Annotated in this window: 49 protein-coding genes and 2 pseudogenes; 21 read left to right on the top strand and 30 right to left on the bottom strand. The window is 74.3% G+C overall.

Translation table 11 applies throughout. The annotated features are described in order from the left end of the window. Positions 1 to 142: 142 nt before the first annotated feature. The 4 genes from ACIQ8B_RS25285 to ACIQ8B_RS25300 all read right to left on the bottom strand — a co-directional run bounded on the left by ACIQ8B_RS25285 (position 143) and on the right by ACIQ8B_RS25300 (position 5,498). The gene (locus ACIQ8B_RS25285; protein ID WP_403549856.1) at positions 143 to 802 is read right to left on the bottom strand and encodes a response regulator; all 660 of its coding nucleotides are present in this window, start codon (positions 800 to 802) and stop codon (positions 143 to 145) included. Then, the gene (locus ACIQ8B_RS25290; protein ID WP_403549858.1) at positions 790 to 2,061 is read right to left on the bottom strand and encodes a sensor histidine kinase; all 1,272 of its coding nucleotides are present in this window, start codon (positions 2,059 to 2,061) and stop codon (positions 790 to 792) included. The genes ACIQ8B_RS25285 and ACIQ8B_RS25290 overlap by 13 nt, the downstream gene beginning before the upstream one ends. A gap of 140 nt (positions 2,062 to 2,201) precedes the next feature. Then, the gene (locus ACIQ8B_RS25295) at positions 2,202 to 4,730 is read right to left on the bottom strand and encodes an FtsX-like permease family protein (protein WP_403549860.1); all 2,529 of its coding nucleotides are present in this window, start codon (positions 4,728 to 4,730) and stop codon (positions 2,202 to 2,204) included. Between the two features lie 3 nt (positions 4,731 to 4,733). Next, complete coding sequence (locus ACIQ8B_RS25300; protein WP_403549862.1) at positions 4,734 to 5,498, bottom strand: ABC transporter ATP-binding protein; 765 nt, start codon at positions 5,496 to 5,498, stop codon at positions 4,734 to 4,736. Positions 5,499 to 5,779: 281 nt separating this feature from the next. Between ACIQ8B_RS25300 and ACIQ8B_RS25305 the strand changes: the two genes are divergently transcribed. Beyond that, complete coding sequence (locus tag ACIQ8B_RS25305) at positions 5,780 to 7,264, top strand: MFS transporter (RefSeq protein ID WP_106415740.1); 1,485 nt, start codon at positions 5,780 to 5,782, stop codon at positions 7,262 to 7,264. A 10-nt stretch (positions 7,265 to 7,274) separates the two neighbouring features. On the opposite strand, the gene ACIQ8B_RS25310 is transcribed toward ACIQ8B_RS25305, so the two are convergent. Both ACIQ8B_RS25310 and ACIQ8B_RS25315 read right to left on the bottom strand, forming a co-directional pair. Then, positions 7,275 to 8,159 carry an endonuclease/exonuclease/phosphatase family protein gene (locus tag ACIQ8B_RS25310; RefSeq protein WP_403549864.1) on the bottom strand — a complete coding sequence of 295 codons (885 nt, stop codon included), beginning with the start codon at positions 8,157 to 8,159 and terminating at the stop codon, positions 7,275 to 7,277. A 377-nt stretch (positions 8,160 to 8,536) separates the two neighbouring features. Further along, positions 8,537 to 9,178, bottom strand: a pseudogene (locus ACIQ8B_RS25315) (lytic polysaccharide monooxygenase); the annotation flags it as partial. 177 nt (positions 9,179 to 9,355) lie between these two features. On the opposite strand from ACIQ8B_RS25315, the gene ACIQ8B_RS25320 reads away from it, so the two are divergent. Continuing rightward, a complete protein-coding gene (locus ACIQ8B_RS25320; RefSeq protein WP_403549866.1) occupies positions 9,356 to 10,537 on the top strand; it encodes a Cmx/CmrA family chloramphenicol efflux MFS transporter in 1,182 nt (393 codons plus the stop codon). Between the two features lie 86 nt (positions 10,538 to 10,623). On the opposite strand, the gene ACIQ8B_RS25325 is transcribed toward ACIQ8B_RS25320, so the two are convergent. Beyond that, positions 10,624 to 12,141 carry a PTS transporter subunit EIIC gene (locus ACIQ8B_RS25325; protein WP_403549868.1) on the bottom strand — a complete coding sequence of 506 codons (1,518 nt, stop codon included), beginning with the start codon at positions 12,139 to 12,141 and terminating at the stop codon, positions 10,624 to 10,626. Between the two features lie 39 nt (positions 12,142 to 12,180). Further along, positions 12,181 to 12,621 (bottom strand): hypothetical protein, encoded by a 441-nt coding sequence (locus ACIQ8B_RS25330; RefSeq protein ID WP_403549870.1) that lies wholly within the window; start codon positions 12,619 to 12,621, stop codon positions 12,181 to 12,183. Positions 12,622 to 12,760: 139 nt separating this feature from the next. Between ACIQ8B_RS25330 and ACIQ8B_RS25335 the strand changes: the two genes are divergently transcribed. Beyond that, the gene (locus ACIQ8B_RS25335) at positions 12,761 to 13,279 is read left to right on the top strand and encodes an NUDIX hydrolase (RefSeq protein ID WP_290009398.1); all 519 of its coding nucleotides are present in this window, start codon (positions 12,761 to 12,763) and stop codon (positions 13,277 to 13,279) included. 187 nt (positions 13,280 to 13,466) lie between these two features. Further along, positions 13,467 to 14,684 (top strand): serine hydrolase domain-containing protein, encoded by a 1,218-nt coding sequence (locus ACIQ8B_RS25340; protein ID WP_403549872.1) that lies wholly within the window; start codon positions 13,467 to 13,469, stop codon positions 14,682 to 14,684. Positions 14,685 to 14,759: 75 nt separating this feature from the next. On the opposite strand, the gene ACIQ8B_RS25345 is transcribed toward ACIQ8B_RS25340, so the two are convergent. Further along, complete coding sequence (locus ACIQ8B_RS25345; protein ID WP_403549874.1) at positions 14,760 to 15,461, bottom strand: response regulator; 702 nt, start codon at positions 15,459 to 15,461, stop codon at positions 14,760 to 14,762. 741 nt (positions 15,462 to 16,202) lie between these two features. On the opposite strand from ACIQ8B_RS25345, the gene ACIQ8B_RS25350 reads away from it, so the two are divergent. The 8 genes from ACIQ8B_RS25350 to ACIQ8B_RS25385 all read left to right on the top strand — a co-directional run bounded on the left by ACIQ8B_RS25350 (position 16,203) and on the right by ACIQ8B_RS25385 (position 23,715). Further along, on the top strand, positions 16,203 to 17,411 hold the full coding sequence (locus ACIQ8B_RS25350; protein ID WP_290009404.1) for an ATP-binding protein: 1,209 nt from the start codon (positions 16,203 to 16,205) through the stop codon (positions 17,409 to 17,411). Further along, on the top strand, positions 17,408 to 17,806 hold the full coding sequence (locus ACIQ8B_RS25355; protein WP_019525692.1) for a roadblock/LC7 domain-containing protein: 399 nt from the start codon (positions 17,408 to 17,410) through the stop codon (positions 17,804 to 17,806). Before ACIQ8B_RS25350 ends, ACIQ8B_RS25355 begins: the two co-directional genes overlap by 4 nt. After that, complete coding sequence (locus ACIQ8B_RS25360; protein WP_106415732.1) at positions 17,806 to 18,180, top strand: DUF742 domain-containing protein; 375 nt, start codon at positions 17,806 to 17,808, stop codon at positions 18,178 to 18,180. Before ACIQ8B_RS25355 ends, ACIQ8B_RS25360 begins: the two co-directional genes overlap by 1 nt. After that, complete coding sequence (locus tag ACIQ8B_RS25365; protein WP_106415731.1) at positions 18,155 to 18,757, top strand: ATP/GTP-binding protein; 603 nt, start codon at positions 18,155 to 18,157, stop codon at positions 18,755 to 18,757. Before ACIQ8B_RS25360 ends, ACIQ8B_RS25365 begins: the two co-directional genes overlap by 26 nt. 127 nt (positions 18,758 to 18,884) lie before the next feature. Then, positions 18,885 to 20,234, top strand: coding sequence for a cytochrome P450 (locus ACIQ8B_RS25370; RefSeq protein ID WP_403549877.1), 1,350 nt, complete (start codon positions 18,885 to 18,887; stop codon positions 20,232 to 20,234). A gap of 122 nt (positions 20,235 to 20,356) precedes the next feature. Next, entirely contained in the window at positions 20,357 to 21,622 is a 1,266-nt protein-coding gene (locus ACIQ8B_RS25375) for a cytochrome P450 (protein ID WP_403549879.1), read from the top strand. After that, on the top strand, positions 21,619 to 22,410 hold the full coding sequence (locus ACIQ8B_RS25380; RefSeq protein WP_290008562.1) for an enoyl-CoA hydratase/isomerase family protein: 792 nt from the start codon (positions 21,619 to 21,621) through the stop codon (positions 22,408 to 22,410). Before ACIQ8B_RS25375 ends, ACIQ8B_RS25380 begins: the two co-directional genes overlap by 4 nt. Positions 22,411 to 22,779: 369 nt before the next feature. Further along, the gene (locus ACIQ8B_RS25385; protein ID WP_403549882.1) at positions 22,780 to 23,715 is read left to right on the top strand and encodes a pentapeptide repeat-containing protein; all 936 of its coding nucleotides are present in this window, start codon (positions 22,780 to 22,782) and stop codon (positions 23,713 to 23,715) included. Here the strand turns inward: ACIQ8B_RS25385 and ACIQ8B_RS25390 are convergent. Next, positions 23,689 to 24,102: an SRPBCC family protein gene (locus ACIQ8B_RS25390; RefSeq protein ID WP_106415727.1), complete on the bottom strand. Its 414-nt coding sequence runs from the start codon at positions 24,100 to 24,102 to the stop codon at positions 23,689 to 23,691. The two genes, ACIQ8B_RS25385 and ACIQ8B_RS25390, sit on opposite strands and share 27 nt — an antisense overlap. A 75-nt stretch (positions 24,103 to 24,177) precedes the next feature. Further along, the gene (locus ACIQ8B_RS25395) at positions 24,178 to 24,372 is read right to left on the bottom strand and encodes a DUF2795 domain-containing protein (protein WP_403549884.1); all 195 of its coding nucleotides are present in this window, start codon (positions 24,370 to 24,372) and stop codon (positions 24,178 to 24,180) included. 344 nt (positions 24,373 to 24,716) lie between these two features. Here ACIQ8B_RS25395 and ACIQ8B_RS25400 point away from each other — a divergent pair, with 344 nt between their 5' ends. Further along, positions 24,717 to 26,195 carry a glutamate-cysteine ligase family protein gene (locus tag ACIQ8B_RS25400; RefSeq protein ID WP_290008573.1) on the top strand — a complete coding sequence of 493 codons (1,479 nt, stop codon included), beginning with the start codon at positions 24,717 to 24,719 and terminating at the stop codon, positions 26,193 to 26,195. A 46-nt stretch (positions 26,196 to 26,241) separates the two neighbouring features. Here ACIQ8B_RS25400 and ACIQ8B_RS25405 read toward each other — a convergent pair whose 3' ends face one another. Continuing rightward, entirely contained in the window at positions 26,242 to 26,964 is a 723-nt protein-coding gene (locus ACIQ8B_RS25405) for an FAD binding domain-containing protein (RefSeq protein WP_403549886.1), read from the bottom strand. Positions 26,965 to 27,206: 242 nt separating this feature from the next. Here ACIQ8B_RS25405 and ACIQ8B_RS25410 point away from each other — a divergent pair, with 242 nt between their 5' ends. After that, the gene (locus tag ACIQ8B_RS25410; RefSeq protein ID WP_290008576.1) at positions 27,207 to 27,944 is read left to right on the top strand and encodes a D-Ala-D-Ala carboxypeptidase family metallohydrolase; all 738 of its coding nucleotides are present in this window, start codon (positions 27,207 to 27,209) and stop codon (positions 27,942 to 27,944) included. 59 nt (positions 27,945 to 28,003) lie between these two features. Here the strand turns inward: ACIQ8B_RS25410 and ACIQ8B_RS25415 are convergent, their stop codons facing one another. Both ACIQ8B_RS25415 and ACIQ8B_RS25420 read right to left on the bottom strand, forming a co-directional pair. After that, positions 28,004 to 28,399, bottom strand: a complete 396-nt coding sequence (locus ACIQ8B_RS25415) for a hypothetical protein (protein WP_106416559.1) — start codon at positions 28,397 to 28,399, stop codon at positions 28,004 to 28,006. A 219-nt stretch (positions 28,400 to 28,618) separates the two neighbouring features. Continuing rightward, positions 28,619 to 28,975, bottom strand: a complete 357-nt coding sequence (locus tag ACIQ8B_RS25420) for a hypothetical protein (RefSeq protein WP_106415722.1) — start codon at positions 28,973 to 28,975, stop codon at positions 28,619 to 28,621. Between the two features lie 231 nt (positions 28,976 to 29,206). Here ACIQ8B_RS25420 and ACIQ8B_RS25425 point away from each other — a divergent pair, with 231 nt between their 5' ends. Further along, positions 29,207 to 29,629 carry a DUF350 domain-containing protein gene (locus ACIQ8B_RS25425; protein WP_290008579.1) on the top strand — a complete coding sequence of 141 codons (423 nt, stop codon included), beginning with the start codon at positions 29,207 to 29,209 and terminating at the stop codon, positions 29,627 to 29,629. A gap of 84 nt (positions 29,630 to 29,713) precedes the next feature. Here ACIQ8B_RS25425 and ACIQ8B_RS25430 read toward each other — a convergent pair whose 3' ends face one another. From ACIQ8B_RS25430 to ACIQ8B_RS25460, 7 genes are all read right to left on the bottom strand, one after another. Further along, positions 29,714 to 31,402 carry a cellulose binding domain-containing protein gene (locus tag ACIQ8B_RS25430; RefSeq protein ID WP_403549889.1) on the bottom strand — a complete coding sequence of 563 codons (1,689 nt, stop codon included), beginning with the start codon at positions 31,400 to 31,402 and terminating at the stop codon, positions 29,714 to 29,716. Between the two features lie 269 nt (positions 31,403 to 31,671). After that, positions 31,672 to 32,079, bottom strand: a complete 408-nt coding sequence (locus tag ACIQ8B_RS25435; RefSeq protein WP_290008583.1) for a hypothetical protein — start codon at positions 32,077 to 32,079, stop codon at positions 31,672 to 31,674. Between the two features lie 150 nt (positions 32,080 to 32,229). Beyond that, positions 32,230 to 32,574, bottom strand: a complete 345-nt coding sequence (locus tag ACIQ8B_RS25440) for a DUF3140 domain-containing protein (protein ID WP_403549892.1) — start codon at positions 32,572 to 32,574, stop codon at positions 32,230 to 32,232. Then, positions 32,571 to 32,804 carry a DUF2945 domain-containing protein gene (locus tag ACIQ8B_RS25445; RefSeq protein ID WP_403549894.1) on the bottom strand — a complete coding sequence of 78 codons (234 nt, stop codon included), beginning with the start codon at positions 32,802 to 32,804 and terminating at the stop codon, positions 32,571 to 32,573. The genes ACIQ8B_RS25440 and ACIQ8B_RS25445 overlap by 4 nt, the downstream gene beginning before the upstream one ends. A gap of 163 nt (positions 32,805 to 32,967) precedes the next feature. Continuing rightward, positions 32,968 to 35,193 (bottom strand): catalase/peroxidase HPI, encoded by a 2,226-nt coding sequence (gene katG, locus ACIQ8B_RS25450; protein ID WP_403549896.1) that lies wholly within the window; start codon positions 35,191 to 35,193, stop codon positions 32,968 to 32,970. 531 nt (positions 35,194 to 35,724) lie between these two features. Then, positions 35,725 to 36,606, bottom strand: a complete 882-nt coding sequence (locus ACIQ8B_RS25455; protein ID WP_403549898.1) for a diacylglycerol/lipid kinase family protein — start codon at positions 36,604 to 36,606, stop codon at positions 35,725 to 35,727. 220 nt (positions 36,607 to 36,826) lie between these two features. Next, entirely contained in the window at positions 36,827 to 38,422 is a 1,596-nt protein-coding gene (locus tag ACIQ8B_RS25460; protein WP_403549899.1) for an FAD-binding oxidoreductase, read from the bottom strand. A 74-nt stretch (positions 38,423 to 38,496) separates the two neighbouring features. Between ACIQ8B_RS25460 and ACIQ8B_RS25465 the strand changes: the two genes are divergently transcribed. Further along, positions 38,497 to 39,120, top strand: coding sequence for a TetR/AcrR family transcriptional regulator (locus ACIQ8B_RS25465; RefSeq protein WP_403549901.1), 624 nt, complete (start codon positions 38,497 to 38,499; stop codon positions 39,118 to 39,120). Further along, positions 39,117 to 40,697, top strand: coding sequence for a glycerol-3-phosphate dehydrogenase/oxidase (locus ACIQ8B_RS25470; RefSeq protein ID WP_403549903.1), 1,581 nt, complete (start codon positions 39,117 to 39,119; stop codon positions 40,695 to 40,697). Before ACIQ8B_RS25465 ends, ACIQ8B_RS25470 begins: the two co-directional genes overlap by 4 nt. Positions 40,698 to 40,887: 190 nt before the next feature. On the opposite strand, the gene ACIQ8B_RS25475 is transcribed toward ACIQ8B_RS25470, so the two are convergent. From ACIQ8B_RS25475 to ACIQ8B_RS25485, 3 genes are all read right to left on the bottom strand, one after another. Then, entirely contained in the window at positions 40,888 to 42,939 is a 2,052-nt protein-coding gene (locus tag ACIQ8B_RS25475; protein WP_403549905.1) for a discoidin domain-containing protein, read from the bottom strand. A 185-nt stretch (positions 42,940 to 43,124) separates the two neighbouring features. Further along, positions 43,125 to 45,809, bottom strand: coding sequence for a glycoside hydrolase family 97 catalytic domain-containing protein (locus ACIQ8B_RS25480; RefSeq protein WP_403549906.1), 2,685 nt, complete (start codon positions 45,807 to 45,809; stop codon positions 43,125 to 43,127). 110 nt (positions 45,810 to 45,919) lie between these two features. Beyond that, the gene (locus ACIQ8B_RS25485; protein ID WP_106415710.1) at positions 45,920 to 46,267 is read right to left on the bottom strand and encodes a hypothetical protein; all 348 of its coding nucleotides are present in this window, start codon (positions 46,265 to 46,267) and stop codon (positions 45,920 to 45,922) included. 126 nt (positions 46,268 to 46,393) lie between these two features. Here ACIQ8B_RS25485 and ACIQ8B_RS25490 point away from each other — a divergent pair, with 126 nt between their 5' ends. The 3 genes from ACIQ8B_RS25490 to ACIQ8B_RS25500 all read left to right on the top strand — a co-directional run bounded on the left by ACIQ8B_RS25490 (position 46,394) and on the right by ACIQ8B_RS25500 (position 48,875). Beyond that, entirely contained in the window at positions 46,394 to 47,224 is an 831-nt protein-coding gene (locus ACIQ8B_RS25490) for a PP2C family protein-serine/threonine phosphatase (RefSeq protein ID WP_290008601.1), read from the top strand. 61 nt (positions 47,225 to 47,285) lie between these two features. Continuing rightward, positions 47,286 to 48,278 carry an MASE1 domain-containing protein gene (locus tag ACIQ8B_RS25495; RefSeq protein ID WP_403549907.1) on the top strand — a complete coding sequence of 331 codons (993 nt, stop codon included), beginning with the start codon at positions 47,286 to 47,288 and terminating at the stop codon, positions 48,276 to 48,278. 21 nt (positions 48,279 to 48,299) lie between these two features. Continuing rightward, positions 48,300 to 48,875 (top strand): hypothetical protein, encoded by a 576-nt coding sequence (locus ACIQ8B_RS25500; protein WP_403549909.1) that lies wholly within the window; start codon positions 48,300 to 48,302, stop codon positions 48,873 to 48,875. Between the two features lie 25 nt (positions 48,876 to 48,900). On the opposite strand, the gene ACIQ8B_RS25505 is transcribed toward ACIQ8B_RS25500, so the two are convergent. Next, positions 48,901 to 49,767, bottom strand: coding sequence for a hypothetical protein (locus ACIQ8B_RS25505; RefSeq protein ID WP_403549911.1), 867 nt, complete (start codon positions 49,765 to 49,767; stop codon positions 48,901 to 48,903). Between the two features lie 839 nt (positions 49,768 to 50,606). On the opposite strand from ACIQ8B_RS25505, the gene ACIQ8B_RS25510 reads away from it, so the two are divergent. Next, positions 50,607 to 51,470 carry a hypothetical protein gene (locus ACIQ8B_RS25510; protein ID WP_403549912.1) on the top strand — a complete coding sequence of 288 codons (864 nt, stop codon included), beginning with the start codon at positions 50,607 to 50,609 and terminating at the stop codon, positions 51,468 to 51,470. 279 nt (positions 51,471 to 51,749) lie between these two features. On the opposite strand, the gene ACIQ8B_RS25515 is transcribed toward ACIQ8B_RS25510, so the two are convergent. The 5 genes and pseudogenes from ACIQ8B_RS25515 to ACIQ8B_RS25535 form a co-directional block, all read right to left on the bottom strand. Continuing rightward, positions 51,750 to 52,772: a hydroxyacid dehydrogenase gene (locus ACIQ8B_RS25515; protein WP_403549914.1), complete on the bottom strand. Its 1,023-nt coding sequence runs from the start codon at positions 52,770 to 52,772 to the stop codon at positions 51,750 to 51,752. A 28-nt stretch (positions 52,773 to 52,800) separates the two neighbouring features. Next, complete coding sequence (locus tag ACIQ8B_RS25520; protein WP_403549916.1) at positions 52,801 to 52,998, bottom strand: hypothetical protein; 198 nt, start codon at positions 52,996 to 52,998, stop codon at positions 52,801 to 52,803. Next, positions 52,995 to 53,549 (bottom strand): barstar family protein, encoded by a 555-nt coding sequence (locus ACIQ8B_RS25525; protein WP_403549918.1) that lies wholly within the window; start codon positions 53,547 to 53,549, stop codon positions 52,995 to 52,997. Before ACIQ8B_RS25525 ends, ACIQ8B_RS25520 begins: the two co-directional genes overlap by 4 nt. A gap of 650 nt (positions 53,550 to 54,199) precedes the next feature. Next, on the bottom strand, positions 54,200 to 54,598 hold the full coding sequence (locus ACIQ8B_RS25530; RefSeq protein WP_290008613.1) for an AraC family ligand binding domain-containing protein: 399 nt from the start codon (positions 54,596 to 54,598) through the stop codon (positions 54,200 to 54,202). Between the two features lie 42 nt (positions 54,599 to 54,640). Next, positions 54,641 to 55,184: pseudogene (locus tag ACIQ8B_RS25535) on the bottom strand (alpha/beta hydrolase); the annotation flags it as partial. Between the last annotated feature and the right edge of the window lie 249 nt (positions 55,185 to 55,433).

Here is a 55,433-nt window from a genome sequence, read left to right on the forward strand (position 1 = left end):
CCACCCCCCAGGTCATCCGTTCGACAGGGGGCAAAAGTCATGCCGGGCCCGGAGGCCAGCGGCCCTCTTGCAGGACCGCGAAGAAGATAACGGGGTCGCGCGGCTCCCCGCGCCATGCCCGCACGGTGCGTCTCACCACGGGTCAGCCCCGGCGGCGGACGTCCTCAAGGAAGTGCAGCACGGCCGCCACACGGCGGTCGGTGCGGTCGGCGGGCGGCAGGTCGAGCTTGGCGAAGATGTTGCGGATGTGCTTGTGCACGGCCCCGTCGCTCACGACGAGCCGTTCCGCGATGGCCGCGTTGCCCAGCCCCTCCGCCATCAGCGCGAGCACCTCCCGCTCACGGGGGCTCAGCCGCTCCAGCTTGGTGTCGTGCCTGCTGCGGGCGAGCAGTTGGGCGACGACCTCCGGGTCGATGGCCGTGCCGCCGTCCGCCACCCGGTGCAGCGCCTCCAGGAACTCCTCGACCCGCCCCACCCGCTCCTTCAGCAGATAGCCGAGCCGGGCGCTGCCCTGCGCGAGCAGGTCGGTGGCGAAGGCCTGCTCGACGTAGGCGGACAGCACGAGCACCGCGAGGCCGGGCAGACGCCGCCGCGCCTCGACGGCGGCGGTGATCCCCTCGTCGGTATGAGTGGGCGGCATGCGTACGTCGACGATGGCGACGTCCGGCCGTTCCGCGTCGACGGCGGCGAGGAAGGCGCCGGGCTCCTCCGCCGTCGCCACCACGTCCAGGGACTCGGCGCGCAGCAGCAGCGCCAGCCCTTCGCGCAGCAGCGCGTCGTCCTCGGCGATCACGATCCGCATGGCAGGGTCACCTTCAGGGTGGTGGGGCCGCCGGGTGGGCTGGCCAGCTCCAGTGTTCCGTCGTGGGCCTCGACACGGCGGCGGATGCCGGTGAGCCCGGTCCCGCCGTGTTCGTCGGCGCCGCCGTGGCCGTCGTCGCGGACCTCCACGTGCAGCAGTCCGTCCGCCGCGCGCACGGCGACCCCCGCCTCACCGGCGCCGCTGTGCCGGGCGATGTTGGTGAGGGCCTCGGCGACCGCGAAGTACGCCGTCGCCTCGACCGCCGCCGGGCACCGCGTGGACACGTCGGCGTCGACCTGGCACGGCACCGGGCAGCCGGCCGCGAGCGCGGTGAGCGCGTCGGGCAGGCTGCGGTCGGCGAGGACGGGCGGGAGGATGCTGCGGACGACCGCCCGCAGTTCGGCGAGCGCCTGTTCGGCGGCGTCCTGGGCGCGGTCCAGGACGGCCGCGGCCTCCTCCGGGTTCCGGGCGAGGGCGCGCCGGGCGGCCCCGAGCAGCACGGTGACGGCGACGATGCGGTTCTGCGTCCCGTCGTGCAACGCCCGTTCCACCCGCCGGAGTTCGGTGACGTGGGCGTCCAGGGCGGCGGCGCGGGTGGCGGTCAGCTCGGCGACCCGCAGGACGAGGTCGGTGCCCGGTTCGGGGCTGAGCAGCCGGCGTCCGGGCCAGGCCTGGAGCCGGGCGAGAACGGGGGCGCACACCAGGACGACGCCGACCAGGGCCACACCGGTCCCGCTGACGGCCAGGGCGCCGGGCCAGTCCCGGACGGTCCACCAGCCCACGGCGGAGGCGGACTCGCTCTCCGGCAGGAAGCTCCAGTACAGCGGGAAGGCGACGTCATGGGCCGCGCTGAGCGGCAGCGTCGCCCCGGCCAGCCCGAGGAACAGGCCGAGGACCGCGTGCGTGACCACCCAGCGCACCTCGCGGCGGACGGCGCGGTCGGCGAGCATCGCGCGCAGCCCGTCGGGCAGCGGCGCCGGGCCGACGGTCTCCGGGCCCCAGCGGGAGAGCCTGCCGCGTTCCCGGTCGGCGACCGCGCGCACCGCGTGCAGGGCGGACGGCAGCAGCCGCAGTCCGATCCCGACGAGGCAGGTCACCGCGGTCAGGGCCAGCCAGAGCGTGGCGAGCAGGGCGAGCAGGGCGGTGCCCAGTCCCCCGACCAGGTGCTCCAGCGCGTCCAGCGCGGTCCGGGCACGGGAGGCCGCGGCCCGGCGCCGCCCCGGCCGTACGTCCGCCGGGCGGTCGTGGGTCACCACCATCCGCACCTCCTGGGCACGGAGGATAGAACGCCCGGGCGCCGGCCCGCTGAGCCGTCCGCCGTACGGAAGTCGGCGGCCGGGGCTCGCGGGCCGGGTGCGGGCGCGGGAACGGGCGGGCGTGCGGGAGTGGACGGGCGTGCTCACTCGCGGACGCCGATGCCCTCGACGGGGGCGGTGCGCAGGAGGCGGCCGACGGGGACCACCGTGGCGAGCAGCGCCAGCACCGCCGTACCGCCCAGGAGTGCCGCCCAGCCGGCGGGCGGCACGTGGGGCACGGCGGCCCCGGTGACCGCGCGGACGACGGTGGTGAGGGTGACGGCGGCGATCGCGGCGCCGATGAGCAGCGCCACGCCCAGCAGACCGGCCTGTTCGGCGTGGACCATCCGCTTCACCTGGCCGCGGGTGACGCCGACCAGGCGGAGCAGGGACAGTTCCCGGGTGCGGGCCAGGGCGGTCATGACGAGGGTGTCGGCGGCGGCGAGGAACGCGTAGCCGACCAGGACGGCGACGAGCATCTTGTTGAGCCAGCCGCTGACCGCGACATCCTCCGCGAGGTCGCCGGTCAGCCGGCCGGTGTCCACCACCTGGCCGCCCGGGTAGCGGCGGGCCAGGCCGGCCAGGGCGCGCCCGGCGTCCGTGTCCGGGGCGGTGCGGACGAGCACGCGGTCGTCGAGTCCGGTGACGGTGTGCCCGGCGAGGGTCCGCCGGTGCAGGGTGACGTCGCCGAAGCCCCAGCCCCGCTCGTACAGGGCGACGACGCGCAGGGTGACGGGCGTGCCGTCGCCGAGCCACAGCCGGGCCCTGTCCCCCAGCCGCCAGCCCGCCGCGTCGGCGCGGGCCGTGGAGACGGCCACGGTGTCCTCGCGCAGGGCGTCGAGGCTGCCGGAGCGCACCCGCAGGTCCAGGGTGCGGTCCGCGCCGCGCGGGTCGATGCCCTGGGCGGGCACGGTCAGCGGTTCGAGCCGGTCGGGCACCACGACGGAGGTGCGGCGCACGCCGGTCGCGGCGATCACCCCGGGGACGCGACGGGCCTCGGCCGCCGCGGAGGCGGGCAGTCCGGCGCCGGCGGTCAGCGCGTGCTGGGCGAGGACCCCGTCGCGGCTCTGCGCCACGGCCTGCCGCTCCAGGTTGTCCTGGAGGAACCAGACGGTGCCGCCGAGGCCGACGGACAGCACGAGCGCGGTCAGCACGGTGACCATGCCGCGGGCGTTGGCGCGCAGGTTGGCGGCGGCGAGGTAACCGCTGGTCCCCCACACGGCGCGCAGCACGGGGCCGAGCAGCCGGGCGGCGGCCTGGTTGATCCAGGGCGCGAGCAGCGCGACGCCCAGGACGAACAGGTAGAGCATGCCCATGGCGGCTCCGAGCGCGGCCTGCCCGTCGGTGGCGCCGGTGAGCCCGGTCAGGGAGACCGCGCCGGCGAGGCAGGCCAGTCCGGAGATGAGGCGCACCCTGCCGCCGGTGCCGGGTTCCACGGCCGCCTCCCCGAGCGCCTCGGTGGGCCGGATGCGGGTGACGCGCAGCGCGGCGGTCCAGGCGGAGAGCAGCGCCACGACGGCGACCGCCACGACGGCGGCCGCGGCGGACAGGACGCCGCCCCGGACGGCGAAGTCCTCCGGGAGGAAGCCGCGGGAGACGAGCGCGTCGCGGACCAGACGGGTGGCGAGCAGTCCGGCGGGAACGCCCACGACGCCGGCGAGCAGGGCGAGCAGCCCGACCTCCGCGAGGAGCATCGACCGCACCTGGCCGGGGGTGGCGGCGACGGCCCGCAGCAGGGCGAGGTCGCGGCGCCGGTGCCGTACGGACAGCCCGACGGTGCCGGCGACCACGAAGCCGACGATGACCGCCGCGTACCCGGCGAAGGCGGCCCCGGCGCCGAGCGCGAGGGAGCGGGCGGCGCCGGCGTCGGGCTCGGCGGCGAGTCCGCGGTCGTCGCCGGTGTACGCGGTGGCGCCCGCGCCGTCCGCGGTCCGGCGCACCCCGGCGAGGACGGCGTCCCGGTCGGCGTCCGGTGCGGCGAGCACGCCGACGGCGTCGTAGCGGCCGGGGCGCGGGTCGAGTGCGGCGGCGTGCGCGTCGGTGAAGAACAGCGCCGCCCGCCCGCTCGCCGTGCCGTCCGCGTCGACCACGCCGCTCACCCGGTACGTCCGGCTCACGCCGCCGGTGACCACCTCGGTGGCGGCTCCCGGTCCGAGGCCCGCGCCGTCGGCGAGCCGGGCGTCGACGGCGATCTCCCGGTCGGAGCGCGGCGGCTCCCCGGACACCAGCCGGTGCGGGGCGAGGGCGGTGCTCGACCAGCCGTGGCCGGTGGCCGGCCGCCCGGGGGCCGCCGTGAGGGCGACGACGAGCCGCCGGTCGCCCACCGCGCGGTCGACGCCGGGCACGGCGGCCAGTCTCCCGGCCAGGCCCTCGGGGACGCTGCCCCGCTCGGGCAGGATCACGGTGGTGCGCTCGGTCTCGCCGAGCACCGTCGGCCCGTCGACGGTCAGGTCCCGGTCGGCGACCACGGCGACGGCAGCGCCGTAGCGCTGCGGGTCGCCCTCGTGCCGCCGGCCGGACTCCACGAGCAGGACGCACGTCATGAGGACGGCGACGCCCGCGGCGAGCGCCACGAACGTGGCGAGGAAGCCGCCCTTGCGGTACCGCAGCGTCTGCGCTGCCAGCCGGAGCACGCGTCAGCCCTCCCGGCTCGCCGCGGGCTGCCGGTGGCCCGGCATCGCGAGCTGTTCGGCGATCCGCTCGGCGCCGGAGCGCTCCATGTCCCGGACGATCCGCCCGTCGGCCAGGATCAGCACGCGGTCGGCGTAGGAGGCGGCCACGGGATCGTGGGTGACCATGACGACGGTCCGGCCGTACCGGTCGACCGCCGACCGCAGCAGGTCGAGGACGGCGGCCGCGGAGCGGGTGTCGAGGGCGCCGGTGGGCTCGTCGCAGAAGATCACCTCGGGACGGGTGACCAGCGCCCTGGCGATCGCGACGCGCTGCTGCTGGCCGCCGGAGAGCTGGGCGGGCCGGTGCCGCAGCCGCTCGCCGAGGCCGACCCGCCGGACGACCTCGTCGACCCACGCGGGGTCGGGCCGCAGGCCCGCCAGCCGGGACGGCAGCGTGATGTTCTGCTCCACGTTCAGCGCGCCCACCAGGTTGAACGCCTGGAAGACGAAGCCGACCCGGGCGCGTCGCAGTTCGGTGAGCTTCTTCTCCGACAGGCCCGACAGGTCGATGGCGCCGATCCGCACCCGCCCGGAGTCCGGGCGGTCGAGGCCGGCCGCGCAGTGCAGCAGGGTGCTCTTGCCGGACCCGGAAGGTCCCATCACGGCGGTCGCGGTGCCGCGTGGGAACTCGGCGCTCACGTCGTCGAGCGCCACGACGGGCTGGTCGCCGCCGTACGTCTTGCGTACGCGCTCGAGACCGACGGCGATGCCGTCCGGGGTCAGGGACATGGTCGGGGGCCTTCCGGGTGCGGTTCCTCGGGCACCCCCGACGCTAGGGCGGCGGCGGGCCGCCGCCCATGCAGCCAGCGACCGGTTCGTGGTGGTGCAGGCGCTACCCGAGGCGCGTGTCCGGCCGGATCGCCGGCCGCCGGTGATCGAGTGGTGACCGGTGGGGGGCGCGCGTACGGTCGAACGGTGGACTCCCGGAAGGGGGACCCGGCATGACCAGCAGTCCGCGACCGGCCTCCACTCGGGAGGCCGCACGGGGCGGCCGCGGCGGGGGCGACGCGATGGCCCTGTTCGTCATCGCCTCGTGCCAGCTGATGGTGGTGCTGGACATCACCATCGTGAACATCGCGCTGCCGCACATCCAGCGCTCCCTGGACTTCTCGACCACCAGCCTGTCGTGGGTGGTCAACGCCTACACCCTCACGTTCGGCGGGCTGTTGCTGCTGGGCGGCCGGGCCGGTGACATCCTCGGCAGACGGCGGGTGTTCGTCTTCGGCGTGCTGCTGTTCGTGCTGGCGTCCCTGCTGGGCGGACTGGCGCAGAACTCCGGTCAGCTGCTGGCGGCCCGTGCGCTGCAGGGCGTGGGCGGCGCGATCGCCTCCCCGACGTCCCTGGCGCTGATCAGCACGACCTTCCGCGAGGGGCCGGAACGCAACCGCGCGTTCGGGGTGTTCGCGGCGGTGTCGGCGGGCGGCGGCGCGATCGGGCTGCTGGCCGGCGGCATCCTCGTGGAGTGGCTGAACTGGCGGTGGGTGCTGTTCGTCAACGTCCCGATCGGTCTGCTCATCGCCCTCGCCGCCCCGCGCTGGATCAAGGAGTCCGAGCGCCACCCGGGCCGCTTCGACGTCACCGGCGCGCTGACCTCCACGGCCGGCATGGTGCTGCTGGTCTACGGCTTCATCCGGGCGGCACAGGACGGCTGGCGGGATCCGCTGACCCTGGCGTCGTTCGCGGCGGCGGTCGTCGTCCTGGTGGCGTTCGTACTGCTCGAACGGCGGTCGCCGCAGCCGATCACACCGCTGCACATGTTCGCGGACCGCAACAGAGCGGGCACGTACGGGATCATGCTGTTCCTGGCCGCGGCGCTGTTCGGCATGTTCTTCTTCCTCACCCTGTTCGTGCAGAACGTGCTGGGCTTCGGTCCGTTGAAGGCGGGGCTCGCCTTCCTGCCGGTGAGCGCGGTCATCGCGGTCGGCGCCGGGCTGGCGTCGCGGTTCCTGCCGGTGTACGGACCGAAACCGTTCATGGTGGCGGGCGGTCTCTTCGCGGCTGCGGGCCTGGGGTGGCTGACCCTGACCGACGTGCACTCCACCTACGCGGGCAGCGTGCTCGGTCCGATGCTGGTGTTCAGCTTCGGCATGGGCATGGAGTTCGTGTCGCTGACCCTGATGGCGCTGTCCGACGTGCCCGTGCGGGAGACCGGCGCCGCCTCCGGGCTGCTCAACGCCACCCAGCAGGTCGGCGGCTCGCTGGGCCTGTCCATCCTGGTGACGGTGTACGGCACGGCCAGCAGGAACGAGGCGGAGAGGCAGGTCCCGCGCTTCCTGGAACAGGCGAGCCCGGCCGAACGGCTGCAGTTCCGGCGCACGGGCGAACTGCCCGGGCTGTGGGGCGCCGAGGTCCTCACCTCCGGGGTGTCCGCCGCCTTCGTCACGGCGGCCGTGTTCGCCGGACTCGCCGCCCTGGTCGCGGTGGTGGCGATCCAGGTCCGCCCGTCGGACCTGGAACGTCTCCAGGGCGGCGGTCCGGGTGTCCCGCCGGGGTGAGGACGCCGGTTCAGCGGCCCTTGCGGGGCAGACGCAGGTCGGCGACGACCGGCCGGTGGTCCGACGCGCCGGTGGCGTGCGTGCGCGCGCCGGTGACGGTGATCCCGCGCGAGACGGTGATCAGGTCGATCCGCTTCTCCGGTGCGGTCGCCGGGTAGGTGGCGCCGGCGTCGGGTGCGGCGTCGCGCAGGGTGTGCCACAGCGGCGCCAGTTCGGGTGCGGACGGCTCGGCGTTGAAGTCGCCGACCAGGATCCTCGGCCCCCGGTCGTCCGCCAGGACCTCCAGCATGTCGGCCACCTGGGCGGCACGGACCGACGGGTCGGCGCGGTAGTCCAGGTGCGTGCTGTAGACGTGCGTCCGTACGTCCCTGACCCGGATCACGATCTCGGCGAAGCCGGGCGCCGGGGCGGGCACGGGGTCGGGGGTCTGGGTGGACAGCCGGGTGATCTCGTGGTTCTCGGCGTGCAACACCGGGTGGCGGCTGAGCACGGCCACGCCGTACTGCCGGCGTTCACCGCCCTCGACGGCCGGGTCGAGGTCGTAGACCGGCGCGAAGAAGACCCGCATGCGGAGCTTCTCGGCGAGCGCGCGGGCCTCGTCCACGAAGGCGCTGCGGTCGCCCCAGTGGACGTCGACCTCCTGCAGCCCGATCACGTCGGCCCTCAGCTCGCGCAGGGCGTCGGCGGTCCGGTCGAGGTCGAAGACCTGGTCCTCCCCCGCCCCCGCGTGGATGTTGTACGTCGCCACGCGGAGCGGCACGGCGGGGGCGCGGGAGCCGGACGGGGAGGCGTCCCCGGCCGCCGTGGCCGGCGCCGCGGTGAGCGACAGGACGGTGGCGAGGAGCACGGCGGCGGCACGGACGGTGCGGGCGGGACATCTGGGTCCTGACGGCATGCCTTCTCCTGTGTGCGGGTGCGGTGTTGACGCACAGTCGGTGCGTCACCGCATGGAAGCACAGGCGAGGCCGGCGGCCGAGCGCCTTGGCCTTTCCTTTCCCCGCCACTCCTTTCCCGCCGGTCCCTTCCTCTCCGATCCCTTCCCGGCCGTGCCGGCCCATGACATCGCGTCGGTCGCGGTGACCGTGCGGACCGGTGCGAGCACGGTGCCGGCGGTGTGCTCCAGGTGACTTCGGGGGCCTCACGCCGCGAACGGTGACGTCTGGGACGTCGCCACGGCCGCTGGAGCGGCCGGGCCGCCGGGATGCCCGGACGCGGCAGCGGCCCGGTCCGGCGGGAGTCACCGGACCGGGCCGCGCTGTGCTTCGGGACTCGGCCGAAGTCCACGTCGCTGCACATCAGGTAGGCCTGGCCGAGGTGCGAGGCCTGCCAGACGGTGAAGACGATGTGGTGTCCGGAGCAGCCGGAGGTCCGCACCGGGAAGGTGATGTCGTTCGCCGGGGCGAAGCGGCCGGTCCGGGTGATGAAGTCCAGGTCGTCCCAGCCGAGCTTCTCGGTCTTCGGGTCGAGGCCCTGCTTGCTCACGTAGACCTTGAAGTAGGCCGCGCCGTGCGACGCCTGGTCGTACAGGTGGATGGTGAAGTTGTCACCGGCGGGCGTCGTCTTCCACGGACCCGGGTTGTTCAGGCTCCCGAAGTTCGCGTGGTTGTTGCTGCAGAGCTTGCCGTTGGGGATCCGTGCCTCGAACCGGCCGCCGAGACCGTCCTGGAGCATGCTCATCCAGTTCCACATGGTGTTGGGGCCGGCCTGGCAGGCCTGCCAGCACATGGGGTCCTCCTCCGCCATGGCGGGGTTCATGTGGTCGCTGCCCCACTCCTTCCAGCAGTGGTACGCGCGGGAGGCGGGACCGACGACGGAACCGTGCGCCTGGGCGGTGCCCGAGCCGCCCGGTGCGCCCGGTGCGCCCGGTGAAACGAGGTGCCCCCGCCTCCGCCGTTCCGGTACCGTGCGACGCATGTCGAGTCCCGAGTCGGACAGGGCGGGGGCTTTCGGTCGCGCCGTCAGCCCCCTGCACCACTGAGCCGATCACCTGCCGCACCACCCGGCCGAGTCGGCCTGCCCTGGTGCCTCGAGGGCCGGCCGCGCTGACGAGATGACGTTCACCCGTCCCTCTCCTCGGCCCGGAGCCACTCGATGCCTCTCCCCCTGTACCTGCTCGCCCTGGCCGTCTTCGCCATGGGCACCTCGGAGTTCATGCTCGCCGGTCTGCTGCCGGACATCGCCGACGACCTCGGCGTCGCCGTCGGCACGGCGGGCGCCCTCACCTCGGCCTACGCCGTCGGCATGGCGGTCGGCGCCCCGCTCACGGCGGCGCTGGCCCGCAACCGTCCCGGACGGTCGAGCCTGCTCGGCTTCGTCCTCGTGTTCCTGGCGTGTCACGCCGTGGGGGCCGTCACCTCGAGCTTCCCCGTCCTGTTCGCCACCCGGGTGGCCGCCGCGCTCGCCAACGCCGGGTTCCTCGCCGTCGCCCTGACGACCGCCGCCGCTCTGGTGCCCGCCGACCGGAAGGGCCGCGCGCTCGCCGTCCTGCTGTCGGGTACGACGGTGGCCACGGTCGCCGGGGTCCCCGGCGGGTCGCTGCTCGGCACCCTGTTCGACTGGCGGGCCACCTTCTGGGCCGTCGCCCTGCTCTGCCTGCCCGCGGCCCTCGGCGTCCTCACCGGCATCCCGGCACACCGAGGGCACGACACCCCGGCCGACGGCGGGCCGTCCCTCCGCCGGGAGATCGCCCAGCTCAGACAGCCTCGCCTCCTCCTGCTCGTCCTGCTCGCCGCCCTGGTGAACGCCGGCACCTTCGCCTGCTTCACCTTCCTCGCCCCGGTCGTCACCGACACCGCCGGGCTCGGCGAGCTGTGGATCTCCGTCGCCCTGGTGCTCTTCGGCGCCGGCTCCTTCGCCGGTGTGACCGTCGCCGGGCGGCTGTCCGACCGGCGGCCGGACGTCGTCCTCTCCGTCGGCGGACCCCTGCTGCTCGTCGGCTGGGCCGCCCTCGCCGTGTTCGCCGACCTGCCGGTCGCGCTGCTCGCCCTCGTCTGTGTCCAGGGCGCGCTGTCCTTCGCCGTCGGCAGCACCCTGATCACCCGCGTCCTCTACGAAGCGGCCGGCGCCCCCACCATGGCCGGGTCCTACGCGACCGCCGCGCTCAACGTCGGCGCCGCCGCCGGACCGCTCCTCGCCGCCGTCTCCCTCCGCACCGGGGCCGGCGCGAGCGGGCCGCTCTGGACCGGCGCGCTCCTCGTGGCCGCCGCGCTGCTCGTCGCGCTCCCCCTGCGCACCGTCGTCGTCCCCCGCCGCCGCACGGAAGCCGTGCGGTGACCCCTGCGACATGCCAGGACGCCGCTGCCCGCCCCTGTCGGGCGGGGCGGGCAGCGGCGTCGGACGCGGCGGGACCGCGGCCGAGGTCAGACCTTCCCGGCGACGCGGTCCTCCGTCACCACCGGCGCGGTGGACGCCGGCGCCGGCTCGTCAGGAGCCACGTTCAGCTCCGCGAGCATCGTCCTGGTGAAGCCGAACCAGTACGTCGCCACGAAGCCGGCCACGTACCCGACGAGCAGGCCGGCCCCGTAGACGGCGATCGTCCGGGCGAGGCCGTGGTCGCCGTCGAGGAGGGGGAACAGGGCCCAGCCGGAGGGGCCGATCGCCGTGGCGCCCACGTCCGTGCCGAGCTGGTTGAAGAGGCCGACGAAGGCGCCGCCGAACGCGCCGCCTGCGCAGGCGGTGACGAAGGGGCGGCCGAGGGGCAGGGAGACGCCGTAGATCAGCGGCTCGCCGACGCCGAGGAAGCCCGGCCACAGCGCGGACCTGATCGTCGTGCGGATCGAGGTGTTGCGGGGCAGCCGGCAGTAGATCGCGATGGCCGCGCCGACCTGGCCCGCGCCCGCCATGGCGAGGATCGGCAGCAGGACGGTGAAGCCCGCCCCCTCGATCAGCGTGGTGTGGATGGGGATGAGCGCCTGGTGCAGGCCCAGCATGACCAGCGGGAGGAAGAGACCGCCGAGGAGGAGGCCGGCGCCCGCGCCGCCGTGGGCGAGCAGCCAGTCGGCGGCGTCGCCGATCCAGGACGACACCTCACCGGCGAGGAACATCAGGCCGAACAGGGTCGCAAGGCCGGGGACCAGCACGGTGACGGTGGGCGTGACCAGCACGTCGACGGACTCGGGGACCCAGCGCCGGCACCGCTTCTCGACGTACACGCCGAGGCAGGCCGCGGCGAGCGCGCCGAGCACACCGCCCTGGCCGGGTGACAGCTGCTGGCCGAACGCCTCGACGTCGGCCACCTTGGCGTAGACGATGATCGACGCGACGGCGCCGCCGAGGACGGGGGTGCCGCCGAACTCCTTGGCCGTGTTGTAGCCGACGAAGACGGCGATCAGCGCCATGAAGCCGGAGGCGATGGCGGCCAGGGCCGGGGTGATGCCGGGCAGCCAGCCGAGGTTGACGAGCAGGCCGTTGAGGCCGGCGATGATGCCGCAGCCGATGAGCGCGGGGACGAGCGGCACGAAGATGTTCGCGATGCGCCGCAGGAACAGCTTGAACGGGGTGGCGTTCCTCGCCTTCCGCTCCGCCCTGAGCGCCGCGCCCTGGGCCGCCAGCTCCTCGGCGGTGACGGGGTCGGCCCCGCCCGCGGGGGCGGCGGGCTCCTCCGGGGCGTCGGCGCGCTGCGCCTCGACCAGGGCCTCGAACTCGGGGGTGACACGAGCCACGGTGCCGGGGCCCAGCACGATCTGGTAGGTGTCGTCCTCGACGACCCCCATGACCGCGGGCAGCGCCTTGAGCGCCTCCTCCTGGACGACGGACCGGTCGCGCAGCCCGAGCCGGAGCCGGGTCATGCAGTGGGCCACCGATGCCACGTTCGCCGCGCCTCCGACCAGGGGGAGGAGGGCGGCGGCGGTGGCGCGATGCTTGTTCTCTTCGCTCATGGTGCGGTCATGCCTTGCTGTGAGGTGGGGCAGGCCGCGTCAGGCGGCTGCGGCTTCCGGTGCCTTGCGCGGGCGCCCGTGGGCGTCCTGCGGCGGGCGGGCTGCGGTCGGGGCGTCCACGGACGCCCGGAGGGTGAGCATGGTGTTCTCGCCGTCGTTGTCGGCGAGGGCGGTCTCGGCGGACTCGCCGCGGGCGCCGGTGGCGAGGGTGCCGAGCCGTCCTGCCGTGCCGGCGACGGCGTGGACGAGCCGGCCGCCGCGGGTCATGCGCTCGGTGACGCCGTCGATCGCGGCGGCGATCCGCGGCAGCCGGGCGGCGGCGGCCGTGGTGACGGTGACGTCCTCCGCGTTCATGAAGCGGGCGATGCCGAGGGCGGGCGGCCGGTCGACGTCCGCCGGCTCCGGGCGGTACGCCTCCGTGGTCACGGTGGCCGGCTGCTCACGCAACCGGCCGCTCCCCACGGCGTCTGCGGCGGGCACGAGAGTCACGCTCCTGCGGGTCGAAATTTACTTTCGGTCGATCACTTGGTCCTGAAAGATATTTTCAGCCCTCGCGTGCGTCAAGGGCCGTCGGGCACACCTCGCCCCGGAGCGCCCCGGGAACGTGTAGAAGGGACCCGTGAACAGCGCCGAACACACCGCGGCGGAGCGCCCCGAGCGCGCCCGCCCCACGCCGCACAGCCTGACGGGCGTCGGCATCGCCGTCCTCGACGAATCCGGCCGCGTCCTGCTCGGCCTGGGCCACGACGGGCGGTGGGAACTGCCGGGCGGCAAGGTGGACCCGGGTGAGGACTTCGAGACGGCGGCCGCGCGGGAGCTGGCGGAGGAGACCGGGCTGTCCGTGCCGGCCACGGCCGTACGGGTGCTGGCGGTCGTGGTGGACGGCCTGCGCGGACTCACCCGGGTCACCGCCGCCGCGGTCGCCGAGGGGGCGGCGGGCACGCCCACGGTGACCGAACCGGACAAGATCGTGCGCTGGGAGTGGTTCGCGCGCGACGCGGTGCCGTCCGCGCTGTTCGGTCCGTCGGCCTCGGTGCTGGACTGCGTGTGGCCCGAGGCGCGTCCCCGCGGGGCGGCGGAGACGTATCGCTACCCGGTCCGCCCGGCCGGCGGGGGGCACGCGACCGGGGCCGGGTGAGGGCGACGCGGGGTGCGCCACGCCGGGCCGGAACGGCGGATCGGCGCGGCGCCCCTGCACTACGATGCAGACGTTGCCGCCCCGGCCTCACGTGGCTTCACCAACGCGCCTTGCCTGTAAGGCAGTTGAGCTTGTCCGGCCGCAGGCGCCTGTCCTTCCCCCACACTCAGGAAAGATGCGGATGCGGATGCGGATCAAAGACGTGAGCGTCGCGCTCGCCGGTTCCACCCTGATCGTCACGCTGGCGGCGTCCCCCGCCCTCGCCGGCACCACCGCTCCCCCGCTGCCGGCGCCGGACGTCGCCGCCGTCGCCGCGGTGCACCGGACGGCGCTGTCCCAGGGCGCTCCCGGCGCGCTGACCCGGATCGACGAGGGGCTGAGGAGTTACCGCGTCGCCACCGGTGAGGCCGATACCGCCGCCCACACGCCGATGGACACCGGACGGCGGTTCCGCGTGGGGAGCGTCAGCAAGACCTTCACCACGGTGGTGCTGATGCAGCTCGTCGCCGAGGGACGGATCGACCTCGACGCCCCGGCCGACCGCTACCTGCCGAAGCCGCTGCCCGACGAGCGCATCACGGTGCGTCACCTGCTCAGCCACCGCAGCGGGTTGTACGACTACACCAACGACATGTTCTACAACACCGTCCCGGGTTTCGAGGCGGTGCGCGACAAGGTCTTCAGCCACCAGGAGCTGATCGACCTGTCGACGGCACGCCCGCTGAACAACGCGCCGGGCGCCGCGTACAGCTACTCCAACACCAACTTCGTCGCGCTGGGCGCGATCATCGAGCACGTGACGGGCACGCCCGTCGCCACGCACTACCAGCAGCGCATCTTCACGCCCCTGCGGCTGAAGAACACGTCGTACGTCCACCCGCGCACCACCCTCTCCGGGGCGTACGCGCGCGGTTACCTCCGCCAGGACGACACCACGCTGCCGCTGGTGGACTCCACCGAGCAGACCGTGTCCTGGGCGCAGTCCGCGGGTGCGGTCATCTCGAACGCCGAGGACCTCAACCGGTTCTTCTCCGCGCTGCTCTCCGGGAAGCTGCTGCCCGCCGAGCAGGTGCGGGAGATGACCGCCATGGTCCCGGTCACCGCCGACGGCAAGCAGTCGTACGGTCTGGGGCTGCGCGGCCGGACGCTGTCCTGCGGCACCACGGTGTACGGACACACGGGCACCGTGCAGGGCTACTACACGTACGCCTTCACCACGAGCGACGGCCGCCGCAGCATGGCGTCACTGGCGAACACCTCCAACAACGGGACGGTGAACACCACCCTCGGCGCCACGCTCGAGGCGTCCTTCTGCGGCACCGGCCCGGCGGCCGCGGTCCGGCGCGCCGCCGCCGCGCCCGAGCGGTTCACCGAGGACATCGCGCCGCAGATCGCCCGGGACTGATCCACGGGACCGCTTCCGCGGGTCCCGGCCGGGCGCCGTCCGGCCGGGACCCGCGGCGGCCGGTGGCCGTCGTGGTCAGTGGCCGTCGTGGCCGTGCCGCAGACGGTCCCGGGCCTCGGTGGCGATCACGGCGGCCTGGATGCGGCGCTCCACGCCGAGCTTGGCGAGCAGCCGGGAGATGTGGTTCTTCACCGTCTTCTCCGCGAGGTAGAGCCGCTGACCGATCTGGCGGTTGGTGAGCCCCTCGCCGATCAGCTCGAGGATCTCCCGCTCCCGCTCGGTGAGTCCGGGCAGGACCTCCGGCTCCTGCTGCTCCTTCTGCGGCCCGCCGCGCAGCCGCGCCATCAGCTTGGCGGTGGCGCTCGGGTCGAGCAGCGACTGGCCGCGCGCCACGGTGCGGACGGCCTCGACGAGGTCGGAGCCGCGGATCTGTTTGAGGACGTAGCCGGACGCGCCGGCCATGATCGAGTCCAGCAGGGCCTCCTCGTCGTCGAACGAGGTCAGCATCAGACACACCAGGTCGGGCATCCGCGAGCGCAGTTCCCGGCACACGGTCACGCCGTCGCCGTCGGGCAGCCGGACGTCGAGGACCGCGACGCGCGGGCGCAGGGCGGGGACGCGCACCAGGGCCTGCTCGACGGTGGCGGCCTCACCGACCACCGTGATGTCCGGCTCGTCGTCCAGCAGGTCGTGCACTCCGCGCCGGACCACCTCGTGGTCGTCCAGGAGGAAGACCCTGATCGGGTCGTCGGGGCCGGGCTGCTCGCCGTCCGCCATCGAAAGGCTCCTTGCTCTGCGCGTGGCGTGTTCCGCGAGGATCCTCGCCGGTCCAGAACCGGATGACCAGGGCCGTTCGGCCCTGATCCGCGTCTTCCGCGGTGATCTCCACCCGCTCGGGCGCGCGGCGGCCGTCCCCGGCATCACCGCGGCGCGTGGCGCGCGGCACGATCGCTCTCCGGGTGCGGCCCGACCCGCCCTGCTCACTCGGACCGGCGGGGAGGCGCCCGCCCGGCCCACGGGCACCCGCCCGACCTCGTCCGCCCGCTCCGGCACTCCACCGCGGCTGCACGAGCACGCTCGGGCGCGCGGTCTCCCCTCACAGGGCCCGGGCGGCCGACCCCGCCCGCCGCACTGCGCGGCAGGCGACGGCCGTGACACCGTTTCGCCGTGCCACAGCTGGGACGTGGCACAACGGCGGCACAGCGGGCGGGCGACGCTCGGACCCCGGCCGGGGGTGCGCGGCGGGGCGTCGGAGACCCCTGTGTGAACTTCTCGTGAGGTTTGTCAAGTGCCACCGGCACCAGACGTGTTACCGCCCCGGGGCTGATACGATCAACGGACTTTCAGCAGGCTGGCGACGCGTCATGAACGCGTACGGGGGACAGTCTCTAAGGCCCCATCGCTGAGGAGTTGAGGCTTTGTCCCGCCGTGGGTCCGCGCCGCTCGGCGGCCCGGACCGGTTTTCCGCGTGCGCGGGCACTCCCTTCTCCCGACGCGATGCGACTTGAAGAGAGTCTCATGACGTCATTGATCAAGGATCCACTGCTGTGGATCCTGCTGGTGGTGCTCGCCGCTGCGGTTCTCGCAGTGCTGCGGGCCCGGAGAACCAATCTGGCGCTCCGAAGAACAAGGAAGGATCTGGAGGCGGGCCTGGGCCAGGCCCAGGGACGGATCGAGCAACTGGAAGCCCACATCGACACGCTGGGCGCCCGGCACCGGGGGGAACTGGCCGATGTGCGGGCGGACGCCGAGTCGGCGACCAAGGCCGTGCTCAAGTCGGCCATGGGCACCCTCCAGTCGCTCGCCGAGGAGCAGCAGCTGCTCCTGGACGGACTGCTGAAAAAATACGGCAACGACAGCGAGGTACTGGCCGACCTGATGTCGGTCGACCACACCGGCAGCCAGTTCAGCCGCCGGGCCAAGGGCATCTCGGTGCTGTGCGGCGGCTGGCTGGGCCGCCGCGAGGGGGCGGCGACCGTCTACGACGTCGCCCGCAGCGCCCAGGGCCGCATCAAGGACTTCAACCGGGTGAGCATCCACACCCAGGACAGTGTCGCCGTGACCGGCAAGGCGGTCGAGCCGGTGGCCGTGGTGCTGGCGGAACTGCTGGACAACGCCACGACCTACAGCGCCCCGGGCACGCCGGTGGAGGTCAACATCCAGGCCGTGCCGACGGGCGTGTGCTTCATCGTGGACGACGCCGGTCTGGGCATGGACCAGGAGACCAAGGACCGGGCGGCGGCCCTGCTGTCCGCCGACGGTCCGGTCGACATCACCGGTCTCGGCGACCCGCCCCGGTTCGGTTTCGCGGTGTGCGGCATGCTCGCCAACCGTTACGGCTTCCACGTCTCCGTCGGCTCGGTCTCTCCCTATGGCGGTGTGCGCGCGGTGATCCGTATCCCGGAGAGCCTCCTCTCGGCCGACGTGGTCGCTCCCGCCGAGCCGGAGCAGGAGCCCGAGGACGGGCAGGAGGACGCTCCGCACCGCCTGGCGCCGGTGCCCGTGGGCCCGTCGCGCGTGGTGGGCACGACGTCCGGCGGGCTGCCCAAGCGGCGGCGCCGTCAGGGCCCCATCGCGGTGGTGCCGCCCCCGCAGGGCTCGGGCGCCCTCGACAAGGAGACCTCCGAGTCGTCCGGCGAGGTCACCGCGTCGCGCCTGGGGGCGTTCGCACGCGGCACCCAGCTCGGACGGACCACGAACACCACGGAAGGACCTGACCACCAGTGAAGACCGACCTGTCGTGGGTGCTGAACGACGTGCTCGAGGTACGCGGCGCCCGCCACGCCATCCTCGTCTCGGGTGACGGCCTGCTGCTCCAGCGTTCGGACGACATCTCGCGCGACGACGCGGAGACCAACGCCGCCGCGATGAGCTCCATGCAGTCGCTGAGCCGGGCGGTCGCCGGCTTCGTCGGCGCGGGACACGGCATCTGGAAGCAGACGCTGCTGGAGTACGACGGCGGCTGGATCTTCCTCATCGCGGCCGGGCAGGGCTCCTACCTGGCGGTCTCCGCGGCGGTGGACGTCGACATGGAGGCCATGTCGTTCCGCATGCAGAAGACGGTGACGGCGCTGAACAAGGCCATGAGCGTGGCTCCCCGCTCCGACAACGGTGTCGGCTGATGACGGCGCCCGGCGAGGAATCACCCGTCACCAGTGACTTCGTCCGCTCCTACGTCATCACCGGCGGCCGGAGCCTGCCGTCCTCGGACGAACTGGCGCTGCACACCCTGGTCACGCTGGCCCCCGGACGGACGCTGCCGCTCGGGGCCGGCCCCGAGGTGAAGGCGATCTGGGAGCTGTGCTCGGGTGGCTACCTGTCGGTCGCCGAGGTGGCGGGCCACCTCGGCCTGCCCGTCGGGGTGGCCCGGCTGCTGCTCACCGATTTATCGGAACAGGGGCACCTGCTCCGCCGGGCCGAGCCGCCCCGGGCCCAGAACGTTGACAGAGCGACCCTCGAGAAGGTTCTGAATGGACTCCAATCCCTCATCGGCTGAGACGGCCCAGAAGTCCATCTACGTCTCCAGCGCGGTGACCAACGCCGCAAAGATCCTCGTCGTCGGGCACTTCGCCGTGGGCAAGACGACCTTCATCGGCTCGCTCTCGGAGATCACGCCGCTGCGCACCGAGGAGAGGATGACCCAGGCGTCGGCGCAGGTCGACGACCTCAGGGGAGTCACCGGGAAGACCACCACCACGGTCGCCCTGGACTTCGGCCGCCTCACCCTCAGCGACGACCTGGTGCTGTACCTCTTCGGCACACCGGGCCAGCAGCGGTTCATGCAGCTGTGGGAGGACATGGCGCGCGGAGCGCTGGGGGCGCTGCTGCTGGTCGACCCGACGCGGCTGGAGGAGACCTTCCCGGTCATCGACCTCGTCGAGGGGTACGGCCTGGAGTACGCCATCGCCGTCAACTGCTTCGACTCCGCCCCGGTGTACGCGGAGGCGGAGGTGCGCGAGGCGCTCGACCTGCTGCCGGACACCCCGGTCGTCCACTGTGACGCCCGCGACCAGAGCTCGTCCGCGAAGGCGCTGATCGCGCTGGTGCGGCACCTGCTCGACCGCACGGCCTGACCTCCTCGCGTCCGCCGGGGGTGGGGGGGGGGGGGGCCCCGCCCCCCCCCCCCCCCCACCCCCGGATCCCGGCCTCCGTGTCCCGGTCCCCCGGGTCCACGGTCCACGGTTCACTAAGGAAGACTTCATGGAACCTCACTCCCCGTCCGCGTCGGGTGCGGGCAGATGCCCCATGCACGACGCCGGTTTCGCCACCGATCCGCACCAGGTCTACGACCGGCTGCGGGAGCACGCCCCGGCCGGTCCGGTCGAGCTCGCCCCCGGTGTGGACGCCACGCTGGTCGTCGGGCACGAGATGGCGCTGCGGGTGCTGCAGAACACGGAGCTGTTCGCCCGTGACGCCCGCCGCTGGAAGGACCTGAACGAGGGCCGTATCGCCCTGGACAGCCCGGTGCTGCCGATGATGGCGTACCGGCCGAGCTGTCTGTTCACCGACGGCGCGGTGCATCTGAGGCTGCGCAAGGCCGTGGTGGACAGCCTGGCCCGGCTCAACACCGCGCGGATCCGGCGCGACGTCGAGCCGATCGCCGACTACCTGATCGACCGGTTCAGCGAGCTGGGCCGGGCCGACCTGATCGGCGACTACGCCAAGTTGCTGCCGCTGCTGCTGTTCAACAAGCTGTTCGGCTGCCCGGCGGACATCGGCGACACCGTCACCGCCGCCGTGTCGGCGATCTTCGACGGCACGGACGCGGTGCGCGCCAACGAGGAACTGACCGCGTCCCTCATGGAGTTGATCGCGCTGAAGCGCCGGCGTCCCGACGACGACGTCACCTCGTGGCTGATCCAGCACCCCGCCGGGCTGACCGACGAGGAACTCAAGGACCAGCTCGTGCTGTTGATGGGCGCCGGCATCGAGCCGGAGCGCAGCCTCATCGGCAGTTCGCTGATGCTGCTGCTGTCCGGGGCGGCGGGCCGGGAGAGCGGCATGCTGATCGAGGAGGCGCTGGACCACGTGCTGTGGAACCAGACGCCGATCGCCAACTACGCCACGCACTACCCGGTGCGGGACGTGGACCTCGGCGGTCATGTGGCCGAGGCCAACACCCCGGTCGTCATCTCCTTCGCGGGCGCCAACGCCGATCCCGCGCTGGCGGAGGCCCGCCGCGCGCACAGCAAGGGCGCCCATCTGGCGTGGGGCGCGGGCCCGCACGCCTGCCCCGCGAAGGACCCGGCGCAGGTCATCGCGACCACCGCGGTCGAGCGGCTGCTCAACGCGCTGCCCGACCTGATGCTCGCCGTGCCGGAGAAGGAACTGGAGTGGCGGCCCGGACCGTTCCACCGTGCGCTGGTGGCGCTGCCCGTGACGTTCGTCCCCACGCCGGCCACCCGGACCGCGACCGCGATGCGCGAGCGGGCCGCCGCGATGCCCGAGACCGCACACCCCGCGACCGTGCCCTCGTCCGAGCAGGCCCGGCAGACCCCGGCCCGCAAGAAGGGGTTCTGGAGCAGCTTCCTCGACGTCTTCCGTGTATGACGGCACGCCGGACGGCAACAGCACGGCATGTGACAGGTGCAACACTCAACGACACATGACCCATGGAGATGGAAGGGTAGGTTCCGGCGGTATACGGTAGCGTCCAGTCAAAGGAGCACCAAGTGACCGCCGTTGGCGACATAAGCGGTACCACCAGTGACCGCCGAGCCGTCATTTCCCTTCTCCGGCACCTTCGTTCGCCGGAAGGCCAGGCCGACCCCCTGCCCGTGTGGGAGGGGCTGCGCTCCTTGGGGGACGTGGTGCGCGCCCCCTGGGGCGCCTACTTCGTCACCTCGTTCGAGGCATGCAGCCAGGTCCTGCGCTCCAGGAACTGGCTGGTGCCGGACTTCGCCTGGCAGGAGCGGCAGCCCGACCCGCGCCGCTGGCAGGAGCTCGCCACCCAGGAGCTCACGGGCACCCTGTCCCGCATCAACGCCCCGTCGCACACCTGCCAGCGCCGTGCCCTGGGCAACCCCTTCGACCGCACCACCCTGGAGGGCATGCGTCCGACGGTCTCGCGGCTCGTCTCCGGTCTGCTGGACGACCTGGAGAAGCGCCTGCGGGCTGACGGGGAGGCCGACTTCGTGCAGACGGTCGCCGAACTGCTCCCCGTCCGCACGGTCGGTGAGTGGCTGGGCATCCCCGAGGAGCACCACGCGCACGTCCTGGACTTCGCCCACCGGCAGGCGTACGCGCAGGAGCTGTTCCCCACGAAGGAGCAGCTGGCGCTCGCGGGGCAGGCCACGATGGAGATGCGGGCCTTCTTCGGCGAGCTGATCCGCGACCGGCGGGCGCGCCCCGGCAACGATGTCCTCACCGGCTGGATCCACCACTGGGACGCCCACTTCGCGGACGACCCGGACTCCGCGGCGCGGGTGATCTACCACCTGACCATGTTCATCACCATCGCCTCGCTGGAGACCAGCGCGGTGCTGCTGACCAACGCGGTGCGGTTCGCGACGGAGGAACCCGCCCGCGCGGAGTGGCTGCGGGCGCACCCCGAGCACATCGACGACCTGATCGAGGAGACGCTGCGCTACGACCCCCCGGTGTGGCTCAACTCCCATGTGGCCGCCGACGACACGATCCTGGCCGGCACGCCGCTCGCCAAGGACACCACCGTGCACATCCTGTACGGGGCGGCGGCCCACGACCCGCGGCGCAACCCGGACCCGCACGTCTTCGACATCCTGCGCGACGGCGGCCACATCACGTTCGGCAGCGGCCCGCACTTCTGCCTCGGCGCCCCTCTCGCCCGGTTCGAGGCGCGGGAGGCGGTCGCCCAGGTCCTGGAACGCTTCCCCACCCTCCGCCCGGCCGGACCGCCCTCCTACGACAACTCCCGTCTCGTCTTCCGCCGCATCACGTCCCTGAAGGTGACCGCATGACCGCATCGCACCTCGCCGAACTCCCCGCCGAACAGATACTCAAGACCGTGCGCACCTACCGGCAGGGGCCTCTGCTCACGGTCGAACTCAACCTCCCCGAGGAGGGGAACGCGGTCGGCGACGCCATGCTCGACGACCTCCTGACCGTCCTCGACCACCAGGACCCGGACGTGCGGGTCCTGGTGCTGTCCGCGGCGGGCGACGCGTTCTGCCTCGGCGGCGACCGGCGCGAGTTCCCGCAGCACCTGGACGCCGATCCCACCGGTGACGGCATCCGTGTCTCCGGCAGGAAGGCGCTGCGGGTGTGCGAGGCCCTCACCGCCAACCCCGCCGTCACCATCGCCCGCGTCCAGGGCCGGGCGGTCGGCGCGGGCGTGGGTCTGCTGCTCGCCTGCGACCTGCGGGTGGGCGTGGACACGGCCACCTTCCGGCTGCCCGAGCTGGCCCTGGGCGTGCCGCCCGCGTGGGGCGGGCTGCTCCCCCGGCTGATCAGCGAGGTGGGCGTGGCGCGGGTGCGGGAGCTGATCCTCACCGCGCGGGTCTTCGACGCCCAGGAGGCCCTGGGCCTGTCGGTGCTGCACAAGGTGGTGCAGGCGGACGCGCTCGACGACGCGGTCATGGCGTGGGCGAAGCCCGTGCTGCGGCGGCCGGCGTCGGCGGTGCGGGTCACCAAGGCGATGCTCAACTCCCTCGCCGCCCCGACCCGGCTCGCCGACGTCTCGCTGTTCGACCCGGAACTGCTGACGGCGGTCCTCACCGGACAGCGCGCCGCGGGCACCGCCCGCTGACCCGGAAGACACCGGACGGCGGCACCCACCGCGGTGAGTGCCGCCGGGACCATGGGCGCCCGCGGGGAAGCCCGGGGTGGGCCGGCCGTCCCGAGAGGCGGTCCGCACACCGCGCGGGCCGAGCGCGGCGGCGTACACCGTCTCGGCGTCGGCCTCCAGCGGCGCGGTGGCGAAGGCCTCGCCGGACCGCGCCGGCCGCCGGTCACGAGCACGCGGGCTCCCTCGGTCCCGGTCATGGTCCCCGCTCCTCGCTCCCCTGTGCGACGTGGGCAAGCGGAGGCGGGGACGATCACGTCGTCTGCGAGAATGGGCGGCGTTCACGGGGCGCCCCGGCAGGGGGCGCCCGTCGCCGGCTCAGGAGCGTTCACGGTGTCGCCACAGCACGGAACCCGCTCGTCCGCGCACGGCGGCGGACGGCCCCGGCGGCCCGCGCGGACGGCGCCCCGCCCGGAGCGGGAGCCGGCCGTCGTGAGGAGCGAGGAGCTGCGCGCCGACTGCTCGGCCTGCTTCGGCCTGTGCTGCGTGGCCCTGCCGTTCGCCCGCTCCGCCGACTTCGCCGAGGACAAGCCCGCCGGGCGGCCCTGCGGTCATCTGCGTGACGACTTCGGCTGCGGCATCCACGCCCGGCTGCGCGACGAGGGCTATCAGGGCTGCACGGTCTTCGACTGCTTCGGCGCCGGGCAGAAGGTCTCGCAGGTCACCTTCGGCGGCGCCGACTGGCGGCGGGACCCCGGGTCGGCGCCCGCGATGTTCGCGGTGTTCCCCGTCATGCGGCAGCTGCACGAACTGCTCGCGTACACCGCCGAGGCGCTGGGTCTTCCGGCGGCCCGTCCCGTGCACCGGGAGCTCGGCCGGGCGCTGGCGCGGATCGAGAAGCTGACCCGGGGCACCGCCGAGTCGGTCGTCGCGCTCGACGTGAACGCGCTGCGCGGGGAGGTCAACCCGCTGCTGTTGCGGGCCAGCGAGCTGGCCCGGGCCCGGGTGCCGGGCCGCAGGAAGGACCACCGCGGCGCCGACCTGATGGGCGCGCGGCTCTCCGGGGCCGATCTGCGCGGGGCGAGTCTGCGCGGGGCGCTGCTGATCGGCGCCGACCTCACCGGGGCGGACCTGCGCGAGGCGGATCTGATCGGCGCCGACCTGCGCGGCGCGGACCTGTCCGGCGCCGATCTCACCGGGGCCCTGTTCCTCACCCGGGCGCAAGTGAGCGCGGCGCGGGGCGACGCGGCGACGACGCTGCCGCCGTCGCTGGGCCGCCCCGCCCACTGGGCGCGCGAGGGGTCAGCCGGCGGCGTCGTCGACGCGTAGCCGGACCTTCCGCTCCAGCCTGCGCAGGCTGTCGTCGAGGGCGCCGGTCACCTGCTCCTCGCCCGGATCGTGGCTGTCCTCGAAGAAGGAGAGGTGCACGGTCACCTCGCTGGCTCCGCTGTCGATGCCGGCGACCTGGAGCCAGCCGGCGTAGCCGCCCTGCTCCCGTGTGCCCCACTCGATGCGCATCTGGTCCCGCTGGGCCCGCAGGAGGGCTGAGGTGTCCTCGTCGGTGCGGTCCTCGTGCACGGTCACGGCGGGCAGCCGCTCGGCGCGCACATGCAGCTCCTCGGGCATCCAGTCACCCATCTGGTCGATGTCCGCCGCCTGGTCGAAGACCTGCTCGGGCGGGGCCGGCATGGTGTGCGAGCGCTCGTACTCGGTCATCGGTGCACCGTCCTCGGTCGGTCACGGGCGTCCGGGGCCGGCCCACGGGGGCGGGCCGCGGCCCCGGCACGCGGGTCATTCGCTGCCGAAGACGGCCTTCTGCACCTCGTTCGGACCGTCGAACCGCTCGGTCCCCGTCTCCGACAGCTTCTTCACGAGGTTGTCGTCGGCGCCGTTGCTCTTCGCCACCGAGACGAGATCGTCCTGGGCGGCCGGGTAGTCGGCGCCCTTGAGTGCCTTCTGCAGGTCGATCGGGCTGAGGTCGGCCATGGCGAGCCTCCCGTGGTGCTACCGGCGCGGCGTGTCCGCGCGGGGACCGGGCGAGTACCCACCGCCCGGCGAGCCGATTCCCCCCGTCCCCGCAGGCCCGTACGGCCGGCCGTACGGGCGGACACCGGTGACTTCCCGGGTGCGCCGGTGTCCGCCCCGCACACGCCCCACCGGGGGCACGCCCCGGGGGGCGAGGATCCCGCCCTGAGCGACGGCCGCTCCTGCGCCTTGCCCCGGTCCCTCGCGGAGGGTCCCACGGGCCGGCGGACTCGCGTGGTCGCGGGCGGCCACCGGTGCGACGCTGGGGTGGTCAGGTTCCGGACGAACAGCCTGGAGGGAGACCGATGGGACGGGACGTCCCGGCGCTCACCTTCACCCGCGAGGACCGCCGCCGCTACCGGATCAAGATGCAGCAGTGCCTCGACGCGCTGGCGCAGATGCTGCGCGAGTCGCGTTTCGAGGCCGAGCGGCCCCAGGTGGGGCTGGAGATCGAGCTGAACCTGGTCGACGACCGCGCCGAGCCCGCCATGCGCAACACCGACGTGCTGGAGGCCATCGCGGACCCGGCCTGGGACACCGAGCTGGGACGGTTCAACCTCGAGATCAACATCGCGCCCCGGCAGCTCACCGAGGGCGGTCCCGACGCCTGGGAGTCCGAGATCCGCTCCGCCCTCAACCACGCGGAGCAACGCGCCCGCTCCGTCGGCACGCACCTGATCATGACGGGCATCCTCCCCACCCTGCGGCACGAGGACGTCGGGGAGGGCGCCCTGTCGGAGAACCCGCGCTACCGGCTGCTCAACGACCAGATCTTCGCGGCGCGCGGCGAGGACCTGCACATCGAGGTGACCGGCATCGACCGGCTGCGCACCTACGCGGACACCATCACCCCGGAGGCCGCCTGCACCAGCACGCAGTTCCACCTCCAGGTCGACCCGGAGGACTTCGCGTCGTACTGGAACGCGGCCCAGGCGATCGCCGGGGTGCAGGTCGCGCTCGCGGCCAACTCGCCCTTCCTGTTCGGCAAGGAACTCTGGCACGAGACGCGCGTCCCGCTGTTCGAACAGGCCACCGACACCCGCCCCGAGGAGATCAAGGTGCAGGGGGTGCGGCCCCGCGTGTGGTTCGGTGAGCGGTGGATCACCAGCGTGTTCGACCTCTTCGAGGAGAACCTGCGCTACTTCCCCGCCCTGCTCCCCCTGTGCGACGACCAGGACCCCGCGGAGACCCTGCTGCGCGGCGACGTCCCGGATCTCGGCGAGCTGACCCTCCACAACGGCACCATCTACCGCTGGAACCGACCGGTGTACGCCGTCTCCCGCGACAAGCCGCACGTCCGGGTGGAGAACCGGGTGCTGCCCGCCGGGCCGACCGTCGCCGACACCCTCGCCAACGGCGCCTTCTACTACGGCCTCACCCGCGGCCTGGTGGAGGAGGAACGGCCGGTGTGGTCGCGGATGTCCTTCTCCGCCGCCGAGGACAACCTGCGCACGGCGGCCCGCTACGGCATCGACGCGCGGCTGTACTGGCCGGGCATGGGCGAGGTGCCGGCGGCGGAGCTGGTCCTGCGGCGGCTGCTGCCGCTGGCGCACCGGGGTCTGGAGCTGTCCGGCATGGACGACGCCTGGCGGGAGCCGCTGCTCGGCATCATCGAGCAGCGGTGTGTGACGGGGCGCAACGGCGCCGTGTGGCAGAAGGAGATGTTCCACCACATCGACGCGACGGCACACTGCGGGCGCCATGAGGCGCTGCGGCGCATGACGCAGCAGTACATCGACTACATGCATCTCAACGCGCCGGTGCACACCTGGCCCGTGGAGTGAGGTGCGGGGTGACGGGCCTGCCGTCCGCCGCCCCGCACGCTCCCCCTCAGTCGCCGGCGGTACGCCCGAGGACGTCCGTCACCTGGCGCCGCACCGCCTCCCGCGCCTCCCCGGGCAGACCGCCCAGGGCCGTGCCGTCCAGAGCGTCGAGCGCCTGACCGGTGTCCGCCGGCGCGGGGACGCTCTCGCCGACGACCTCGTCACCGTCCCGCACGGCGACGAACAGCCGCCGCCCACCGTTCTGTCCGGCGTGCACGGCCGTGGCGACGACCAGGGGCGGCGGCCCGCCCGCGTCGCCGGGCGCCTTGTAGTAGGCGCTGGTCAGAGGGCGGCGCCAGCGGATGCCCAGCATCAGGGGGCGCTTGGCCACCACCTCCGCCAGATCCGCCTCGTAGGTACCGTCCCGGTCCAGGACGGTCGCCCGGGCGTCCAGGACCAGCGCCGGGGGCAGCAGACACCGCAGGGCGCTGCCCACGATGTTGCCTCCGACGGTGGCCGTCCGGCGCACGGCCCCGGTGCCTATGGAGGCGGCCGCGCGACGCAGCACCTCCGGCACGCGATGGTCGATCTGGTGCAGCAGCACGGCGGCGCCCAGGGCCTCGCCGTCCACCACGGTGGCCTCGGGCAGCCGGCGCAGGGACATCGCCTGTTCCGGGAAGCCGTCGCGCTGCCACTGGGCCCACACGAGCGTGGCCCCGCCGACGGGCACCGCCCCCTCGGCCAGACACCGCTGGGCTTCGGACAGGGACGTGGGCAGACGCAACAGCACGGCGATCGACCTGCTTTCCGCGGCGGAAGGTGCAACCAGGGCGGGGCGTACGGCACTTCACGGGGAGGGGAGGACCGGCACCGCATTCTCCGCAGCGGCCCGGGGGCGCGTACAGGGCTCACGTGTCGCGGGCGTGCTCCGATCAGGGACACCTTGCGCTCGGCCGTGTGTTTGCCCCATGGTTGACGCGCGTCACACGGTTCGTGGCTCACCCCGATCTCTCGTACCGAAGCGGAGACCGCATGTTGAAACGCGCACTGCGACTCGTCCTCTCTGTTGTCATGCTCATGGCTGGGCTGGCGGCGGGTTCCCTGGCCACCGCCGGGACCGCGCACGCCGACGGCTGTTACACCTGGAACCGCACCCTGTCCCAGGGCGCGTCCGGCGCCGACGTCACCCAGCTCCAGATCCGGCTGAGCGGCTACCCCGGCTACGGCGCCGTGCTGGCCGTCGACGGCGAGTTCGGCCCGGCCACCGCCGCCGCGCTCAAGCGCTTCCAGTCCGCCTACGGCCTGGCCGCCGACGGCGTGGCCGGCTCCGCCACCTTCAGCAAGCTGTACGCCCTCCAGGACGACGACTGCACGCCGGTCCACTTCGACTACTCCGAGCTGAACCGCTGCAACTCGACCTGGTCGGGCGGCGCGGTCAGCGCCGCGACGGCGAAGGCGAACGCCCTGCGCACCATGTGGAAGCTGGAGGCGCTGCGGCACGCGCTCGGCGACCAGCCGATCCGGGTCACCAGCGGTTTCCGCTCCCAGTCCTGCAACAGCGCGGTGGGCGGCGCGAGCAACAGCCGCCACCTGTACGGCGACGCCGCCGACCTCGGCGCGGGACCGCACTCCCTGTGCACCCTGGCCAAGCAGGCCCGCAACCACGGCTTCAACGGCATCCTCGGCCCCGGCTACCCGGGCCACGACGACCACACGCACGTCGACCACCGCGGCAGCCGCTACTGGTCGGCTCCGACCTGCGGCATCTGAGATCCACGCGCACGCCCGAGAAGTGCCGAGGGGGGTCCCGCCCGGGACCCCCCTCACTCTCACGTACCCGTCGGCCGCGTCCCGCCGGGCTCGGCCCGTCGTTCCCGCCGGAGGGCCGCGCCCGTCGCGAGGGCGCCCAGGCCCTCCCACACCGCGACACCGATGAACGCCCCCGGCGCCCTGCCGGTGCTCACGGCGACCGCGAACACCGTGCAGGTGAGCAGCCGGAAGGGCACCGTCCAGCGGAAGAAGGCCCGCCAGTCCGCGAGCGCGGCCAGGACGTAGTACACGCCCATGTTGAGCGCCGCCATCGACGACGCCGTCACGAACGCGGACGTGTGGTCACCGCTCCCCCGCCCGCCCGGCGCCGTCAGGCCCAGGAGCGACAGCTGGGTGTCCGGCGAGACCAGTCCCACCGCGCCGAGCGCGGCGGCGAGCACGCCGAACACGGCCATGGTCCAGCCCGAGGGCGAGCGGGGCAGGGTCACGGGGTCAGCCCACCGTCCCCTCCTGGTTCGCGGTGCGCGGAGTTGCCGCCGGTCACGTCCGGGCACGTGCCGGCCTGCGGGTCGACGACGTCGCGGGCCATGGTGACCACCCCGCGCTGAAGCGGTCAACCTCCTGATGCGGATCAGGAGTTCACGACGCGCCGCGTCTGCTCAGGGGTCCGGGGGTCAGGCAGTGGTGCCCCAGGACGTGCGGTGGGCGCAGTTCGGGTCGTGCTCGGTCGCGCACGACGTCCACCAGCGTTCGCAGCACGCCGCCTCCACCTCGGCCCGGGCGACCGCCGCGGCCGCCGCGTCGCGCCAGGCCGCCCGGCGGCCCTCGCGCTCGCGCAGGGCGGCGACGGCCCGCCGTTCGTCGGCGATGACGGTCTCGCGGACCACGCCCAGGACGGGGGCGAGGGAGGCGACGGCCATGGCCAGGGTGGTCCACGCGGGCACCGCCCCCCAGGTGCGCACGGTGCAGAAGGCGAGCCAGAGGGCGACGGCGATGTACATGACGGTGAGAACCCGGCTGCCCCTGCTCATGCTCGTCTCCCCTGCGGTCCGTCGGTCCGATGGACATCGGATGCCCCGGAAGTGCCCGGGCATGACACCGCCTCGCGGTACACCCCGGGGTTTCCTCGAGTTCGTTCGCACGTGGGCGAGTCGGTGCGGACGCCGGGGACGCGGACCGGCCGGATCGGGAGTGCGCTAGATTTTGCTCGCCCTTGACCGCGATCCTTCACGATCCCTCACGCTACGGAGCCGGCGCACCCCATGAACGACATCGTCAACGGACTCGGCCGGGCCAGCGCCTACGGCGCACTCGGGCTGGTCCTGCTGGTCCTCGGCATCTTCCTGGTCGACCTGCTGCTGCCGGGCAGGCTCGGCCGGCAGATCTGGCAGGAGCGCAACCGCAACGCGGCCGTGGTGCTCAGCTCCTCGCTGCTCGGCATCGGCGGCATCGTGTTCACCTCGATCTGGACGACGTACGACGACTTCGGCAAGGGCCTGGTGTCCACCGCGGCGTTCGGCGTGCTGGGGCTGGTGATGATGGCCGTGGCGTTCTTCGTGGTGGACCTGGTCACCCCCGGGCGCCTGGGCGTCACCCTGGTGGAGGTCGAACCCCACCCGGCGGTGTGGGTGACCGCGTCCTGCAACATCGCCGTGTCCGCCGTCATCTCGGCGTCCATAGCCTGACCGGGCCCGCTCCTCTCGTCCACGCGTCACCGCCCGGCCGGCGCGCGGGCGGAGCGCGGCGGCCGGGCGGTGCGCCCGCTGCGTTCAGCCGCCGGTGCAGGTGAGGGACGAGGGCGCACCCGGCCCGCCGTCGACCGTGAAGCCGAAGGCGGTCGAGCCGGCCGGGGCGAGGGCGCCGTTCCACTCGGCGTTGCGCACCGTGATCGTGCCCGTGGTGCCGGTGTTCCGGCCGTTCCAGACACTGCCGAGGGACTGTCCCTGGGCGAGCGTCAGCTCGACGGTCCAGGCGCGGAGGGCGGTGGAGCCTCCGTTGCGCACGGTCACCTCGCCCTGGTACCCGCCGGACCAGCTGTTGACCGTACGGAAGGCCGCGGTGCAGCCGTCGCCCGGCGTGCCGGGGCCCCCGGTCCCGCCGCCCGGCCCGCCGGTGTCACCGCCGTTGCCGCCGTTGCCCCCGTTGCCCCCGTTCCCGCCGGTGTCGCCGCCCGTGCCGCCCCCGCTGGTGCCGCCGTCGGCGAGGACCGGGGTCTGCCAGTCCCGCCAGGCCGAGAGGTCGGCGGACTTGGCGGGCGAGACCCTGAACACCCCGGAGGAGCCGCCGGAGTCGAGCAGGAACTTCTGGATGTTCCGCTGGAGCGGGGTGCGCCACTCCGAGCGGGCCGCGCAGTGCGTGCCGTCCTGGACGTCGGACCAGTAGCTGATGTTGCCGCCCGCGCCCAGCGCCCTGTAGACCTCGGCGCCGCCGAGCGCGGCCAGGCTGCCGGACCGGGCGCCCAGCCAGTCGATGTGCGGGTTCTCCATGATCAGAAGGCCGCGCGGGGCGATCATGCCCACGATCTGGTGGGTGTCCACCGGCAGGTTCGCGGGGCTGCCGGTGAAGGAGCCGAACGCGTCGCCCAGCCAAGGCTGTTCGGAGTAGGCGCTGCTGAGCGGCTGGGCCCCGCTCTCCTGCGGGATGCCGCGGAAGGCTCCGGTGCCCCCGCTGCCCGACTCGATCGGCATGGTGAGGGCGATCCGCTGGTCGAAGGCGCCGGCCACGAAGGCGCCCTTGCCGAACCGGGAGCAGCCGGTGACCCCGGTGGCGTCCGCGCGGAGCACGCCGCCGTCGGACTGTTCGATGACGTCGATGACGCGGCTGACGCCCCACGACCAGGCCATCAGCAGTCCGGTGGGGCTGGAGGAGCCGTAGAGGGTGTAGAAGGCGCCCTGCTTGGCGGAGCGGGAGGTGCCCTCCCGGCCCAGCGCGTAGGGGTCGAGGGAGATGACGGCCGCGCCCGCGTTCTTGATGGCGGCGGTGTCCGCGCCGAGCCCGCCGAGCACCACGACGGCCGGGAACGGGCCGTTTCCGCTGGGGAGTTCGACCCCCGCGGTGAAGCCGGCGCTCCTGCCCTGGTGGCTGACCTGCACGGTGATGCCGGTGCGGGAGACCGTCCCGGTGACGCTGTCGGGCCGGGCGGGCTTGTCCCCGTAGACGTGCCGCTCGGCGAGCTCCCGGATCTCCGCGCGCCGGCACCGCCAGTCCTCACGGGTCGGGACGCGGGTGCCGTTCACCCTGAGGAACGGGTCGGGGAGCTTGGCCCGGGCGGCCGTCGAGCCCGGCGGGGGGACGGGGCAGTCGGCGCCGTCGTCCTCGACGCCGGGCGCGGCGGCCGCTGCGGGGACGAGTGGGGCAGGGGTGCTCTGCGGGGGGAGAAGCACGGCCAGGGTGAGCGCGACGGCGGTCGCGAGGACGGCCGCCGCCCAGGCCCAGAGCCGGTGTCCGGGCAGGCGCATCGGTACCTCCAGAGGAGATGGGAGCGCTCCCATGCTAGGAATGACATCAGGGGCATGACAACAACACGGACAGAGGTCCGTGAAGTTGACCGTTTCGCAGCGTTACCGGAAAGTACGAACGTCCGCTGGTCTGCGGTGACGCACACGGCCGGACGGGGAAACCGCACGTCCGGACCGGCCTGTCCGACCGAGAATTTCGCCCCGTTCCCGCAAAACGCCGGCGCCCGGGGCGGGCACCTGGCGGGATCCGGCCGGCAGCCCGGTGGCCGTCAGGCCACCCGGCGCCGTTCCTGCGTCACCGCGCGGGCGGGGGCCTGGGTGACACGGGTGGCCGTACGGACGCGGTACGTCGTGCGGTTGGGGTCGACGACCGGCTCGCCGAGCGTGATCCGGCCCGCCGCCTGCAGCTCGTCGCACTCGGCGGTGGGCAGCGCGGCGTAGCAGCCGCCCCTGCCGGTGGCCGGGTCGATCGGACGCCAGTAGCTGTACCGCCGGCGGCCGTTGGCGAACACCGTGACGTACGTCGGGGTGCGCGGGTCCGCGATGATGCGCAGCACGTCGGCCGCCGTCCCGGGCGACGTGGGCGCGGCGGCCGGGGCGGCGGACGCCCGGGCGCGCCGTCGGCGGACGGTCGGCAGGTCGACGAGGGTGTTCGAGCGGTCGACGGTGGCAAGCATCTGAAGGACCTTTCCGGAGCCGGACACGAGACCGTCTACCCAGCACCGCGCCGGAGTTGATCTCCTTTTCCGATCATTGTGCAACCTCACACCGACAACGTGCGACGGTTTTCGGTCGTTCCCAATCGACGTGTCGACATAGCGATGCGATCAGGTGTCGGCGAGTGGGTCGTGGCCCCAGTTCATCAGCGAGTGCCGCCAGCGGGTGTCGGTGACGTCACCGGACGGGCGCTGCGCGAGGTGGCGGTGGAGGTAGCCGACGACCTTGCGCATGTGGGCGTAGTCGTCCTCGGTGAGGTCGGCGCGCCTGGCGCGCAGCAGGGCGACGATGCGCCGCCCCGAGGCGTGCCCGGTCGACTCGCCGCCATCCTTGTGCCGGCCCGCGCTCCGCGACTCGTCCGTCCCGAGCCACTTCTCCAGCTCTCCGGGCTTCATGTTGACCAGCTTCCGGAACTCGTTCCAGGTCTCCTCGTCGTCCGCGGCCACGGCGCTCACTTCCTCTTCTTGAGCGCGGACGGCTTGTGCACCGCCGTCTTGCCGGACTTGTCGCTGCGCACCTCGTACTGCGGCTCCTCCTCGGAGGCCGCGACGGTGCGTCCGGCCGCCTCGGTCCGCTCGGTGATCTTCCGCTCGACCTCGCCCGTCGTCTCGCTGCCGTGGCTGCTCCAGGCGACGTGGTCGCCCTCGTGCGGGTCCTTCCCGGGCTTCCTGCTGTCCTTCGCCATGACCGGTGCCTCCTCCGTGTCGGCCGTGGGCCGCTTCCCACCCTGGTGGCAGCGGCCGCCGCGCGCATCTCGGGCGGACGGCCGTCCGGGCCGGCCCCCTGGAGAGGGAACCGGCCCGGACGGGTGGATCGGCGCGCCGGAGGGACCGGACGGGCCGTGCGGATCAGACGAGGTCGAACCGGTCGAGGTTCATGACCTTGTCCCACGCCGTGACGAAGTCCCGCACGAACTTCTCCCCGGCGTCGTCGCTCGCGTAGACCTCGGCGAGGGCGCGCAGCTCGGAGTTGGAGCCGAACACCAGGTCGGCGCGGGAGCCGGTCCACTTCACCTCGCCGGTGGCGGCGTCGCGGCCCTCGAACGCGGTCCGGTCCTCGGACGTCGGCTTCCACGTGGTGCCCATGTCGAGCAGGTTGACGAAGAAGTCGTTGGTGAGGAGGCCCGGGGTCGCGGTGAACACGCCCTGGGACGACCGCTGGTGGGTGGCGCCGAGGACCCGCAGGCCGCCGACGAGCACCGTCATCTCGGGGGCGCTCAGGCCGAGCAGGTTGGCCTTGTCGACCAGCAGGTACTCGGCCCCCAGCCGGTTGCCCTTGCCCAGGTAGTTGCGGAAGCCGTCGGCGGTCGGCTCGAGCGCGGCGAAGGACTCGACATCCGTCTGCTCCTGCGTGGCGTCGACGCGGCCCGGGGTGAAGGGCACCTCGACGTCGAAGCCGGCGTCCTTGGCGGCCTTCTCCACGGCGGCGACACCGCCGAGCACCACCAGGTCGGCGAAGGAGACCCGCTTGCCGCCGGTCTGCCCGGCGTTGAACTCCTCCTGGACGCCCTCCAGGGCGCGGATGACGCCCGTGAGGCGGTCGGGGTCGTTGACCTCCCAGCCGCGCTGCGGCTCCAGGCGGATACGGCCGCCGTCGGCGCCGCCGCGCTTGTCGCTGCCGCGGAAGGAGGAGGCCGCCGCCCACGCCGTCGACACGAGGTCGGACACGGACACGCCGGTGGCGAGGACGCGCTCCTTCAGCGAGGCGATGTCGGCGGCGTCGACCAGCTCGTGGGTGCGCTCCGGCAGCGGGTCCTGCCACAGCAGCGTCTCCTCCGGGACCTCGGGGCCGAGGTAGAGGGACTTCGGGCCCATGTCGCGGTGGGTGAGCTTGTACCAGGCGCGGGCGAAGGCGTCCGCGAACTCCTCCGGGTTCTCGTGGAACCGGCGGGAGATCTGCTCGTAGACCGGGTCGAAGCGCAGCGCCAGGTCGGTCGTGAGCATCGTCGGCCGGTGCTTCTTCGAGGGGTCGTGCGCGTCGGGGATGACGGCCTCGGCGTCCTTGGCCACCCACTGCTTGGCGCCGGCCGGGGACTCGGTCAGCTCGTACTCGTACTCGAACAGGTTCTTGAAGAACCCGTTGCTCCACCGGGTCGGCGTGGCGGTCCAGGTGACCTCCAGGCCGGAGGTGACGGTGTCGGCGCCCTTGCCGGTGCCGTAGGTGTTCCGCCAGCCCAGACCCTGCTCCTCCATGGAGGCGGCCTCGGGGTCGGGGCCGACGTGGTCGGCGGGGCCCGCGCCGTGGGTCTTGCCGACGGTGTGGCCGCCGGCGATCAGGGCGACGGTCTCCTCGTCGTTCATCGCCATCCGGCGGAACGTCTCACGGATGTCGCGGGCCGCGGCGATCGGGTCGGGGTTGCCGCCCGGGCCCTCGGGGTTGACGTAGATGAGGCCCATCTGGACGGCGCCGAGCGGGTTCTCCAGCTCGCGGTCGCCGGAGTAGCGCCGGTCGTCGAGCCAGGTGGTCTCGGGACCCCAGTAGACGTCGTCCTCCGGCTCCCACACGTCCTCGCGGCCGCCGCCGAAGCCGAAGGTCTTGAAGCCCATCGTCTCCAGCGCGACGTTGCCCGCGAGGATCAGCAGGTCGGCCCAGGACAGGCTCTGGCCGTACTTCTTCTTCACCGGCCACAGCAGGCGGCGGGCCTTGTCGAGGTTGGCGTTGTCCGGCCAGCTGTTGAGCGGGGCGAACCGCTGCTGGCCGGAGCCGGCGCCGCCGCGGCCGTCGCTGATGCGGTAGGTGCCGGCGCTGTGCCAGGCCATGCGGACGATCAGCGGACCGTAGTGGCCGAAGTCGGCCGGCCACCAGTCCTGCGAGGTGGTGAGGACCTCGGCGATGTCCCGCTTCACCGCCGGCAGGTCGAGCGACCGGAACGCCGCCGCGTAGTCGAAGTCCTCGCCGAGCGGGTTCGCGGCCGGCGGGTTCTTCGCGAGGATCTTCAGGTTCAGACGGTCGGGCCACCACTGACGGTTGCCGCCGCCCTGGGTGGGGTGCGGCGCGCGATCGTGCGCCACCGGGCAGCCGCCTGCCTCCTCCGCCTTGGGATCGGTGACGATCGCGTCATGGTTCTCGGTCATGGAAGTCCTTCCGGGCGAAAAGGGTCCGTGCAGCTCAGGCACTGCGGGAGGTGGAACTTCCGGGGCACGGGCCCCGGGGGACGGCTTCGGCCCCGTCGGCCTCGAGGCCGTGGCCGACGGACGCGGCCCGGCAGGGCGGCTCGCCGGCCGCGCGGTCGTCCCCGGTCCGTCCCTCGTGGAGGGAGGCGCCGCCCGCCGGTGCGAGACGCCGCACCGGGCCCGCGGCGCTCGGCGCGTGCAGTCCCGCGGCGACGGTCCCGACGCCGCGACGGCCGCGACGACGGACGGTGTCGAGGAGCACGACGCGGGCGGGGGTCACGCGAAGCCCCGCACCGGGCGGCTCCCCGGCGGTGGCCGGGACGGCCGGGATGCGGTCATGCGCCGAACCTATCGCCGAGGACGCGAACAGTTCCAGAGAACGAACAGATCCAGTCTTGGGACGTGTCCGGTAATGGCCGGTGGCTCCCGGCTTGTGCACCGGCACCGGGCCGGGGACGCCGCTCACCTGCCCCGACGGCGTCCGGCCGGGGTTCAGTGGAGGACGTTCAGCGCCCCCGGAAGAATCCTCGCCGTGACGGGCAGGGTCGCCTCGACCTCTCCGTCCGTGCCGTACGGCATCGCCCGGTCGGCCTCGATGCGGATCTCGTGGCCGCGCAGGACGCGCACCTGGGGGCGGCGCACGTGGGTGCCGGTGCGCAGTTCGTTCATCAGGGCGAAGAACAGCAGGCGGGGCGCGTCCCGGATCATGACGACGTCCAGCAGGCCGTCGTCCAGCCGGGCGTCCGGGGCGACGAGGCGGCCGGATCCGTACGTACCGGAGTTGGCGGCCACCACGGTGTAGCCCGTGTGGGTGTGCTCCGTGCCGTCGACGGTGACCCGGTAGCGGGCCGGGCGCCAGGTGGTGACGGCCCGCAGGCCGCCCGCGTAGTAGGACGCCGAACCCCGCAGCAGGCGGGAGCGGTTGGCGTGCCGGTTGGCGAGCGCGTCCACCCCGGCGTAGACGCTGCCGAGCACGACGGTGCGGTCGTGCGCGGCCGAGGTGACCTCGATGGTGTCGACCGGGCGCGGCTCGGCGTGCAGCAGGAGCGCGGCCAGGGCCTCCGGGTCCCGGGGCAGGCCGAGCGCCCGGGCGAAGTCGTTGCCCCGGCCGGCCGGAACCAGGCCGAGCGCGGCACCGGTGCCGCTGAGGGCGCCGCCGACGCAGCCGGCCATGCCGTCCCCGCCGACGGCCAGCACGGTACGGCCCGACCGCCCGGCCGTGAGCGCCAGTTCCCTGGCGTGGCCCAGACTCCGGCTGTACTCGGTCACCAGTTCCGCGCCCGCCTCGCGCAGATGCCGGGCGACGGCGAGCAGCACGGCGGCGGAACCGGCCGCGCCCGCGGTGGGATTGACGACGGCGGTGAACTGTCGCATCGGGTGCCTCCGGGGGCGGCCGACGGGATGGGAAAGGGGTGCGGGACCCGGGCGGGCGTAGTGACCGGCGGGGTCACCGGACCGGTGGCCCGGGGCGGGCGGTGCGACCGGCGGCCACGGCCCGGGAGGAGGGCGCGGCGTGCGACCGGCGACCACGGTCCGGGAGGGGGGAGCCCGGTCGGCGGGCCTGCGCCACGCCCCGGGACGGGACCGGTGCCGGTCAGTCGGACGGCAGCAGGACGCCGGGGCTGAGGACCCCCGCCGGGTCCAGCCGGCGCTTCACCGCACGCAGTGCGTCGACGCCGAGCGGGCCCGCCTCGCGGAGGTACCAGTCGCGGTGGTCGGTGCCGACGCCGTGGTGGTGGCTGATGGTGCCGCCGGCGGCGAGGATCGCCTCGTTGGCGGCGTGCTTGGCGCGTGTCCAGTGCGCCACCGGATCCTCGCCCTGCGCGGACACCACCGTGAAGTACAGGGAGGCGCCGTTCTCGTAGACGTGGGAGATGTGGCACATGACCAGCGGCGGGGTGCCGGCCCCGGTGAGGGCGGCGGTGAGGGCGCCGCGGACGGCGGCGTACAGCCCGGGGAGGCGGGACCAGAACGTCGCCGTCTCCAGCGTCTCCGCGAAGGCCCCGGCGTCGAGGAGGGCGTCCCGCAGGTACGGCGCGGCGTAGCGGCCGTGGGCCCAGCGCCGGCCGGGCTCCTCGCCGAGAGGGGTGCCGCCGCACTCCCGCAGGACGGCGGCGGCGCGCTCGCGCCGGTACGTCGTGTCCTCCTCGGTGCCCTCGTAGCCGGCGACGGCGGTGCAGCCGTTCGCCCGGAGGCCGCCGGAGCCGATCGCCTCGGGGTGGGCGAGGCCGACGAGGGTCTCGGTCTCGTCGGACAGGCGCAGCACGGTGGGGCGGGGCCCGTCCTGGGCGAGCCGGCGCAGGGCGGCGGCGCCCGCGTCGAAGGTGGGGAACCTCCAGCCTTCGTGGACGCGGGTCCGCGGCACGGGGCGGACGCGTACGGTCACCGAGGTGATGACGCCGAAGGCGCCCTCCGAGCCGAGGAGGAGCTGGCGCAGGTCGGGGCCGGCGGCGGAGCGGGGGGCGCGGCCGGTGTCGAGGGTGCCCTCGGGGGTGGCGAGGGTGAGGGAGAGGACCATCTCGTCGAAGCGGCCGTACCCGGCGGAGGCCTGGCCGCTGGAGCGGGTGGCGGCGAAGCCGCCGATGGTGGCCCATTCGTAGGACTGCGGGAAGTGGCCCAGGGTGAAGCCGTGTCCGGCGAGGAGCGACTCGGCCTGCGGCGCCCGCAGGCCGGGCTGCAGGGTGGCGGTGCGGGAGACCGGGTCGAGGTCGAGCAGGCGGTTCATGCGCCGCAGGTCCAGGGCGACGAAGGGGCCGCGCGCCTCCGGGGCGAGGCCGCCGACGACGGAGGTGCCGCCGCCGAACGGCACGGCGGTCAGGCCGTGTTCCGCGCACAGCCGGAGCACGGCCAGCACCTCGTCGTGCGTGGCGGGCAGCAGGACGGCCGCGGGAAGCGCGGCGGCGAGGTCGCCGCCGCGGATGCGCAGCAGGTCGGGGGTGGACTTGCCGCGGGTGTGCCGGACGCGGGTCTCGGCGTCGGTGCGGACGTGGGCCTCGTCGCCCAGCGCGGCGGCGAGGGCGCGGTGCGCGTCGGGGGCGAGCGGGCTCGCGGGGACGGGCAGGTCCTCCAGGGCGACGGGCGCCGTCTCCCGCGGCTTGACGCCGAGCAGGTCGCGCAGCAGCCCGGTCACCGCGTCGGGCAGCGGGGCCGCCCGCTGCGGGTCGCCCCAGCCGCTCCAGAGCATGTCCATGTCTGTCGTCCTCACGGGTCGGAAGAGAGCGATGCCGTCGCCCGACGGCCTCACGTGGCGTTACACTGTGACACATGACGCCTATTCGTCACAACGGCTCGGCAGGTAACGGCTCGGCAGGTTCGGACAACGACGCGGTGCTCGACGCGGTACGCGACTGCGTGCTGGCCGTCGGGGTCCGCCGCACCACGCTCACCGACGTGGCCCGCCGCGCCGGCGTCTCCCGCATGACGCTGTACCGGCGCTGGCCCGACGTACGGTCCCTGGTCGGCGACCTGATGACCCGGGAGTGGATCGCGGTGGCCACCGGAGCCCTGCCCGAGCGCAGACCGGACGTGTCCGCGCGGGAGCTGCTCACCGAGGGACTCGTCGTCGCGGTGCGGGACTTCGTGGCCCACCCGCTCTTCCGCAAGATCCTCGACGTCGACCCCGAGCTGCTCCTCCCCTACGTGCTGGACCGCCGCGGGGCGAGCCAGGAGGCCCTGCTGGAGCTGCTGGCCGGTGTGCTGCGCGAGGGGCACGCCGACGGCTCGGTGCGCGTCGCGCCCGTCGCACGGCAGGCGCGGTCGGTGCTGCTGATCGTGCAGTCCTTCACCCTGTCCCTGCGGACCATGACCGACGAGGACGACCCCGAGCTGACCGCCGAGGCGTTCCTCGGCGAGCTGCGCGGCATCCTGGAGAGGACCCTCACGCCATGACCCCCCTCAGCGGCTCGTCCCTGTCCGCCGCCCGGCGCGCCCGCGAACTGACCGGCTCCGTGAACGGCGACGCCGTGGACGTGCTGGTCGTCGGCCTCGGCGTGACCGGCGCGGGCGCCGCCCTGGACGCCGCGGCGCGCGGACTGCGGGTGGTGGCCGTCGACGCTCACGACCTGGCGTTCGGCACCTCCCGCTTCAGCAGCAAGCTGGTCCACGGCGGGCTCCGCTACCTGGCCTCCGGCCGCCTCGACGTCGCCCACGAGAGCGCGGTGGAGCGCGGGATCCTGATGGAGCGCACGGCGCCCCATCTGGTCCACGCCCAGCCGTTCGTGCTGCCGCTCACCCCGCTGGTGTCGCGCGGTCAGGCAGCCCTGGCACGGGCCGGTTTCCACGCCGGGGACACCCTGCGGCTGGCGGCGCGCACGGCGCGGGCCACGCTCCCGGCGCCGCGCCGGCTCTCCGTGGTGGAGACCCGCCATCTCGCGCCCGCGCTGCGGCTCGACGGTCTGCGCGGCGGACTGCTGTCGTGGGACGGGCGGCTCACCGACGACGCCCGGCTGGTGACCGCGCTGGCCCGTACGGCCGCCGCGCGCGGCGCGCGGATCCTCACCCGCGTCCGGGCGCTGGAGCTGACCGCGACCGGTGCGCGGGTCCGGGACGAGCGCACCGGCGAGGAGGGCGAGATCCGCGCTTCCGCGGTGATCAACGCCGCCGGGGTGTGGGCGGGCGGCCTCGTCGACGGGGTCCGCATCCGCCCCTCCCGCGGCACCCACCTCGTGCTCCGCCCGGAGAGCCTCGGACCGCTGGCCGCGGGACTGCACATCCCCGTGCCCGGGGAGACCAACCGCTTCGTCCTGGTCCTCCCCCAGGACGACGGCCGGGTCTACGTCGGCCTCACCGACGAACCCGTGGACGGCGACATTCCCGACGTCACCGAGGCCCCGGAGACGGACATCGGCTTCCTGCTGGACGTCCTCGGCTCGGTCCTGCACGCACCGGTGCACCGCGACGACGTGGTGGGCGCGTTCGCCGGTCTGCGCCCCCTGCTGGACACCGCGCCGGAGCACGCGGACGCGCCGCCGCGGACCGCCGACATCTCCCGGCGCCACGCGGTGCTGACCTCGTCGGAGGGCGTCGTCACGGTGGTCGGCGGCAAGCTCACCACGTACCGGCGGATGGCCGAGGACGCCGTCGACGCGGCCGTCCGGCTCCGGGGTCTGGCCGCCGGCCCGTCCACCACCGCCTCCCTGCCCCTGGTGGGCGCGGCTCCGCCGCACGCCCTCGCCGTCCTGCCCGCGCCCCGCCGCCTCGTCCGCCGCCACGGCACCGAGGCGCCGGCGGTCCTGGCGCTCGCCGAGCGCGACCCCCGTCTCACCGGGCCGGTCCTGCCCGGCCACCCGGTCACCGGCGCGGAGGTGCTGTGGGCCGTGCGGCACGAGGGCGCGCTGGACGAGGAGGACGTCCTGGACCGCCGTACCCGCATCGGCCTGGTCCCGGCCGACCGTGCCGCGGCGCTGGACGCGGTGCGCGTTCTGCTGGCGGAGGACCTTCCGCGGAGCACCCGCCGCCCCGTGTGACGGTCGCCGCCGGGTCGCCGGCCTCGTGCCGCTCCGCGAGGAGTGAGGCATGCCCCGTGAGGGGTGCGGCGACGAGGCGCGGCAGACAGCCGTGGCCGGACGGCTGTGTCGCGCCGAGGGGCCGGAGAAGCCGTACCGGGCCGCCACGACCAGGGGCGCGGGCGAGCACCCGGCGCGCGCTTCCTCTTCCTCAGCCGCCGTGCACCCCGACCTCGCGGAGCGAATATCCCCACCGCGTCCCCCGGTCCAGGAACCGCAGGCGGACGTGACGGGCCTCGACGGGGGTGAACACGGCCGTGTCCAGCCCGCCGTCGCCCGCGGTCGTGGACCGGACGGTGCGCCAGTGCGTGCCGTCGGCCGACACGTCGACGCGGTACGAAGTGGCGTACGCGCGTTCCCAGTCGAGGGTGACGCGTCCGACCCGGTGGGTCGCGCCGAGGTCGAGGCTCAGCCACTGGTCGTCGGTCCGGTCGCCGGCCCAGCGGGTGCTCCGGTCGCCGTCCACGGCCCGGGCGGGCGCATGGTCGGTGAACGGGTTCCACTCGGTGGAGGAGGCCGTCGCCCGGGCGCCCCGGGCGAGGTTCTCCGCCGGGCGGTGCCGTTCGGTGGCGCCCCACGTCCCCAGGTAGGACTCGGCGCCCCGGAAGAGGTCGTCCACCACGTCCTGCCCGCCGACGCGCCGGATGTCCTCGATCCAGTCGGGCACCAGCCCGTAGTGCGCCGCTCCGTCGGTGTTCAGGTCCCAGGTGCGCCGCCCCGTGGTCTGCCGGTCGAGGACGGAGCCGCCGTCGGCGCTGCGGAAGGGATAGCGGACGGGGTTCGGGGCGTCCGCGCCGCGCGGGGCGGGCCAGCCGCCGACGCCGTTCATGTCGGTGCCGAAGCCGTAACCGACGCCGTACGTGTCCCGCAGTTCTTCCGTGCGCCCGGCCTCGGCGACGAACTGCTCGGAGCCGTTCATGTACTGGGCGGTGAACCCGCCGAGCCGGTAGAGGCGTTCGGTCCAGTCCAGGTCCATCCAGCTGTGCGAGGAGAGGACGCCCGGGTAGGACGCGGCCTCGAAGAGGTCGAGGACCCGGCCGGCCGCCTTGACGCTCATGTGGTCGATCTCGAGCATCATGGTGCGCTGCATCAGGCCGCGCACGGCGTACTCGCCGAGGTCGGTCAGCCCGCGCACGTTGCACCGCGCGTCCGCGTCGTAGGCCGGGACCTCCACACCCGCGGGGAGGTGTCGTTCGGCGCCGGGGGCGGCGGCGAGGCCGATGGGGTTGTCGTGCTGCGGGCCGGTGCACGGCTCGGTGCGCCAGAAGGTGCCGGTGGACAGGAACTGCCCGACGTTGACGGCGGTGCCGAGCGCGCCGGGGTCGAAACGCACCCCGCACAGCGCGTTGTCGAACTTGTGGCACAGGAACATGCTGCGCACGCCCAGGTCGTACAGCTCGTCGAGGCCGGCGTCGATGTCGTCCCGGTCGCACTGCGCGACGTCCAGGACCTGCTTGCAGCCGAAGGGCTCCGACATCTCGACTCCGAGCACCACGGCCAGCTTGCCCTGCTCGATCACCTCACGCGCCTGCGCGCTGTCGGTGACGATCCGGAACCATCCCTTGCCCGGCCCGCCGTACATGGCGTCGACGTGGTCCTGCATCCGGTAGGTGAGCCGGGCCTGGAGGCGGATGGAGGTCATCTCGTCGCAGCCGCGGTCCTTGAAGAAGTACACCGAGCAGATGACGCCGTTGGTGACGAGGTCGTTGACCAGCACGCGCTGGCCGCCCCGCCAGGCGCGCTCGATCCAGGCGTAGTAGTTCTGCTGGTGGGTCAGCGAGTCGTGCGCGGGCCAGTCGGCGAAGGTGGGCCAGCCGTCCGGGTCGTGGCGGCCGTCACCGCCGTTGGTGAGGAAGTCGAAGACGGCGAGGGAGCCGTCGGGATAGTGCTCGGGGCAGTCCTTGAGCGCGTCCGCGATGCCCTTCTCGGAGAACGCCTTGCCGCAGATGAGCCGTCCGCCGAAGGCCTCGTTGGACATGATGTGGTTGTGCGCGTCGACGAATCCGCGCACCCGGCCGGCGGAGTCGGTCCCCTTGAACGGCTCACCGGTCACATCGATCCGCGAGTCCGGGGCGGGCCTGGCGACCGGGTCCCACCAGGGGCCGTCGGCGGCGGAACTGGAGGTGGGCGTGAGCGCGGCGGCCAGGACGAGGAGGAGCAGCGTCACGACCCCGAGGGGTCGTCCTGTGCGAGAGGTGGTCACCGGCGGGTCCCTCCGTCGACGGAGCGGTCATGGCCGAACTCGCCCTGCGAGGCGCCACGATCCGCACAGATCCCCCCTCGGGAGCGTCGCTACTTGTGCGTACACTGTCAAGTCTGCGCGCACGCCCGCGTCCGCCGGACGGGCGGGTCCACGGCCCTTCCGCCCGTGGACCCGCCCGTCCGCCGCTACGGCGTGAGCCGCGCGTCCGCCCAGTCGGCGTGGTCGGAGTCGACGCCGTCCCCGCCGTCCAGCACCCGCAGGGCCAACTGCCGTACGCCGGTGACGTCCACGTCGACGCGCAGGGCCGGGTCGGCGCCGCCGAGCACCTCGGTGGTCAGCAGGCTCCGGCCGTCGCCGAGCGCCTCGAAGGCCACGGTGCCCTTGCCGCCGACCTCGTCGTCGACCCCGACCACGGCCGCGAACCGCCGGTACCGGCCGTCGAGTGCGACGACCACCTCGCCGGCCGCGTGCGTCCCGAGGCCCTTGTCGTACACCGCGCCCCGCAAGGTGAGCGGCCGCCCGTCGGCGGGGTCGCGCTCACCGTTGGACATGTCGCGCTCGACCGGCCCCCACCCGTTGCGCCCGGTGATGAACGGCAGGTCGCTCACGTAGGTGACGCCCGGCTCCGGCACGAACACCCGCACCGAGCGCTCCGCCCGCAGCACCCCGGAGCCCGGCCGGTGGGGCGTGCGGTACTCCGCGCGCACGGTCAGGTCGTAGCCGCCGGGCCGCACGTCCGACGGCGCCCGCACGGTCCAGTCGCCCGACAGTTCCTCCCCCGTGGGCAGTCCGGCGGCCGTGGGGTCCTCGCCGTCGACGGTCCAGCCGTCGGGGGCGCCGAGCGTCAGCCGGACCTCCGTGGCGGGCCCGGACTCCTCCACCGCGAAGCGGCCGGTGACGGCGACGGAGCCTCCCGGGTCCGTCTCGGCGCGCGCCGGACCGGCGGTGAGCGCGGTGAGCGGCAGCCGGGTCACCGGCCGGTCGCAGGTGTCGCGGCCGGGCGTGAACCGGCAGACCTGCGCGGCGAATCCGCCGTGCTCGGCCGTCGGCACGTCCAGGGCGTCCCGGCGGGTGACGAGGTGCCGTTCGCGCAGCAGCCCGCCGTCCTCGCCGTCCCGGACGACCTCCGCCAGCCAGCGTCCGCCGCCCAGGAAGTCCAGTGGCACCCGCTCCGTCCCGGCCGCACCGGCGTGGACGCCGCCCAGGAACCAGCGGTCGCCGTGGCGCCGGGCGAACGTCGCGCTCTTCCCGGGCCGCCCGGACAGCAGGCGCGTCTCGTCCCACACGGCCGGCACCTGCTCCAGGAACCGGGCCAGCTCCGGCCGCTCCCGGTAGGCGGCGACCGAGCCGGCGAAGTTCTGGAAGCCGGACTCGAAGACCACCGACAGCGCCAGTTCGGCCGCGTCGGAGACGGTCCGGGTGCCGAACTGGAAGCCCATCGGCGTGTAGTCCATCGAACCGACCACGTTGCGGGTGTACGGCAGCGCCGTCAGCCCCGCCGCGGGCACGGTGCCCTGCTCGGCGCCGTACACCGCCTCCAGGGTCATCACGTGCGGCCAGGTCCGCTGGACGCCCTTGGGCAGGGTCGCGCCGTGGAAGTTGACGAGCAGCCGGTGCCGGGCGGTGTCCCGGAGGACGGCGTCGTACCAGCGGAAGCGCTCCTGGGAGTCGGAGTCCATGAAGTCGATCTTCAGTCCGGCCGCGCCCCACTGCTTCACCCGGGGCAGGAACTCGGCGCGCTCGGCCGCCGTGTCCAGGTCGCTGTAGTGCACCCACAGCAGGACCTCGACGCCCCGCTGCCGGGCGTACGCGATCAGCTCGGGCATCCAGCCGGTGGTCTTCCAGCCGTCGTCGACCAGGGTGTACGGCCAGCCGTGGGCCGCGGCGAGGTCGACGAAGCGCTGCTGGGCGGCGAGGTCGCGCTGTGCGGCGCCGAAGCCGTCCAGCCAGGACCAGGCGACCTTGCCGGGCCGGATCCACGAGGTGTCCGCGATGCGCGACGGCGGGGCGAGGTCGTCGACGAGGGTGGACTCCGTGACGGTGGCGAGATCGCCGACGACGGCCGTCCGCCAGGGCGTGGCCAGCGGCCCCCGCGAGGTCACCTCCGGGTCCGCCAGGCGCACCGCGTAGCGCCCGTCGCCCTCGTGCACCAGCCGGCTCGCGTCGTACCGGCCGTCGACGTCCGACTCGGTGAGCAGGGCGTACGTGTCCCCGGCCTGGAACAGCGCCGGGTAGGCGTAGGCGCCGGCGGCCGCGCCCGCCGCGGTGGCCGGGGCGTACAGGCGCTCGTAGTTGACCGAGTAGGGCGTGAGCCAGGCCCGCGCGGCGGCGGGCGGCCGGAACGCGGACGCCTCCCGCCGGACCGTGACCGTGCCGGGGCCGGGCAGGACGTAGCGGTAGGCGACGCCGTCGGCGGCGACCCGGACCACCAGGCCGAGGCGGGCGCCGTCCCGGCCGGTGAAGGTGAACCGCGTCTCCGTCATGCGCGCGGTGCGGCGGAGCCGTTTGCCGGTGGTCATGGCGTACCGCTCGGTCACCTGCCGGGTGTGCCGGGACTCCGCGCGCAGTCCCGAGGTGAGGTCGGCTGCGGAGGTGACGATGCCGAGGGGAGCCGGTTCGAGCACCGTGGTGGCGCCCTTGCGCGCGGTCAGGGTGAGGGTGCCGCCCGCGGGGTCGAGGCGCACGACGGCCGTGACGCCGTCCCGCGGCGCGCCGGGCTGGTGCACGGTCCAGGCGCCGCCCCGCCCGGCGGCCTGCGCGGGCGGGGTGAGGGCGGACAGGGCGAGCACGGCGCAGAGCAGCAGGGTGAGGAGGGCGGCGGGGAGCGTCCGGCGCGGGCCGCCTGGCGCTGAGCGCGACGATCTGGGCACGGGGGCCTCCGTCCAAGAGGTGACATCGTTGTCGGGCTGGATCGCGGGACAACCCTTCCCACTCACCCGCTCCTCAACCGCCGTGTGTCACAAGGCGGTTCGGCAACGGCTCAATCCCTTCCGGTCTCGTAGTGCAGCGAGATGGAGCGCAGGACGTCGGCGGACGACACGTCGGTGCGGCCCTCGTCGTGGATCTCGGCGAGCTGGACGAAGGCGAAGGTGAGCGCCGAGGTGATCTGCACGATGGCCGGCCCGAGCTTCTCGGTGACGATCTCCGCCACCTCGCGCGCGGTGGCGTCGGCCGGGAGCTGGATGCGCGGCAGCATGTCCTCCAGGAGTCCGGCCACCGCACTGTCGGCGGTCACGTCGGCGTCCGGGTCCGCACGCAGCCGGCGCCGCATCTCCAGGGCCTCCGTGAGGATGCCGACGCTCCGCTGCATGATCTCGCGCTGCTCCATGCGGCCAGCCTTCACACCGACTGGCCCGGCCAAACGCGTTCTGCCTATCATCCTGACGCATGCGGCTTTTCTCCGGTTCGTCCCTTTCGAGGGGGCCGGGAGTGTCCCCGTCCGAGTGAGTGATCCATGTCCCGCACCGGCTCCAAGGACCACGGCGACGAGCTGCTGACCAGGCTCGGGACGCTGACGGCCCAGGCCCGTGCGGCGGCGGAGGTGCAGCGCTCCCGGGTGGAGCTGGCCGTGGCCCTGCAGCGCGGGATGCTGCCGAGGGGGCTGCCCACCGCCGACGGCGTACGGCTCGCGGTGCGGTACGTGCCCGCCAACCAGGGCCTCAACGTGGGCGGCGACTGGTACGACGCCTTCACCATGCCCGACGGGCGGATCGGCCTGTCCATCGGCGACGTGCAGGGGCACAACATCGAGGCGGCCGCCTTCATGGGGCAGGTCCGGGTCGGGCTGCGGGCGCTGGCCTCCGTGGACAGCGACCCGGGCGAGCTGCTGGCGCGGACGAACGAGCTGCTGCTGACGCTGAGCTCGGACCTCTTCGCGACCTGCACCTTCATGCGCCTCGACCCGGTGACCCGGCTGCTGGAGAGCGCCCGCGCCGGTCATCTGCCGTGCGTGTGGGCCACCGCGGACGGGCGGTCCGGCGTGACGGACGACGAGGGCGGTCCGCCGCTGGGCGTGCAGTCCGGCGCGGTGTTCCCGGTGACCCGGTACCGGCTGGACTCCGGCGGGGTGTTCGTGATGGTCACCGACGGGGTCGTGGAGGGTCCGTCGCTGCATCTGGACGAGGGGCTGGAGCAGGTGTCGCGGCTCGCGGGCATCGCGGCGGTGGCGGGCATGGACGCGGACGCGCTCGCCGCCGCCGTGATCAAGGGCGCGACCGAGGTGGGGCACGACGACGACGCGGCGGTGCTGGTGATCGGGCACGACCGGCTGGGCGGTCAGCCATAGGGCCGACAGCCCCGCGCCTCCCGCCTCGCCGTCGCGGCCGCCTCGGTGTGTGATGGCAGGTGTGGTGGCTCGCCAGGATCTCCGTGCACCGGCCGTCTACGCGCTCCAGACGCTGGCCGTCGCCGCCTGCTGCTACGCCGGGGGCCGCCTCGGGCTGCTGTACGAACTGACCGTCGACGGCTCGGTGGTGTCCCCCGTCTGGCCGCCGACCGGGGTCGCCGTCGCCTCCCTGCTGCTCTTCGGACCGCGCTGCTGGCCGGGCATCACCCTGGGCGCGCTGCTGGTGCTCGTCCGTCTCACGTCGTTGGAGTGGTCCTCGCTGGGCGTGCTCCTCGGCGCCACCGTGGCGCCGCTGTGCGCGTACCTGTTGCTGCGCAGGGCGGGTTTCCGCACCGGCCTCGGCCGGTTACGCGACTGCCTCAGCCTGGTGTTCCTCGGCGGGTTCGCCGCCATGCTGATCAGTTCCACGACCGGCGCGCTGGTGCTCCTCGGCACGGGCGACCTGCCGGCCGGACGCTTCTGGCCGGTGTGGCTGGCCTGGTGGGTGGGCGACGCGATGGGGGTGCTGCTCGTCGCCCCGGTGCTGCTGATCCTGCCCCGGGCGCGCTCCCCCGTGCACTGGAGACGCTGGAAGGAGGCGCTGGGCCTGGCGGCGGTCGCGGGCGTCCTCGTGCCGTTCGCCACGCACGGCTCGGACAGTCTGCTGTTCTCCGTCCAGCCGCTGCTGATCTGGGCGGCGCTGCGGTTCGAGCTGCCCGGCAGCATGCTGTGCGCCCTGTTCGCCTCCCTGCTGGCGACGGACGCGGCGACCGAACGGGCGGGCACGTTCGCGCATCTGTCGGACCTGCAGGTCATGGTCAGTCTGCAGGCGTTCAACGCGGCGGCGGCCCTGACCTCGCTGCTGCTGTCCGCGGTGATCACCGAGCAGCACAACACCCGGCGGTCCGTGGAGCGGGCGTGCCAGGAACTGGTGGAGGTGCTGGAGCATCTGACCGCGGGCGAGTCCGCCCCGCCCGGACGGCCGCAGCGGGAGGAGGACCGTGGCGCGGGCTGAACGACGGGGCGAACGAGCGGCGTGCGCGAGCGGCTGGGCCGACGTGACCCGTTCTCCGGCCGCGGGGCGCCGTACTCCGGTGCGCACGACGACGAGGTGCTCGACGCGGGCGTGGAGCGGTTCGCCGCCGGCCCGACGGCCGTGCGCGACCAGTCGTACGGCAGCGGCCTCGCCGGGCGGGCGGCGGTCCCGGCGCCGATGCCGCACGCCGAGGACGGCCCGGCCGCGTACGTCGGGCACGGGGCGGCCTGCCGTCACGTGTTGCGGGGCGCGCACCGCGAGCGGCGGCTGGCGCGGACGTTCAGCGACGGGCGCTCCGCGCTGAGCGGCGCCGGGCGGGCCGCCCCGCCGGCGGCACCGGAGCGCTGGGCGCGCACGGGGCAGTGGCCGGTCGCCGCGGCCGGTCACCGCCTCCTGCCCCGCGTTCGGCCGCGTGCGCGCCACCGGGCGCTTCCACGACCCGGAGCACCGGCCTACCGGCCGGCGTCGCACGCCTCGCGGGTGGGACCCCGCCCGGGCGGCACGTCCCGGCCGGCGATGACGGCCGCGCGGGAGAAAGGCTGGAGCCGCGTCCCGGGGACAGGCGTCGCCCCCTGACGTGCCGGCCCGCCCGGGGCGGCGGTCATGCGCGCAGGGACGCGGCGTCGCCCATGACGACCACCGGGCGCAACGCGGGGTCGAGGGCGAGCAGCAGGTCCCGCATGTGCTGTTCCTCCAGGCTCACGCAGCCCTGGGTGGGGCCGTCGTGGTCGACGTGCAGCCAGATGCCGCCGCCCCGGTCGGCGCCCAGCGGCCGGGTCAGGTCCAGCGGGGACGCACCGGGTTCGCGGTTGTAGTCGATGGCGACGACGTAGTCGAAGGACCCCTCCAGCGGTTCGCCCTCGAAGCCGGTGCCGCTGACGACGAATCCGTCCGACCGGTCGTAGGGCAGCCGGGTGCCGGGGTCGGGGAGCAGTCCGCCGGCGTCGGAGAGGGTGTAGACGCCGATGGGCGAGCGCAGGTCGCCCGCCCGGTGGTCGTCGGTCCAGCCCTTCAGCGCGTTGCGGGCGGGCCAGACGGGACCGGCCTCCCAGCCGGTGCCGGTGTGCCGGTACAGCACGGCCTCGGAGTGGTTGGCGTTCCGGTCGCGTCCGGTGACCACGAGCACCTGGCGGGCGCCGGCCGGGATCCAGGCCCGGGTGCGGGGGCCGAGGCCGGGGATGACGGCGGGCGCCTCGGTGGCCGGGCGGCTCTGCGCGGTGCCGGCCGCTCCGGCCACCGGGGCGGTCGCGGACGGGTTCTCGCGCGCGGTGCTGCCGGTGGCGGCCGGGTCGTCCCGGACGTCCGTGCCGCTGCCCGCCCCGCACCCGGCGAGGGCGGCGAGGACGACGAGGACGACGGCCCGCAGCCACACCCCGGTGCGGAGGCGGACGGGTCCGGCTGACGGCCGCCGGGCGGCGCCGGACGCGGCGCGGGGCGCACGGTCCGGGCAGTCGATCATTGAAGCCATGCCCTCAGCGTGACTTCGTCTTCCCGTGAACGCCTCGGCTCCCCGCACGCGTCCGCGCGAAGTCCCCCGTCCGCGTCGCCCGCAACCGGTGCCGCCCGCGGCGGGGCACTCCCTGACAAGGGGCCGTACGGGTGGCGGGCCCGCACCCAGGCGTGGGGTGCGGGCCCGCCGGACGGAGCAATCGGCGTGTGAACGCCTGCCGGCCGATCACGAAAGTGACGCCTGGTTCGATCAGCACGTCACCTTCCGCCGAACCGGTGAGGGTGACGTGCGTCAGGGTGGCGCCGCCCCGGCCCCTGCCCCCGGCGGGGAAGCCGGCGCCGTCGTCGGACTCGCCGACGGTGACGTCCGAGATCCGCACGTCCGGCACGGCGCCCCCGCCTGTCGTGGACCGGACGCCGTCGTACGCCGAGTCGTGGAGCGCGATGCCCGGGTGGTTCCCGTAGCCGTCCGTGCGCCCGTCGTCGGCGTGGTCTGCCACGAAGGAGTGAATCGTGCAGGACGCCTCGACGGGTGGGACCGGTCCCGTCGGCCGGTGGCTGACCGGGGCTCCCTCCCGCGTCCTCGCCGTCCACCTCGACCGCGGACGGCCGGGCCGCGTTCCAGCCGGTGACGGCGGTCACCCGGACGCGCGGACACCGCACGTCACGCTTCGGACGGCGAGGACGACGGTGTTGCCGCGGTCGGAGCCGAAGCGGCGGGCGGTGAGCGGAGCCCCCTCGAGTCCCACGGACGTCAACCGGGCACCCCTTCGGGAGTGTGCGGAGGAGAAACGGTCAACCCCGTCCGGCCGTACCATGACTGGCCACCGGCAGACCCCACGACGAAAGGACACCCGCATGTCCGACCACTCGACCGTCGCCACCACCGATCTCACGTCGCAGTACGTCGCCCAGGTCGCGAACGACCTCGAGCGCAACAGCAAGGAGCAGGAGCGGGTCAGCGCCGAGATTGCGGAGCTGCAGGGGCAGTTGGCCGCGCTCCAGCGCGACCACGCCCTGCTGGTGAAGATGCAGCAGGCGCTGGACCTGGCGGCCGCGCCCGCGGGTGCCGCGGCGCCTGTCGTTCCCGCGGCGGACGCCGGGGGCGGCGTCGAACCCGCCTCGGTCACCGAGTCCTCGGACGAGCAGCGGGCCGAGAAGCCGGCCGGGAAGGCGGCCGTGTCCGGTCAGGCCGCCGTGCCCGCTCCGCGCGGCCGCAGCGGCCTCAAGTCCGGGGCGGAGAAGCCGAAGCGGTCCCGGAAGAAGGTGACGGCGGGCACCGCGGCCAAGGCCGAGGACACCTCCTCGACGACGGCCGGGGGCACGTCCGCCGATGCGGCGAAGTCCGGCCGTGCCACGTCCGCGCGCAAGCCGGCCACCGCGAAGCCCGCGGAGAAGGCGTCGGCGGTGAAGGCGCCGCGCAGGGCAACGGCCTCGGCTGAGGCTTCGGCTCCTGCCAAGGGCGACGCGCCGAAGCTGGTCGACCTCGTCCGCCGGCATCTGGGCGAGCAGAACGAGCCGCGCTCGGCGGCGGAGGTCGCCGCGGCGCTGGGCGCGGCGCACCCCGGACGCGCCGTCAAGGTGACGGTGGTCCGCTCCACGCTGGAGGGTCTCGTCGCGCGCAACCAGGCCCAGCGCACCAAGCAGGGCACCTCGGTGTTCTACACCGCGCCCGACGGCGGCACGCCGGCCCCGGAGCGGGCGTCGGACGCGCGGACCTGAGGCCGGCCGGCCGCGTCCACGGGCGCGGCGCGGGTGGCGCACCTCCCCCGGACCACCCCCACGGCGTCGTCGTCCACACGCACATCGGTCACCGCCCGCTCCAGGGACGGGGCGTCCGGGCCGACGGCGAGGAACGTCCGGGAGCAGCCCTCCAGTCCGTCGGAGCGCATCCCTGACCGGGACGGGCGGCCCGGCAGGTACGGCAGGGCGCTGCCGGGCCGGCCCAGCGTCAGAAGGCCGTGAGCAGCCTGCCCCCGGCGGGCGGTTCGAACGGGACGCTCAGGCGAGGAAGGCCAGCCTTTCGCGTCGGACGGGGTGCAGGAAGCCCTCTCCGGAGACCCAGCGGGCGACCTCGGAGACGGCCGTGTCGGCGAGCCGGCGCCACTCGTTGCCCTGCGAGCCGGCGAGGTGCGGGGTGAGCAGGACGTGCTCGCAGTCCCACAACGGGTGGTCGGGCGGCAGGACTTCGGGGTCGGTCACGTCGAGCACGGCGCGGATGCGGCCGGCCACGGCGGCGTCGGTGAGCGCGTCCTGGTCGACGACCGCGCCGCGTGCCGTGTTGATGAGCACGGCGCCGGGCCGCATGGCGCCGATCAGGTCCCGGGAGACCAGCCCGCGGGTCTCGGGCAGCAGCGGGGTGTGCACGCTGACCGTGTCGCTGCGCCGGAACAGTTCCGCGAGTCCGACGGTGCGCACGCCGAGCCGCGCGGCCTCGTCGTCGTCGACGTACGGGTCGTGCAGCAGCACCTCGACGTCGTGCGGGCGCAGCAGGTCGATCACCCGGCGGCCGACGAGGGACGCGGACAGGATGCCGACGGCACGGCGGTGGTTGCCGACCGAGCGGGGGGTGCGCGGCCAGTCGGCGCGGACGCGGGCGGTGCGGTACTCGCGGGCGCTCTCCAGCACCCGTTTGCCGGTGAGCAGGATCATCGCGAGGGTGTACTCGGCGACCGGCACGGCGTTGGCCGCGGCGGCGGACGACACCTCGACGCCGCGGTCCCAGCAGGCGTCGGTGACATGGCCGCGGACGCTGCCGGCGGTGTGCACGACGGCCCGCAGCCGGGGCGCCGCCCGCAGCACGTCGTCGTCCAGGGGCGGACAGCCCCAGCCGGTGACGAGCAGCTCGCGGTCGGCGAGCACGGCGCGGGCGGCGGGCGTGGTGAGGTCCCCCAGCACCGTCGGGGCGAGATCGCACAGGGCGGCGAGGGCGGCGCGGGTCTCGGGGTCGAGGACGGCCGCGGCGGCGTCCGGGGACATGGCGAGGGCGGCGCGGGGACGGGGGCCGGGCGTGGACTCGGTCATGTGGGGCGGTGACTCCTTGCGTGGGCGTTCACTGCACGACGCCGGCGGTCGGACCGCTGCGCCGGAAGCGCTGGAGCGGGCCGAGGGCGGGGACCGGCGGCACCACGGCGAGCAGCGATCCCGTGACGGCCGCGGGGCCGTGCTCCACCGGGGCCGGGGCGGAGCTGCTGTGGCGTCTCCCTTCCGCTTCCGTGGGCCGCTGGCGGCCCGCGCTCGCGCGGTTCACTCGAGCACGACGGTGACACCACAGCGTTCGAGGTGCGCGACGACCTCCTCGAAGGAGGGAAGACCGTTCTCGAGGCCGTACACCACGTCCGCGAGTGCACGGCGGGCGACCTCGGAGTCGTGCCGCACCGGCGTGAAGGGCGGGACGACGCCGAAACCGCCGCACAGACAGTCCCCGAAGGCGTTCCACTCCCGTCCGAAGCAGCGGCCGGGTCCGAGCAGGGCTTCGGCGAGGGCGCAATGCAGGCCGGGGACGTCCGTGACGAACCGGCCGTCGAGCCGGTGGACGCCGCCGGACCGGTCGGGCCGGGGCGCGGGAGTCCGCCAGGCACGCGTGGTGAGGTCCAGCCACGCGGTCCTGCCGCGTGTGTCGTACGCCGCCCATCGGCCGGGGGTCTCCGGCGGTCCCTGGAACCAGTGCGCCCAGACGGGACGGTCCGCCGGTGAGGGGCGGTCGTCGCCGCCGTCGGTGAGGGTGATGTCGACGAGTGCGCCGCCGAGCACGGACGGGCGGGCCTCGGTGACGGCCAGACCCACGACGAGGGAGGCCATGCCGCACCGTGGCGGTCCAGGACGAGGAGGCGGCCCCAGTCGCGGTCCGTCCGCCGGGGACGCCGCAGTGCCGTGAGCAGGGGTTCGGCGGGCTCGCACCCGACCAGTCGCAGAGGAACGGGCGCGGGCTCCTTCCGCGTCCGGTACAAACCGTCCACGGCACTGCAGCCGCCCGCGGCGGCTGCCGCCGGTCCCGCGAAGAGTTCGAAGCGCGGTGCGGCGGGCGGGGGGCGGTCACTGTCGTCGACGCTCGTGACACCGGCCCCGGTCACGGTGTCGTGGCGTGCCGGGTCGTCCGGGTGGGACCGGTGAGCCAGGACGACCGCATCGGCCAGGGTCCACCACTGCTGGGGAACGGCGCCGTCCCGGACCTCGACGCCCAGGTCGCCCAGGCTCCCCGGCGTGCCGCTGGGTTGCGCCAGAACCTCGTTCAGCAGACCCTCCGGCCGGCAGCCGCGCAGGGTGAGCACCTCACGCGGCGAGGGCACCGGTTCGACGAACGGTCCTTCCGCTGCGGCGCACTTCCCCCACAACCGCTCGACGCCGTCCTCGTCCTCCTGCACGAGGAGGTGTCCCACCGGGACGCCCCGCCCCCACTCGGCGTGTTCCTCGACGCGCACTCGGCACCCGTCTCCTCGCGTACCGGCCGGTCACGCCTCGCGCGTGCGGATGGTCATGCCCGGTCTGCGGCGGTGGACGGTGAGGTAGGTGAGGCCGTCGGGGCCCGCTGCCAGGGCGCGGGTGGAGCCGTGGGGCAGCCAGGTCAGGGTGCCGGTGGGCAGGGGGTGTTCGCCGTCCGGGGCGGTGAGCGTGCCGTGGCCGGCGAGGACCAGCAGGAGGACGTCGAGGTCGGGCTCGCGGTGGGTGTCCACCCGGTGGCCGGGCGGCAGACGGACGACGTTGGCGTCGAGCTGGCGGCCGGACTCGGCGAGCCGCCACAGCGCGCCGGCGGGTCCGTCGCCGCCGTCAGCGGCCAGTGCGGCCGTGTCGCAGAGGATGCGAGGCAGAGGTGCCTCGCCGTCCGGTGTGCCGGTGTGCTCCGACGTCATGGATCGCCGCCGTCCGTCCCGATTTCCCGGCCGCGCCGGGGGTCACGCGCCTGCTGTCGTGCGGGAACCTAGCACGCGGCCGGGGGGCAGGGCGGCGAGCCGGTCCGTCAGGAGGCGGTCGGTGTCCTCGAGGCGTTCCTGCCGGCCCCGGTGGCCGCAGCCCTTCAGGATGTGCGAGGACACCAGGCCGGGCAGCGTGACCGGGAAGGCGTCGATCGCGTCGGCCATCCACGGGGCGGACGCGCCGAGTTCACCGCCGGCGCACAGGGACGGCCGGGGCAGCGGAGCCCCGTGGTGCTCGGCGGGGTCCTCCCGGTCCCGGTCCACCGCGCGGTAGCGGGCCGGCGCCCCGCTCAGACTCCCCGGAGAACACGTCGGGTTCGGTCTCGCCGGGCCACTCGGGCAGCCGGTCCGCCGGGAACCGTTCGCGGAGGGTTCCGCCCGGCCCGGCGAAGTACGGCGAGGGCGCGCCGGGTGCGGGCATGGTGCCGGCGGACAGGACCGCGTGGAACCCGGCGAGCCGGCCCCGTGCACCGGGCTCGATCCCGGCCTCGGCGCGGTCCGGTTCCTGGAAGTACGACCGGTACCGCTACCAGGCCGTGCCGACGATGCGCGGGTCGGCGACGGAACTGGCCGACGAGGTACCGACGACGCTCGGCGCGGTGGAACCGGTCGACGAGGCGTCGTGTCTGCTGCGCACCGGCTCCGACAGCCTCGATCATCCGGCGGTGTGGGCGGCCACGTTCGGCTCCGGCTTCGTGGTGCGTGAACCTCCGGAGCCGGTGGAGCGGCTGCGGACGCCGAACGGCGCGGCATCAGCGTCGTCCCGGTCGGC

It is taken from the genome of Streptomyces sp. NPDC096105, from assembly GCF_044763335.1.
GTDB lineage: Bacteria > Actinomycetota > Actinomycetes > Streptomycetales > Streptomycetaceae > Streptomyces.

Excerpts from the sequence above, each read along its gene's own strand:
- ACIQ8B_RS25285 (WP_403549856.1), bottom strand. The coding sequence starts at position 802 with ATGCGGATCGTGATCGCCGAGGACGACGCGCTGCTGCGCGAAGGGCTG.
- ACIQ8B_RS25290 (WP_403549858.1), bottom strand. The coding sequence starts at position 2,061 with ATGGTGGTGACCCACGACCGCCCGGCGGACGTACGGCCGGGGCGGCGC.
- ACIQ8B_RS25300 (WP_403549862.1), bottom strand. The coding sequence starts at position 5,498 with ATGTCCCTGACCCCGGACGGCATCGCCGTCGGTCTCGAGCGCGTACGC.
- ACIQ8B_RS25305 (WP_106415740.1), top strand. The coding sequence starts at position 5,780 with ATGGCCCTGTTCGTCATCGCCTCGTGCCAGCTGATGGTGGTGCTGGAC.
- ACIQ8B_RS25310 (WP_403549864.1), bottom strand. The coding sequence starts at position 8,159 with ATGCCGTCAGGACCCAGATGTCCCGCCCGCACCGTCCGTGCCGCCGCC.
- ACIQ8B_RS25320 (WP_403549866.1), top strand. The coding sequence starts at position 9,356 with ATGCCTCTCCCCCTGTACCTGCTCGCCCTGGCCGTCTTCGCCATGGGC.
- ACIQ8B_RS25325 (WP_403549868.1), bottom strand. The coding sequence starts at position 12,141 with ATGAGCGAAGAGAACAAGCATCGCGCCACCGCCGCCGCCCTCCTCCCC.
- ACIQ8B_RS25340 (WP_403549872.1), top strand. The coding sequence starts at position 13,467 with ATGCGGATCAAAGACGTGAGCGTCGCGCTCGCCGGTTCCACCCTGATC.
- ACIQ8B_RS25345 (WP_403549874.1), bottom strand. The coding sequence starts at position 15,461 with ATGGCGGACGGCGAGCAGCCCGGCCCCGACGACCCGATCAGGGTCTTC.
- ACIQ8B_RS25350 (WP_290009404.1), top strand. The coding sequence starts at position 16,203 with ATGACGTCATTGATCAAGGATCCACTGCTGTGGATCCTGCTGGTGGTG.
- ACIQ8B_RS25360 (WP_106415732.1), top strand. The coding sequence starts at position 17,806 with ATGACGGCGCCCGGCGAGGAATCACCCGTCACCAGTGACTTCGTCCGC.
- ACIQ8B_RS25365 (WP_106415731.1), top strand. The coding sequence starts at position 18,155 with ATGGACTCCAATCCCTCATCGGCTGAGACGGCCCAGAAGTCCATCTAC.
- ACIQ8B_RS25370 (WP_403549877.1), top strand. The coding sequence starts at position 18,885 with ATGGAACCTCACTCCCCGTCCGCGTCGGGTGCGGGCAGATGCCCCATG.
- ACIQ8B_RS25380 (WP_290008562.1), top strand. The coding sequence starts at position 21,619 with ATGACCGCATCGCACCTCGCCGAACTCCCCGCCGAACAGATACTCAAG.
- ACIQ8B_RS25390 (WP_106415727.1), bottom strand. The coding sequence starts at position 24,102 with ATGACCGAGTACGAGCGCTCGCACACCATGCCGGCCCCGCCCGAGCAG.
- ACIQ8B_RS25395 (WP_403549884.1), bottom strand. The coding sequence starts at position 24,372 with ATGGCCGACCTCAGCCCGATCGACCTGCAGAAGGCACTCAAGGGCGCC.
- ACIQ8B_RS25400 (WP_290008573.1), top strand. The coding sequence starts at position 24,717 with ATGGGACGGGACGTCCCGGCGCTCACCTTCACCCGCGAGGACCGCCGC.
- ACIQ8B_RS25410 (WP_290008576.1), top strand. The coding sequence starts at position 27,207 with ATGTTGAAACGCGCACTGCGACTCGTCCTCTCTGTTGTCATGCTCATG.
- ACIQ8B_RS25415 (WP_106416559.1), bottom strand. The coding sequence starts at position 28,399 with ATGGCCGTGTTCGGCGTGCTCGCCGCCGCGCTCGGCGCGGTGGGACTG.
- ACIQ8B_RS25420 (WP_106415722.1), bottom strand. The coding sequence starts at position 28,975 with ATGAGCAGGGGCAGCCGGGTTCTCACCGTCATGTACATCGCCGTCGCC.
- ACIQ8B_RS25425 (WP_290008579.1), top strand. The coding sequence starts at position 29,207 with ATGAACGACATCGTCAACGGACTCGGCCGGGCCAGCGCCTACGGCGCA.
- ACIQ8B_RS25430 (WP_403549889.1), bottom strand. The coding sequence starts at position 31,402 with ATGCGCCTGCCCGGACACCGGCTCTGGGCCTGGGCGGCGGCCGTCCTC.
- ACIQ8B_RS25435 (WP_290008583.1), bottom strand. The coding sequence starts at position 32,079 with ATGCTTGCCACCGTCGACCGCTCGAACACCCTCGTCGACCTGCCGACC.
- ACIQ8B_RS25445 (WP_403549894.1), bottom strand. The coding sequence starts at position 32,804 with ATGGCGAAGGACAGCAGGAAGCCCGGGAAGGACCCGCACGAGGGCGAC.
- katG (WP_403549896.1), bottom strand. The coding sequence starts at position 35,193 with ATGACCGAGAACCATGACGCGATCGTCACCGATCCCAAGGCGGAGGAG.
- ACIQ8B_RS25455 (WP_403549898.1), bottom strand. The coding sequence starts at position 36,606 with ATGCGACAGTTCACCGCCGTCGTCAATCCCACCGCGGGCGCGGCCGGT.
- ACIQ8B_RS25460 (WP_403549899.1), bottom strand. The coding sequence starts at position 38,422 with ATGGACATGCTCTGGAGCGGCTGGGGCGACCCGCAGCGGGCGGCCCCG.
- ACIQ8B_RS25465 (WP_403549901.1), top strand. The coding sequence starts at position 38,497 with ATGACGCCTATTCGTCACAACGGCTCGGCAGGTAACGGCTCGGCAGGT.
- ACIQ8B_RS25470 (WP_403549903.1), top strand. The coding sequence starts at position 39,117 with ATGACCCCCCTCAGCGGCTCGTCCCTGTCCGCCGCCCGGCGCGCCCGC.
- ACIQ8B_RS25485 (WP_106415710.1), bottom strand. The coding sequence starts at position 46,267 with ATGGAGCAGCGCGAGATCATGCAGCGGAGCGTCGGCATCCTCACGGAG.
- ACIQ8B_RS25490 (WP_290008601.1), top strand. The coding sequence starts at position 46,394 with ATGTCCCGCACCGGCTCCAAGGACCACGGCGACGAGCTGCTGACCAGG.
- ACIQ8B_RS25505 (WP_403549911.1), bottom strand. The coding sequence starts at position 49,767 with ATGGCTTCAATGATCGACTGCCCGGACCGTGCGCCCCGCGCCGCGTCC.
- ACIQ8B_RS25510 (WP_403549912.1), top strand. The coding sequence starts at position 50,607 with ATGTCCGACCACTCGACCGTCGCCACCACCGATCTCACGTCGCAGTAC.
- ACIQ8B_RS25515 (WP_403549914.1), bottom strand. The coding sequence starts at position 52,772 with ATGACCGAGTCCACGCCCGGCCCCCGTCCCCGCGCCGCCCTCGCCATG.
- ACIQ8B_RS25525 (WP_403549918.1), bottom strand. The coding sequence starts at position 53,549 with ATGGCCTCCCTCGTCGTGGGTCTGGCCGTCACCGAGGCCCGCCCGTCC.
- ACIQ8B_RS25530 (WP_290008613.1), bottom strand. The coding sequence starts at position 54,598 with ATGACGTCGGAGCACACCGGCACACCGGACGGCGAGGCACCTCTGCCT.